Genomic DNA, 57,671 nt, shown 5'->3' with positions numbered 1-57,671 from the left:
TTGCGCCACATAATCCCTTCTATATCTTGCTGGCTGTATCCCCGCTTGCTCAACAACTCCGTCATCGTTTGCAGGTCGGCGATGGAATCCAGATCAGCCGGACATTGCTCAGTACCAAAGGCCCCATCCAGATCCGAGCCTATACCTACATGGTTGGCATTGCCGGCCAGTTGGCAGATATGATCCAGGTGATCCATGACGTGCTCGATCTTAAGACCTACTTCCTGGGGTTTGGTCTTGCCGCGTTCCCAGCCGGGTATCATCATCCAGGCGTCGAAGGCCATACCTATGACGGCTCCGCGGCTGAGGAGCTCCCTGATCATTTCGTCGGAGAACTGGCGGTTGTGCGGCGTGATCTTACGTACCAGGTTGTGGCTTGCCCACACCGGACCCGCATAAATATCCATCGCATCCCAGAAGGCCGAGTCGCAGAGGTGGGTAGCGTCCAGGATAATTCCCAGCCTCTCCATCTCCCGGATCAGGTCCTTACCCTTATTGCTGAGCGGCTGGTCAGCATCGGTACCGTATGCATACACACCCGGTCCGTAGTGAGCCGGGCCCACGGCCCGCAATCCATACTTATAGGCCATGTGCAGGTGATCAAGGGAAAGGAGGGAATCGGCCCCCTCCAGACTCAGGATATACCCGATAGGTAGTTTCTCGGTTGACTCTGCTCCCTGCCACAGCGACAGATGTTTTTGCAGGCCTTCCCAATCCCGGATCTGTACCATCTCACCCTCGTACTCCATAGCCTGGTACCAGGCCACCTGGGCCTGTGTCATCCCCCAGGCCTGTGCCTGCGAGTGCCAGCCGGGCAGGTGGTTGTCCGGAGCTACGTAGCGTCCTATTTGCGTAGCCACGCACAGACCAATATTGCCACGTCGCATCTCGGGGAAACTTACGACTCCCCGGCCCCGGTCGGGCTTATCGGTCAGGTGTTTCTCCCGCTCACGAATAGCACTCAGTTCCTGCGTCAGGTCCCGGTTCCATTCGATGGCATTCATGGAGAGGTCGAGGTGGGCGTCAAAAAGTAACATAGGTAATTGTTGAGGAAAAGGATTAATAGGTTAGGGTTCGGTTACGGGCCAGTACATTCCACTTGTCTACCAGTTCACCACCTTCGATAACAGCGGCCCGTTCATGAAGGGCTACGGTTGGGCATATATGGTAAGGAATGGCGTAGAGTACATCACCTACTTTGATCTGGTCCCAGTTGGGTACCTGTAGTACACCATGCTCTTCGCTCTGGCTAAGTACTTCGTATTCTTCCAGATTCAGGAAACGTATACGGCGATCAATGGGATTCTCAGCCGCTACGGCTTTATGTCCCAGATCCGTCGTGATAATGCCCGGCGCTGGTTTGGAGACAACACGGGTCAGCAGTACCGCAGCGTGCTGGAACGGCTGGTCCAGGAAGCGGTCGCCGTAGCCCCAGTCCCACAGCAGGCAAGTACCTGGACTACAGTAGATCCCTTCGCGGAGGGCGTGTACATTAAAAGTAGGAGAGCCACCCGCAATGATCATAGGCTCAGGCAATCCTCTTTCACGGATTTGCTCACGTAGCTCGTATACCTTCTCAAAAGCCGCGTCACTCTCAGCTTTGCGCTCGGCAAAGTCTTCGTTGCGGATATGTCCGTCGTACACGTGCAATCCAGCCAGTTGCAGATGAGGCAGCTTCGAGAGGAATTCGTAGAGTGGGAGCATCTGCTCATTGATCGGGTGACCCGAGCGGTTCATGCCGTTGTTGACATCAATGAATACATTTATACGTATCCCCCTGGTGCCACAGCGTTCATTCAGGTACTGGGCTGTATCTTCATTATCTACCAGTGAGCCAAACTGTACCTCCGGATGTTCAGTAGCCAGGCTGAGGTAGCGATCTACCTTGGGGCCCACCAGCTGATACGCCAGCAGGATCCACCTGGCACCGGCACCGGCCAGCATCTCGGCTTCGGCTACTGTCGCGCACTTAAACTTACTGATCCCGGCTTCCAGCTGCATCTGCACGACTTCTTTCATCTTGTGCGTCTTCACGTGCGGAACCAGGCGGTCGGCATCACCACCGACCAGCCTCAGCATGGTTTGTATATTATCAGCCACGCGATCTTTGTACACAAGCAGCGCGGGCGAGTCGACAGTATCAGGGTGTTGGAGTTGGTACCACATAGTTATTCAGGTAGTATTTAGTCGATCAGCTCAAACAGGGCTTCTATTTCTACGGGGATGTTGTCGGGCAGTGAGCCCATGCCCACGGCACTACGTACCCCGATTCCGTTTTCTTCACCCCAGATAGCAGCAAAGAGTTCGCTGCATCCGTTGATCACGTAAGGGTGACGCTCAAAGTCGGAGGTACAGTTGACCATACCCAGTATCTTCACGACGCGCTTGATGCGGTTGAGGCTTCCCAGGTTTGCTTTGATGGTGGATAGGATGGTAAGTCCTACCTGACGGGCGGCGAGTTTACCCTCCTCTATATCCATATCTTCCCCGATGCGTCCCATGATAAGGCTGCCGTCATCCTGTACGGTACCGTGCCCCGATACATAGAGCCAGCGGTTGTCGACGATAAGGCAGGGTTTGTAAACGCCCTTAGGAGCGGGAGCGGGTGGAAGATTGAGTCCTAGCTTGGCAAACTGTTGTTCAGCTGACATAAGTAATAATTAAAAATGTAGAGATTAGATAAAGATATCGAGAATAAGTACACCCAGAAGTCCTACGATGGATACGATGGTTTCCATCAGCGACCAGGTCAGAATGGTTTCTTTTATGCTAAGGTTAAAGTACTCTTTGAATAGCCAGAAGCCCCCGTCGTTCAGGTGGGAGAACATCAGGCTACCAGCTCCGATGGAAAGTACCATCAGCTCAGGCGGAGCGGCCTGCTGCGTGAGCATCGGGGCCAGGATACCTACGGTAGTCAGTCCGGCTACGGTAGCTGAACCCACGCACACCCGGATGATGGCCGCAATACCCCAGGCCAGTATCAGCGGGGGAATGGCTATACCTTTCAAACCTTCGGCAATGTACTGGCTCACGCCGCTCTCGGTCATGACCTGCTTGAATACCCCCGCACCGGCAATAATCAACAGAATGACCGATACCCCTTTGAATGCCTCCTCAAACGACTTGGTAAGCATAGGCATACGCATACCCCGGCGAATACCCAGGAAGTAAGCGGCAAACAGTACTGAGGCCAGCATACCAAAGTAAGGCTCAGCAAATAGGGCAATAACGTTATTCCCAGGAAACATTTCTTTCACGCCAGACATACTGGTCAGAAGGAATACGGGCAGCAGGGCAGCCAGGGCGCTGATGCCCAGGCTGGGTAGTTCATGTTTCGGACGGGGCGTGACGTTGAAAAGGTCCGGATCGGGCTGGGGGTGAAAGCGTTTGAGTGTTTTACCAAAAATAGGTCCCGCGATAGCAATGGCCGGCAGCGATACGATGATACCGAAGAGCAACGTCCTTCCCAGGTCCGCGTTGACTTGAGTGGCAATGGCCGAAGGCGATGGGTGCGGGGGCAGGTAGCCGTGCGCCACCGACAGCGCCGCCAGCATGGGCACCCCTACGTACAGTACCGGCAGGTTGGCCGACGTTGAGATCATGAAGATCAGGGGAATCACGATGACAAAGCCGGCATTATAGAAAAGCGGAATACCAATGACAAAGCCGGCCAGTGCCAGTCCCCACTGGATATTTTTACGGCCGAATATGCCAATGAGCGCATCTGTTATACGCTGGGCGGCACCGCTATCAGCTACGATCTTACCCAGCATAGCTCCGAAACCAACAATCAGGACCAGGTCGCCCAGGGTACCTCCGATGCCTTTCTGAATTGCTAGTCCCAGCGAAGGTACATCCATACCGCCCGCCAGACCAAGGCCGATGGATACGAGTAAGAAGGAAATAAATGTGTCAAGTTTTAACCATGCAATAAAAAGAACCAGGCACAGGATGGCCAGAAAGGTAAGAAGTAAAGGCATAGACTGAGGATTGGATTTAGGATTAACGTCCTAAATAAGTGAATACATCCCGAATTCTAAATAGTTGGTACTAAAGAAGCTAAAATCCGACTACTTTCAGCTGCGGATCGGACCCGTAAGAAATATTGGAAAAAATCTGTAGAACCGGTTTTCTGGCAAGAAGCTGACAAGGGGCTGAACGGTGAGAAAAACCTGTTATTTGTAAAATGTAATAAACATATAGACAGCTAGTTATAGTTTAAAAACTAGTTGCTGTTATTTATCATATTCTACCCTCGCACGGGAATATAAACTTGGATAATTATGTTCTATAAGAGCATATTCTAAAGTTTGGTTAAACCATTAAAAATCACGAAATTTGATTGTTTGTACACTAATAAATTGTACATTATAGCTAAGCCGTTGTAAAAAACTCAGCTCATCAACTTTATAATTTCGTTCCTGTTTCAATTTATTTATGGCAGAATCTTCAAGTGAAAACATCATCCCTATTAATATAGAGGATGAAATGCGGGGAGCCTACATTGACTACTCAATGTCGGTTATCATCTCCCGCGCTTTGCCTGATGTTCGCGACGGACTTAAGCCGGTACACCGGCGGGTACTGTTCGGGATGTCAGAACTAGGAGTTAACTACAATAAACCTTACAAAAAGTCAGCACGTATAGTTGGGGAAGTGCTGGGTAAGTACCACCCACACGGTGACTCGTCGGTGTATGATACCATGGTGCGTATGGCCCAGGACTGGTCGCTGCGCTACCCACTCGTTGACGGTCAGGGTAACTTTGGTTCGGTAGATGGTGACTCACCGGCGGCCATGCGTTATACTGAGGCCCGTCTTAAGCGTATTGCTGACGAACTACTCAATGATATAAATAAAGATACGGTTGACTTCCAGTCGAACTTTGATGACTCGCTGCAGGAGCCTTCCGTACTTCCTTCCAAGTTCCCTAACCTGCTGGTTAATGGTTCGTCGGGTATTGCCGTGGGTATGGCTACCAACATGGCTCCGCACAACCTGACAGAAGTAGTGGATGGCGTCATTGCTTACATCAATAACAATGATATCACCATCCAGGAGCTGATGGAGTTTATCAAAGCGCCGGATTTCCCGACGGGTGGTACTATCTACGGGTACCAGGGTGTTCGCTCGGCTTTCGAAACGGGCCGCGGACGGGTAGTAATCCGGGCCAATGCTCACTTCGATGTTTCCAAGACAGGTAAGGAGCAGATCATCGTAACGGAGATTCCGTACATGACCAACAAGGCAGCGATGATCGAGCGTATCGCAGGTCTGATCAACGAAAAGAAACTCGAGGGTATCTCGGACATCCGCGATGAGTCTGACCGTGATGGTATGCGGGTGGTATTTGATCTTAAAAAAGATGCTATACCTAATATAGTACTTAACCACCTGTATAAGTACACGCCTCTGCAGACTTCCTTTGGGGTTAACAACGTAGCGCTGGTAAAGGGTCGTCCAATGATCCTGAACCTGAAAGATCTGATCAAGCACTATGTAGAACACCGGTTGGTGGTAGTGACTCGTCGTACCGAGTATGAGCTACGCGAAGCCGAAAAGCGGGCGCACATACTACAAGGTTTGCTTATCGCGCTGGACAACCTGGATGCGGTGATCAACCTGATCCGCAGTGCCCGTGATCCGGAGACGGCCAAGAACGGTCTGATCGAAAACTTTGCTCTGAGCGAAGTACAGGCCAAGGCTATACTGGATCTGCGTCTGCAGCGTCTGACTGGTCTGGAGCGTGATAAGATCGTGAAGGAATACGACGAGATCATGGCACTGATCACCGACCTGCGTGACATCCTGGCTAATGAGACCCGTAAGTTTGATATCATCAAGGCTGAGCTTACCGAAGTACGTGAACGCTACGGTGATGATCGCCGTACCAAGATCGAGTACGCGGCCGAAGAGTTCAGCGACGAAGATATGATCGCTGACGAAGAAATGCTCATTACCATTTCACAGCAGGGCTATATCAAGCGTACGCCGCTGAGTGAGTACCGGACCCAGAGCCGGGGTGGAGTAGGAGCCCGCGGAGCCAAGACCAAGGAAGAAGACTTTACGGAGCACCTCTTCTCGGCTACTATGCTTAACTACCTGCTCATCTTTACGGAGTTTGGTAAGCTGTACTGGCTCAAGGTATACGAAATTCCCGAGGGAAGTAAGAATGCCAAAGGCCGGCCCATTCAGAACCTGATCAGTATCGAGTCGGGTGACAGCATCCGTTCGGTAATCAATGTGCGTACACTCAGTGATGAAGATTACATCAACAATAACTACATCATCATGTGTACTGAGCAGGGTACCATCAAGAAGACCTTGCTCGAGGCATTCTCCCGTCCACGTCAGAATGGTATCATCGCTATCTCCATCAATGATGGTGACCGCCTCCTCAACGTAGCTCTTACCAATGGCAACAACGACATCGTGATTGCTTCCAGTGCGGGTAGAGCTGTTCGCTTCAACGAGAAGGGCGTACGCCCGATGGGCCGTACGGCGGCCGGTGTACGGGGTATCAACCTGGAGTCGGAAGACGGTATCAGCAAGGTAGTAGGAATGGTGTGTATCAGCCGTGAGGATGCTCAGCTACTGGTAGTTTCCAAGAATGGCTTTGGCAAACGCTCACCCATTGATGATTACCGTATAACAAATAGGGGTGGTAAAGGAGTTTATACACTGAATGCCACCGAGAAGGTAGGTAACCTGGTAGCAATTAAGGAAGTGACCGAGCAGGATGACCTCATGATCATCACGCGTAACGGTATCGCCATTCGCATGGATGTGACCGATATTCGTCAGGCCGGCCGTAATACCCAGGGCGTTAAGCTGATCCGTCTCAGTGGAACCGATGAGATTTCATCAGTAACCCGCATTCTGAAAGAAGAAGTAGTGGAAGAAGGTAATGTACCAACCGAGGGCACATCTGAAGATGGGCTGATAGAGGCATCAGCTTCGGACAATGGAGTCTACGATGGTGACGATACCGCGGCAGATGAAGCAACGGATGAAGTGGCTGAATAACTTTTAGACAATAAATAATCTAAAACCACGTAATAAATACCATTAATCACAACCAATCCCAACTTTTATGAAAAAACTATTTTTTGTTTCTGCGTTTAGCCTGTTTAGCATTACTGCGTCCTTTGCGCAGGATGCACTAAACCAGGCTATGTTGGATCAGGCTCGCAAAGACAAGGAGAAAAGCGATAAAAGTATTGAAGATCCAAAAGCCAGTGCAAAAGCAGCTACGTGGATGGATCGTGCCAAGACGTACGAAAACATTGCTTTACAGTTTAGCCAGGTTGACTCTAATGCGGCATTGACTGCTTACGAAGCGTATAAGAAAGTAGTTGAGCTGGATGTTACGAAGAAAGGGGAGCCTGGCCGTAGTGCTAAGGAAGCCCAGAAGGTACTAAGCGCTGGCGAAGGTACTAACCTGTACAGTGCTTTCGTAAAGCAGGGTGCTGAGAAGTATCAGAACAGAAATATGAACGATGCGCTTAAGAACTTCCAGATGGCCCAGCAGCTGAATCCTAAGGATACACTGGCGGCGCTGTATGGTGGTATTGCTGCCCAGCAGAGCGGTAAGAACGACCTGGCTATGAACAGCTTTGAGTCTTACATCAACAATGGTGGTAAAGACCCCAGCGTTTATTACGGTCTGGCTCAGCTGTACCGTGGTGCCAAAGACAATGACAAAGCCATTGCCACGCTGCAGAAAGGTATTGAGCGCTCACCTGATAACCGCGATCTGAAAGCCGAAGTAGTAAACATACTGCTGGCTTCGGGTAAGGAAGATCAGGCGATCAGCCAGCTGCAGGAACTCATCGCTAAAGATCCTAACAACGTACAGAACCTGGTGAACCTGGCTATCCTTTACGATAACAGCAACATCAAGCTGACCAACCAGATTCGTGAGGCCGAAGAGAAACTGGGCGCATCAACCAGCAAGGGTGCCGGACTACAGAAGCAGCTCGAAGACGAAAAAGGTAAAGTAGAAGTATTCGAAGGTGAGATCAAGAGATTGAACGCTCGTATCAAGGCTCAGCCTAAAAATGCCGATCTGAAGCGTCAGCTGGATCAGGTAACTCAGTCACGTAACGAAGCAAGACAAAATGTAACGAAGCTGGAAGCTGATGCTAAAGCTGCTGCCGAAGCGTCTGCTAATACAGATAAGTCAAGCCTGCAGGCTGAGCTGGATCAGATGAAGACAAAGCAGAAGTCTGTGAAAGAACTGGCTACTTCTACGTATCAGAAAGCTCTTCAGGCTGATCCTGCCAACTACGATGCACTGTACAACCTGGGTGTTTTCTATTTCAACGAGGCCGTTGAGCTTAAGAAGGTAGTAGATAACATGAACATGCAGGAGTATCAGCAGAAGGGTAAGGAAGTAGAAGGCCGCGTATGTGGTCGCTTCCAGAAAGCTAAGCCTTATTTCGAGAAAGCTGTACAGGCAAATGCTGCTGGCGAAGCTAAGGATACCCTTGAGACACTGAACAACATTCTGGCCCAGTTCCAGGGCAAAAATGTTGCTTGTGTAACTGAGTAATCCAAGCAATAGCTTACAAAAAAAGGCGCCTACGTGGTAGGCGCCTTTTTTTGTTCCCTTATCTTTCGAAGTACATTGACAGGACAATACTTTATAGTCAAATAAAAGTAGACTCACCAGGTCAGGTCGCTGTGAGTATAAAATAGGACTAAGTACAACTATTGCCTAGGCAATAGTCAAAGGAGTAGGGCTGTTATTCTTACCTTAGTATACAAAAACGCTTATTTTGTAGCTGTAAAAGTGGTTTTAGTACCATTTGCCTCAAAAATTAATTCTGGGAGGGTCAATTTACGGGTGCATTTCTTGAGCCGCAATCGCTTAATTTTTAAATAAATAACTGGACAAATAGTATATAGTATGGCTCCTGAGATTTGCGCAGAATGTATAGGGCTGTACCGTTGGTGTATATATTAAAATCTCAGCGCCTGAGTTTTCTGTCGGCAAAGCAGAGAAGGGGACGTTCAGGAGGGTGAGGCTTCATTATGTTAAGTAGGTAGCATTTGGTACAGGTACCTGGAGCTGTGAGGGGAAAGGATGCAGTGGCAGCAGAAGGTAATACCATGTGGATAGAACTGGTAACTAGTGAGTGGTTGAGAGCGATTATGACTATAATTCAGAATTAGGTCATAAACATCGAGCAAGTCGTTAGACATGAGTTGTTAATAGATACGTATAGTTAAGAGATATAGATAGAAGCAGAGAGTACAGATAATAGAGTAGTTCTAAAATGCATACTTAACATAATATAAATTATATAACAATCAAAATTAGGTATTGCTGAGAGCTATATACATATATATGTAATTCTATATACCATATATCTATCGGGTAAGAAATACAGGCAGTTGATGGTGACATGGGTATTGGAGTAAGAGATAAGGTGTATGGATCAATGAAACTTACATATCGATGCTCGTTACGTCGTGCCCGAAGTACTTATCCAGAATGGCCAAGCTGGCTTTTTCGGGCTGCACATAGAAAAACAAATTTCTAATACTTGCCGCCAGAGGATTTTGCAGCTGCCCAAGCCAGCCGATCATTAGACTGTTATTGGTAATTGACTTTGTCCGCTGAAAATGCGCCTGTTCATACACCTTTAACGCTTGCTCTGAAATACCATACCTGTATAGGCTCTCCGCCAGCAAGTACGCACCTTCGATAGCCATGCAGGCACCTTGCCCCAGGTTTGGTGTAGTCGGATGCGCCGAGTCGCCCAGTAGAACCGCGTTACCTTTACTCCATCCGCTGGTTGGTGGTCGATCGTAGAGACTGTTTTTAATAATGGCTGGTGTGTTATCAAATAAGGCAGGTATGGGATCATGCCAGTCACCAAATATTCTTTTCAGCTTATTTAAGGTGCCTTCTGGCTCGTCACTTTGTCCCTGAGGTTCATTTGCGGTAGCCCACCAGCCAAAGAGTCCCTCCCGTATCGGAACAATACCTACTCTATTTCCCAAACCCAGTGTTTCGCTGCCGTACCCCTGATCTAACGGAAGTTTAGCAATACCCCTCCAGATGGCATACCCCCTGTACAGAGGCGCACCATCACCTAGTATTTTCTTTCTAACCATTGAATTGATACCATCGGCACCAATCACCAGATCAGCCGCAACTTCTATTCCGTTGGTAAAGCTAATATGTACAGCTCCATCCTTACGGGTATTAAAGCCTGATAGCTCGTGACCCGGATGCAGGTTTTCCTGGGGTAAATGCTTCAAAAGTGCATCCAGAAGATCAGCCCTGTGGGTACATACTGCCGGTAGATCATACACGGGTCGGGTACGGGTCAGTACCTTTCCCTTGCTGGTCTTGATGTAGGCTTCCTTTATCTCCCCGCATTTTTCCAGTACATCTTCCAGTATGCCTAACTTTCGGAAGACACGTAACGCATTGGGCCAAACGCTTATGGCTGCTCCTACTTCCTCAAAGGCAGGACTCCTTTCGTATACATCGCACTTAAACCCTTTGCTTCTCAGGGCTATGGCAGTCGTTAGTCCGCCAATACCACCACCGATTATGACTATTCTTTTCATGACCAAGAACCATTATTTATAGTTAGCTCAATTGAGCTAACGCAAATATAAATAAACTTTGAGTACATTAGCTCAAAAGAGCTATAATGAGAGAAACAATCATAGCTAGTGCTATAGGAGTATTTAATACGAAAGGAATCAAGAACAGTTCGCTTCGGGATATAGCGGACCAATTATCCATCAGCGACGGACATTTAAGGTACTACTTCCGTACAAAAGAGGATCTCCTCCTGGCGGTTTTTGCTGAAATGGATGAAGCAATCTTAGCAGTTGCTAGTGAAAAAACAGTGCATGACTCGATCGCCCAGGCAATAATTGAGCCTGTAAGTAAGAGCTTTAGGATCATGTATGCGTATGGTTTTTTCTTTACCGAGCCGCTGGCAGTATTACAGAAATACACCAGACTATACAATGCTTACATACAGCTCATAGAGAGGCGGCGGGAGCTATTTATGGAAGTATTCGAAAAATTTAAAGAAAATGGAATCTTCGCACAGCAGGTAGATAAGGAGCTGTTTCCGGTTCTTTTCGAACAGTTTTTTATCCTCTCGGATAGCTGGATAAGATATGCAAAAATGCCACACAGAAGAAACATTGAAGATTCAGAGCAGGTTAAACACTATGTTGCTGTATCCATTGGATTGTTCCTGCCCTATCTTAGTTCACAGGTACGGGATGACCTAACCGTCTGGGTGAAGAGCTCTTATTACCTGCAGTAGATAGCAAGCTATTAGCCAGTAAAAGGTCCGGATCTACAGCTAGATTCCTAAAACTCCTCTCTGTCCGTTCACTACTCCCTCCTACTTTCTTACACCACTTGCCTATGCCGGTGGCCGCAATGCCTATGTGCTGATGTAATATATGTAACCGGTACGCTGTATTGGGACAGCTTTTGTGAGTAAGATAGAGTGATTGTTGTATTTTGATATATATGAACGTGTTAAGCAACAATAGAGCGTATGAGAGGAAGACGTTTACTACCTATATATATACTGGTCCTTTTATTGTGCATAGCTCAGATAGCCTGGGCAAGACACATCGTAGGTGGCGAATTGGCGTTCAGACCCACGGCAACACCCAATCGCTACGAAATCACAATGATACAGTACTGGGATGAGAATACCCTTTCCGGTATGAATCGTGACCAGACGGCCGAAGTACTCTTGTATCGCAAGCGTGACAACCGCCTCATGGGCCGCACTACTATATCGTTTGTTTCAGCCCGTAATATTTCATACCAGAATCGCGCCTGCGCTGCCTTTCGATCCCTACGGACGCTGGAAGGTACCTACTCAGGATTTATTACCCTCAATGCTGCCAGCTATAACGATCCTGAAGGCTACTACTTGGTGTGGGAACGCTGCTGTCGTAATGATGATATTAATAATATCATCCAGCCTGGCGACAGCGGAATGACCTTTTATCTGGAAATACCACCCCTAACGGAGCAGGATGCTTCTCCCCGCTTTAATCTGCCCAATGGCGCCTATATCTGCAAGGATCAGCCATTTAAGCTGAATATGGGGGCTACGGATCAGGATGGGGATGAGTTACGGTACAGCCTGGTGGTGCCACTCCGCGGGAATACCTCCCGTACCTTTCCTATTGGTGACGATTCACCCAAGCGGGGTTATCCATCAGTCATGTGGGCGCCCGGTATTTCACTAACTAATGTTATTCCTGGCAATCCTTCCTTACAGATCAATGCCAGTACCGGAGAGTTGTCTGTAACGGCCAATTCTCTGGGTTTATACGTATTTGCTGTACAATGTGAAGAATACCGCAACGGCAGGCGGATCGGCCTCGTACGGCGCGATTTTCAGCTATTAGTGATAGAATGTAGCCAGACTACTCCCCCCGAACCTACCATTACCTATAACAACCAGAATGCCGTAGATGTATCTTTTTGTCCGGAAAAGCCCATTGAGCTGGCTACCAGTAAGTCGCCGGATTGGGCGTATCAATGGCAGCTCAACGGACAGAATATACCAGGTGCTACTACAAACAAGATTACCGTACAGGATACCGGGAAGTACACCGTTGTGAAAAGCTTTAAGACCATATGTTCACGCGATACGGCTTCTCTACCCGTACGTGTTAGTTATGGCACTCCTCCCCCAGCCACCATTCATTCCTTAGCAGATGCATTCTGTACTGGCCAAGCACTATTACTTACGGCTAATGACGGCAGCCGAACACCCGGGCATAGCTACGGGTGGTTTATGGAAAACCAAAAGATGAACATCTCGGATCCAACCTGTTCGGTTAAGGCACCAGGTATGTATGTACTACGGGTATCAGAGGACAATACGGGCTGTGCTGCCACGGATACAGTAGTAGTAAAGGAGGAAACCGTAGATGTAAAGCTTCCTGCTTCGATGGGTGTCCAACTGGGCAAGAGCGTTCAGTTGTTCCCTGTGGTAGCATCATCGAGTGCTGATCTGTATTTCAATTGGGCGCCTTCAGCAGGGGTTGACGATATCGCAGTGCAGAATCCACATGTAATCCCTACCGAAACGACCACCTATACCGTACGTGTACAAACCGCTCTGGGCTGCTTCGACGAAGCCACCATCCTAATCAACGTATTTGATAAGCTGTATATACCGGATGCCTTCAGCCCGAATGGCGACGGGATTAATGACACGTTTGAAATTGCTAATGCTGTACAGCAGGTGGAAGAAATTCAAATCTTCAATCGATGGGGTGAAACCGTATTCTACTCCCGCGGTTATGGCAGTCCCTGGGATGGTTTTTATAAAGGAAAAGTAGTCGAGCCGGGGAGCTATATCTATATAATTAAGGCTCCCTTCCAGACTTTCAAGGGGCAGATTCTGGTACTTCACTAAGCCCCTTCACTCCTCCTGTACCGGTAATTTTATTGCTCCTGTACGCGCTGGATTATTTGTATTTTCAACGGATCTGCAGTTATTAATTTATCAAATCTAATATACTGTATACACCTTTCCACAGGCTTATTAGGCTTCTGTGTTAATTGCTTAATTATTAAGCAGTTACGAATCCACGTGGAACGTTAAAATGTTAATGATCTGACCATCAGTCCATTACTAATAAATCATTAACGAAGTTTAAGTAAGGAACATTTGTATAAATTATTTTTAATTAGTCTAATTAAAATTCATTAATTAGTTCATTAGGATGTATGCACGAAAGATCGAGGCAAGCGATTCATACAATAGATGTAGCATTTTGTAGTGAAGATCACTCTTTCGGCAGGTACATCTGAGGAACAAAAAAAGGGCTATCCAACTGGATAACCCCTGCTACTTTTGGCTCTGATTTTCCTTTGAGATCTTGCCCGGTTCAGCTCCCTTTCGACTAAAACTTAACGCCCCGGTGTGTACTCCCGGAAGGTCCCATCGGTATAAAAAATCAGGATACGTTCGATAGATTTTTCTGTTTCTTCGGGCGCTTCAGGCTTCGCTACATTTGTTTGTACGTCTCTTCCTACGGGCCTTTGTTCTCTGTTCAATTCTGACGCGTTATACACAGGGGTACTTTGGCGGCTTTTAGGGCTATAAGTATCAGTCTCATAGCGGTTTACTTCCCGTCTGGCCGGAGTATTTTCTTCGTCTTCCAGGATCCAATCCAGGCCCAAATCGGGGTACCTTTTCATTATTTTCTGTACAATATCCAGACTAGGCCTGTTTCGGCCCGCTAGAATGTGCGAAATACTGGATCGCTGTACACCAATCTCATCTGCAAAGTGTGAGGGTGATATATTTTTGTCAACCAGTATTTGTTTAATCTTGTCATTTAAATCCATAGCTATAATTGTAAATGGTATAGCACAAATGTAAAATTTAAATTTATAAAACGCAATGGCTTAATTTATAAATGTAAATAACAGTAAGTTATTAATGTACACGACAGGGTGTGGAATCGTAAACTTTCCCTTTGCGGGTACATTCACAAATGTAAACATCTTGATAATGAGGTACATGTACCGAAAAGATAGACTATCCTCTATTTTGTCAGGGATTGTATGGGAGAAGGAATAAAAAAAGGTGCTATTGAAGAATAGCACCTTGGGTTGTTACAAAATGAGATTACAACGCTAAACAAGTCTGTGTACCTGAACAGACTTGTGCTAAAATTAAACTGCTACATTATTATCTCTCAGCGCATTATTTAGCGAAGTTTTCAGATCAGTGCTGGGCTTACGCTTTCCTATGATAAGAGCACAGGGAACATGGTACGTGCCGGCAGCAAACTCTTTAGGAAGTGTACCTGGAATAACTACTGAATCGGCTGGAACGAAGCCTTTGTATTCTACCGGTTCGGAGCCTGTCACATCGATGATCTTAGAGCTACCAGTGATTGTTACACCGGCTCCCAGTACAGCTCTTGCGCCAATATGAGCACCTTCTACCACAATACAACGAGAGCCGATAAAAGCACCATCTTCAATAATTACAGGAGATGCCTGTACGGGCTCCAGAACACCACCAATACCTACTCCCCCACTGAGGTGAACATTCTTTCCGATCTGTGCACAGCTTCCCACAGTAGCCCAAGTATCAACCATGGTACCTTCGTCTACATAGGCTCCGATATTCACATAGGATGGCATCAATATAACTCCTTTAGATATATAGGCACCATAGCGGGCTACGGCCGGTGGAACTACGCGTACCCCTAGGGCTTCGTATCCCGATTTAAGTTTCATTTTATCATGGTACTCAAATATGCCTACTTCGCTCACTTCCATCTTCTGAATGGGGAAATAAAGAATGATTGCCTTTTTTACCCATTCTTTCACTTCCCACGTACCATCCGGTTGTGGCTCAGCTACCCGTAGTCTTCCTTTATCGACTTCTTCAATGATGCTTTTAATAGCTTCAACAGTAGATGCTTCTTTCAGTAATTCCCGGTTTGACCAGCATTCTTCAATGATAGACTGTAACTCCATGTTTAAAGTAATAGATTAATGTAATATATTTAAAACGTTGATATATAAGTACTTATGAAAATAATAAGTGAATTAGATTGGACATACTAGTAGCGTGAAAATTTCGAAGGCTTAATATGATGCTTTTGTATTGCAGATAGTAAATGTACATATACAAGTGCTTCGATAATCAGGTATATGTACTAGCATCAATGAAAAGAACTTTTGCATAGAGAGTACAGGTAGAGCCTTGGTAGCTCTTTCTGTTTTCTCCCTAGGGCCAGCTGGTAGTACTGCTTTAGCTGATCCTACCAGTTGCTTATTCCCCCCTATCAATGGCTACATAAAAATACTCCATATAATGGAATATAGAAAAGCCTTCGACTATTAATTGACCAATTGTAGGGCTATATCCCCTTGCCTGGATCATTTAGTCCGATAAGGTTATATACTATCAAAGAAAATTATTATGCCAGAGCCTCTATAAAATTCTATATGGTACTGCAGATTCACTTACTACAAGCTAGTGGTCATATATTACTAACCCGCGTTGTCTCCAAACCGGCGCCGGATAGTGTCGCGACGAATCTGAGACATAAAGCCGTAGCGGCCGAGAATCCCATTGATCGTCGCATACGTTTCCTGAATCTGGAAGAATACGAAGTACTTAACTAGACTGTACTATGAGCTTGTATTAAGACTTTGGTAGTATCTATAGTAAGAGACATTATAAAGACAAACTTTATACTATTATTTTTAGTTTTAAAAAGCAAGCTAATACTAAATATAGTAGCTTTATTATTACTAAATTACTAACTAAGCGCTAATATCACTATCAGTGTCGTTAGTTTTATACTAATCTCTGTTACTATAGATATTATCCAACGATACTACTATATACCTCATCTTAATAATACCTACACTTCTTCCTTTCTAGCGTGCTTTTTGCTATTATTGCCCCGTAAATCAAAATCATTACAGAATCATGACAAAAGTAAAAGTCGCTATTAACGGTTTCGGACGTATTGGTCGTCTTGTGTACCGTCAAATCTTTGACATGGAAGGAATTGATGTAGTAGCTATCAACGACCTTACAAGTCCTTCGGTACTAGCACATTTGTTGAAATATGATACTGCCCAGGGCAGATTTAATGCTGAGGTTACAGCCTCTGAGAATTCAATAAGCGTAAACGGAGAAGAAATAAATATCTACGCGCAAAGGGATCCGGCACAGATACCCTGGGGACAGCATGATGTAGATGTAGTACTTGAGTGTACTGGTTTCTTTGCTGATAAAGATAAAGCTTCTGCACACCTTACTGCTGGTGCTAAGAAAGTGGTTATCTCCGCTCCTGCTACCGGTGATCTTAAGACGATCGTGTTCAACGTAAACCACGACATTCTGGATGGTTCAGAGTCTATCATCAGCTGTGCATCGTGTACTACCAACTGTCTTGCTCCAATGGCGCAGGTACTCGATCAGCAGTACGGCATCATCAATGGTTTGATGACTACTGTACACGCTTATACCAACGATCAGAACACACAAGATGCTCCTCACGCTAAGGGTGACCTGAGAAGAGCACGTGCGGCTGCTCAGAACATAGTACCTAACAGTACCGGTGCTGCTAAAGCTATTGGATTGGTGCTCCCTAATCTGAAAGGCAAACTGGATGGATCAGCTCAGCGTGTTCCTACACTGACGGGTTCCCTGACCGAGCTAACCTGTATCGTAGGTAAAGCTGTTACAGCTGACGAAGTGAACGCTGCTATGAAGGCTGCGGCGAACGAAAGCTTTGGCTACACTGAAGATGAAATCGTGAGCAGCGATATCATCGGTATCAGCTTCGGTTCACTGTTCGATGGTACTCAGACAAAGGTATCAAAGGTTGGAGATACTCAACTGGTACGCGTAGTGAGCTGGTATGACAACGAAATGTCGTATGTATCTCAACTGGTACGTACCGTTAACTACTTTGCACAACTTATTAACAAGTAAGGAGTTAAAGTAGGATACTTTACATCGTTAGGAAAACAGACACCCGTTAAGGTGTCTGTTTTTTTATTTGAGCCTTGATGTAGTTGATGGTATACCCCTTCTGCACGAATATTTTTTCGTAGTGGGTCGTAATACCAAAATGGTCGGCGTAGAGTTCTGACTTGTACAGATCGTTGGTGTACTGCTGGATCTGGTAGTGTTCAGCTTCCTGTATGGAGGAAAGAGTGTAATCGTACAGAAAGGGACTGTCGGTCTTGAGATGGAAGATACCGTTATCCTTGAGGTAGGTAGCGTAGTACGACAAAAAGTTCTGATTGGTCAGCCGCTGGTTTTCCTCCCGCTGCCTTACTTTGGGATCGGGATGCACCAGCCAAATCTCATCCACTTCGTTTTCTGCAAAAAATTCGTCGAGGAAACGAATACCGGCCCGCAGAAATGCCACATTGGTAAGGTTGGCGTTTATGGCTTCCATACTTCCCCTGGCGATCCGGTCACCTTTGATATCGACACCAATGAAATTTTTATTAGGGAATAAGCGGGCCAGACCTACCGTATACTCCCCCTTTCCGCACGCAAGCTCCAGGACGATGGGGTTGTTGTTTTTGAAGTACATCTCATTCCACCTTCCCTTGATGGTTGTGTAAAGAGGTTTACCGTCTTCGATTACATTATCTGCCTGATTGGAAAACTGATAGTAAATGGATTTCTTTCTTGCCACTCTTATATTGTATTTAAATCTGCTACTACAAAGGTACTGCCACCCACATAGATGACATCGTCGGGATCTGCCTCCTTAACAGCCTCCGAAAGGGCTATATTTACATCCTGGAAAGCTTTCCCCTCTAATCCTTCACTCCCGGCCAAGGCGAGTAGTTTGGATGCGTCCAGGGCCCGCATATTGGAAGGAGCACAAAAATAGTAGAAAGCATCTTTGGGAAACAGTTTCAGTACGGAAGAAACATCTTTATCCGACACAAAGCCCAGTACAAACCGACGGCTCCGGGCGGGCAGGCTGCTCAACTGTTCCAGTACTGAGGAAATACCGGCCGCGTTATGGGCCGTATCACAAAGGATAAGGGGCGCGTCAGAAAGTTTTTGCCAGCGACCTTTCAGCCCTGTCAGCGAAGCCGTAGTTGCCAGGCCTCCCCGAAGAGCTTCATCAGGGATAGCCCAGCCTTTCTCCCGAAGGATTTCCAGAGCGGCTACTACCCCTTTGATATTTTTAAGCTGATAGATCCCCGCCAGTTCCAGGGCCAGATCTTTATATTTTGAAGTACCTGTCTGTTTGTCCTGTATCTGAACCAACAACTTCCCGTCGAAATACTGAGAATCCAGCACATCCAGAAGGTCCGAAGCAAAGGTGATGGGCGCCTCCTGCTGACCGGCCACTTCCTGAAATACCTGTGCCACCACTTCGTCCTGCCTTTCACTGATCACTACCGGTACTCCATACTTGATGATCCCGGCTTTTTCGCGGGCTATTTCCGGTAGTGTATTGCCCAGGTACTGCATGTGATCATAGCTGATGTTGGTTATTACGGATAACTCGGGTATGATTACATTGGTAGAGTCAAGACGTCCCCCCATACCCACTTCTACCACCGCTACATCTACCTCCATCTTAGCAAAATAATCAAAGGCCATGGCTACGGTCACCTCAAAGAAGGAAGGCTTTACCGTCTCGATAAATTCCTGATGATCTGTCACAAACTGAACAATGTACCCTTCATCAACCGGAGTGCCGTCAATGCGTATACGCTCGGTAAATGATTTGAGATGAGGCGATGTATAGAGCCCGGTATGGTAACCAGCTGTCTGCAGCACTGAAGCCAGCATATGGGAGGTACTTCCCTTGCCATTGGTACCGGCTACATGGACGGATCGAAACTTCTGCTGGGGGTTACCGAGGCGTTCGCAGAACTGGTAGGTAGTATGAAGGCCCGGCTTGTAAGCACGGGCCCCTTGATTCTGAAATATAGGAAGTCTACTATAAAGGTACTCTATGGCTTCATTATAGGTCATATACTCTGACTTAGTTGGAGCGGATTTTAAAGGTGATCGTACCTACTGATTCATCGGGTACGTTGGCAGCTTTGGCAACAAAGGTAAGCGCTCTTACCGCATTTTTATACTGATTGACTACGGCGTAGTCAGTGACGGTTGAGCTCAGGGTAATTACGTTCTTTACGCGCCCGTTGCTACCCACTACAATCTTAAAAGTAATATCACCGGTGGCATCCGAGTTGTCATTTACCTGAGGAGGACGTGACCATCCCCAACCAGCCAGGTCAAGACCTACGCCGGTACCACCACCGCCGCCACCTTTGTAGGATTTGGAGTAGAGGCTTCCCTCACGGGCTCCCTTATCACCCACACCACTGGCATCGTCACCGTTGTTGTTTCCCCCGACACCACTCTTGGTACCCGTAGTACCATTGCTCCCGGATGAGCTTCCTGATGATTTCGTGAATAAAGCATCACGGTTGATAGGCTTCTCCGGAGCCGGCTTGGCTACTGGTGTATTGGATGAGCTGGCGCTGGTTGCTACTTTTTTGGATTCGGTACGCTCCGGCTCTTCTACGGGGCTTTCGGTTTTGCTGGTGATCACCTTCTCGGTAGCACGCGTGGTAGTAGGCTTGACCGTCTCAGTGCGCGGAGCCGGAGGTGTAGGACGCGGAGGCGTAGCTACTGACTTGCGCTCTACAGTTTCGGCTTCACGGCGCATGTTCTCATTGACCTTGGAATCATTCGCCTTATTGAATGTCTGCAGATCACCGCTTCCGACATTATCCGTACCGTAGTTCACTTCCACCATCAGCTCCATAGGACCTGTCTTGGGTGTATTACGATTAAGCCGGATAAAGAAGAAGATAGTAAGGACTGCCACTGTACAGGCAAAAGACAAGGCCCACGAAATGGCTATGCGTTCACGATCTTCGGCGGTTGATAGAGTCATAGTTCCAGTCTGAAATTTTCGGTATAACGTAAAATTATGGCTATTTCGTGTATAAACAAAAAAAGGAGCCGTTTGGCTCCTTTCTCCGATTTATAAGTTATTCTAAAGTCGATTCTTATATACCCAGACCCCCTCGCCTGCTACTTTCTCTACGGCTTCCAGGTTGTTATAGGCTTCATTCATGCTGTCATATCCCTGGGCTGATACCTTGATGAGGCCGTTTCCTTTCTGTTCCATAATGAAAGCATTGGCGAAACCTCCCTGCTGCAGTTGCGTCAGCAGTATCTGGGCGTTTTTCATGCTTTCGAAGCTTCCGGCAATGACGTAAAATTTCTTAACAACGTTGTCAACGGGAGTTACTACCGGGCTTGCCGCCTTCGGTGCCAGATCGGCTACCTTTTGGGGCTCAGCAATGGCAACCTTAGCCGATACCGGCTGAGCAGGTACAGTTGCCTGCTGCTCATCAGCTACCAGAGTTTCTTCCGGAGCAATCACCAGATCGTCTTCTATCTCAATGGTCAGATCATCTTTGGACTCAGCGATCTGTTTCTCGGCCATGGTAGTCTGTACGTACTCCGATACACCATAGAATGGGTTCAGCGTACTCAGCATACTGTTGGTACCACTGGGCGCATAAAATACGCTCAGATAGAAAGCCATACCTGCCGCAGCGGCAGCCGCAGCCCAGCCGCTCCATCCCCAACGGGTCTTACGGGTTGTGACTTCTTCTTCGGTCATTTCTTCTTCTTCGGTTTCTACTTCGGTAGCAGCGATAGCTTCGAAAACAGGAGCAGGATGTAGTACGGGCTCTTCCACATATGAGGAAGCATTCGCCTTTAACTCAACCGCCTTAATTGACTGAAATCCAAACCAGTCTACGTTAAAGTTCTGAGTACTATCCGGCTCAAACACCAGCTTTCCCTCCGAATTATTCCGAAAATCCCCCACACCCGGTATAGCAGCCTTTCCTTCTTCACGCAGTGAAGCACGCAGTGTTTCCGTGTACTTCTTCACACATGACATAGCTTCTTCCCGGCTGATTTTTTCATTCACCGAGATATAGAAAGTAAGCAGTCCATCATCCAGCTTCAGTACCTCGTTAAAAGCCACTCGCTTTTGAGAAGGTGAAAACATACCGGATGCACTATTGTACTGAGCATTGATATGGTGCGTCAACAAACCACCCAGTTCCGGGATGATCACACAATCCTGCTCGTAAAGAAGTTTTCGGATGTACTTTTCAACTGCTACCATAGGTCGTTAGGGATTAACTAAAACGAAGTTAAAAAGAAAAAGATAATCCTCCAACAAAGTTGAGTCCCTGATTGGGGTAGTACAAGTACCTTTGGTACTGCTTGCCAAGTATGTTATTAATGGACACAAAAGCAGAGAAGTTCCTGGTTAACAGGTAGTCTATCTTCAGATTGAGGTCAGCAATGGGAGGCAATTTGACTGCTTCGCCGGTCTGAAAATTTTTTGCTTTAATACCGGTTAATAAATAAAAATCTGTAGTCAGGAATAACTTCTTACTTATGGTCACGGCGTTAAACCAGTTTAACGTAAAGTTGGGGCGATGCCAGGCCGCTTCCAGTCGATCCATACCGTAGTCAAAATAGTTGGCTTTCAGCGAGGTTTTGTAGAGTTCGTTAAAGTTGTAGCCAGCCTGTGCGGAGATGGTCAGTACCCGGGTATTGACGCCATCGTATAGCACCGCGAACTTTGACGTATCGGCGTATGAATTGTTAAAAACATAGAAGTTGCGGTAGTTGGTATAGGCCACTCTACCTTCGTAATTGAGGCCATCGTGCTCCCCTTTTACCCCCCCGTAGATCTCGGAAGCTTTCTCGGTATTAGCGACCAGTACATTGGGAGCCAGCCACAGGTTTTCTGATAGCAGACTACGCAGCGTATTACGGACAATGTCGCCGTTCCAGCCGGCAAACACGTGCATTCCGCTTACGGGTATTACGTCCAGATTGATAACCGGATAAGCGCGGGTCCGGTTAATGTTGAGGCCGTTGTCAGTTTCGTTGACCGCGTTCACCCCGGCCGTTACCGAAAACATCTCATCCACGTACTTGAACATGGGCTTTACCCGGAACAGATTCCGGTTGAAAGTCTCCGCATCCACCCGCTGCGATACGTAGGCATCGGCATCAAAAAGGGCTATGAACTTCTCCGAAATGGGCAGCGAGGTATTGAGGTTGGTACCCCAATCCATCTCGGAGGCATTGTAGCGGTCTCTCAGTGAGTACACACTGGTACGTACCGCGTAGTCTACCGTAGTGCTTGGGTCGGTATTTTCGAAAGCCAGCTGGAGTCCGAAGCGGTTCAGCGTCTGGCGGATGCTATCGCGGTTGATCACGATCTCGTCGGGCTGTGGTCTGAATCCGTAGAAGTAGTAGTTGTCGCGGTTGTAGTCGACGTTACCCTCTACCTTGAAGGCATTACGGATGTACTTGGCGCCTACATCTACCATGGTATTGGCATTGGCCGAAAGCTTACCCTGTACCGGACCAGTGGCGGCGGAGAGATGTCTGGCTTTGGCTGTAAAGACCAGGTCCTGGGTAGCACGGGTACTCACAAAGGCATCCCCCAGGAAGCGGCCGTAGTTTCCTCCTCCCAGTTTGATATAGTTGTTGAGTGGCTCAGGCTGCTCCTGACGGGTCTTTTCGTCCGATGAAGCCACTACGGTGGGAGTCAGCTTGGGAATAGAGACATCAATCCTGGGGTCCAGGAACTCGTAATTTACCTTTTTGTCGGTGCTCTTAGGCTGTATAGGCTGCACTTTATCAAACAGGCGGTTGGCCTGCGGAAATTCAATGCTTTTTTCCTTTACGATTTCGTACGTCTGGCTTTCTATTTCGCCTCGCTGCTGGGCATTGGCATTAGAGGCTACAAATCCTGCTACGATGAGTAAGGCTAGAGTTCGGAGTGTATTTGGGGTATTCATCATGAATAATGTCTTTTTTAAGCAATGGGATGAGTGATGGTTAGCGTCGGTTGATTTCGTCCAGTTTGGTCCTTGCCAGGGCCACCGCCTCCTGATCATCCGAGTTCTCAATGATCGAATTCAGAGTTGCTTTGGCCTGAGCCACTTCGTTCATACCCATATACACATCCGACAACAAAATGAACGAGCGTACACGCCAGTTATCATACCCTTCAAACTGTTTACTCATTTCGAATATAGAAGCCTCTGCTTCCTTGAACTTCTTCGTCCGGAACAAAATATCACTCAACCAGTACTTCGCCTCAGCGCCGTACTCATCCTTTGAGGTAGTAGCTACCTTTCTGAACTCCTCCGCCGCTTTCTGGTAGTCGCCGCGGGCGTAAGGTACTTTACCATAGTAGAGCTGAGCCTTGGCTACCCCACCCGGTACTACGTTACCTACATTGACTACCTCGCGGGCATAGTGCATGGTAGAGTCATAGTTCTTGAGGGAGTAGTAGGTATCCATCAGGCCAATCCAGGCGATGGCCTGCTCTTTCTTGTTCTCCGCGTTACGTAGCAATACTCTGAAGTTGCCTACCGCATTGCTATAGTTACCGCGGGCTATCTCGAGCTCTGCCGAGCGCTGGGCCGCTGTGGCTACGTAGGTAGAGCGGTTGTCCTGCACAACCATACGGTAGTACTGCAGGGCTTCCTGTACATCATTGCCTTTGTCGTAGGCAGCTCCTATATAGTACTTGGCATCGTAGATAAACTTACTGCTGGGATAGCTATCCATAAATTCATTGAGTGCCTTGACGGCTGCCGGGTACTTCTCAGCCAGGAACAGGTTGCGGGCATTGTCAAACTCTACCTCTTCCAGCTTAGTATTACCAGGGTTATTTTTTCTAACCATGCTTAGTACCTGGGCAAACTCCTCCGGACGACCAACCGCGTTAAAGCTTTCCTGGATACCTTCCAGCGCACTACTGGCCGATGGGGAAGCCGGATATTCGCTCAGTACGCGACGAAAATCGTTGATTGCCTGCTCGTATACCTGTATGTTATAGTAAGCCTGTCCACGACGCAGCAGAGCCGCCGGAATGGTGTAGCTCTTGGGCTTTTCGTTGATCAGACGGGTAAAGGAGCGTACAGCCTGCTGGTAGGATTTGTTCTGGAACTCGAGGTCAGCGATCTGGAACAGGGCGTCATCCACGTAGCGTGAGCCGGGGTACTGGCTGATCAGCTGATCAAACTGCTTCCGGGCGTCCTGCTCCCGGTTCATGTAGATAAAGGCACGTCCTTTCTGGTACAGGGCATAGTCCTTATCCACGCGTCCGTTGGCTGTCACCTTCTCGTAGGTACGTATCGCCTCGTTGTAGTTCTTAGCCGCCAGGTACGTATCCGCCAGTCTTACGTGCGCATCTTCCACTACGGCATGATCTATACCCTGGATATTCGCTACGAAATCTTTGAAGTAGCCATTGGCGCGGCTGTAATTCTTCTGGTTGTAGAAGATGTAGCCCAGCGCGTACAGACTCTTCCGTCCGTAGATACCCGCTTTGGAATTTTTGGACAGCTGATTGTATATATCAACTGCCTCGTTGAATTTCTTCTGAGCTGCGAGGGCCTCAGCTTTCTGGTAGGTGGCCGCTATGGAGATCTCTTCGTCTACGGGATTCTTAAGGGACTTATTGAAATTAACAATAGCCTGATCGTACCGCTCCATGTTGAAGTCCGTTACCCCCTGGTTATAGGTCAGGCGCTGGTAGGTAGCGTTGATCTTGGCGTTGCGGTTGCGGAGTCCTTCGATGTAGGTAATGGCCGCAGCGTTATTACTGGCTCCCGAATAAGCTTCGGCCACCAGCTGGTTCACCTCCTCCTCGTGTTTGCTGCCCGGATAGCGAGTCAGGTAGTCATTGAACTCCTTGATTGCCTCGTTGTTATTTCCCAACTCCAAAAGAACTTTGGCGCGGTTAAAAGCGGCTTCTTCGCGTACGGTTGGATTAAAAGTAAGCCGTGATGCGTTGTCAAAAGCCGTCAGAGCAAAGTTTGGATTGTTCTGTTTCAGGTAGCTGATCCCTACCAGGTACGAAGCATACTGAGCTACGGAGTCCTTACCGGGCGCTACCCCTTTTAACGCATCAATGGCTCCGGGATGATTATCCATCCGGAACAGTGAATGACCATAGTGCAGGGCTACGGCCGGTGGCAGAGTACCCTGCTTCATACGCTTGTATCGCTCATAGGCAGTGGCCGCGGCTTTATAGTCTCCCTTCTCGTAGTATACCTCTGCCACGTACAGCGCCACATCATCCAGCTTGTTGTTGCCGCGCTGCTGCTGGTTCAGTACCCGCTCGCCGTAGGTCAGCAGCTGATCGTAGCGCTGGAGCTGGTAGAGTGATGATACGATCCAGTTGGGAGCCTCCGACTTGTAGTAAGGATGATTTTCCACCCGCTGAAAATCCTGGTAGGCTTCTTCGTAGTTGTTTTTGCGGTAGTTGATCACCCCGGCGTAGAAAGACGCATCGGCGGCATTTTCAAAGTTAGCATCCCGCTTGACCAGGTTGAAAAGGGGTAGCGCCTGGTCTAGCTGGTTAGTCTTAAAGTAAGACATGGCCAACCGATAGCTGGCTTCCATCTTCTTGCCGGTATTGCTGGCACTGTTGACAGCTTTCTCCAGATAGGTGATGGCCTTCTGGTATTCGCCCGCCTCGTAGTAGTACCGTCCCAGGTCGCTGAAGATGAGCTGAGCCTTGGGGTGCTCGGCGTGGTTGCGCACAAAGCGGTCTATCTGTACCTCGGCTTCGGGGTAGTCAAGGTACAGGCCGGTCACGGCTATGTAGTACTCGGCCGTTACGGTATTGTAATCACTTGTACTTAGTAGTTTATCCTGTTTTTTAAGAAACTGGTTGAATTCCTCCCGGGCCGCTACGAAATTGGACTTCTCAAAAAATTCCAGACCATTTCGGTAGTGCGCTTCGGGGGCTGTGTAACCTAAGGTAGTCTGGGCCTGACTGGTAAGAACGCCCAACCACAGGCACAATCCGAGCGTGTAAAAGCTACGTTTTAATAACATGGGGCTTAGTTTGATAGAATAAGTAGTAGATAATGTCAAAAATAGGCCAACTCAGAATGGTATCAAACCATCCGTTCCTTCTCCCCCTCTTCCGTACTATCACGTAGTTAACGAAAGACACCTGAAAACCGTATGGGAAGAAATGATTTTCACGGTTTCCACTTACTGAGTGAAGTGTAGATTGAAAGATACCCGTCAGAATACAATTCCGTTTCTGATCAGCGAGTCACCAAAGTCAGCGTGCATGGCCGTAAATCGCTCCGTTACCCGGGCCATAAACGTATCGTCCAGGATCTGATGTACCTCTTCTGGGGAGCTGACCTCCGTTTCGTCCAGCTTATAGGTTTGCTCATACATGCCCCCTGCCTCAAACTTTATGATATACTTTCCGTTCCATTGATAAAGACTAATTTTGTACTGGGGATGGGGTATGTCATGAATGTATCTCATAGAGTATAACTAGTAGTATGTTTAATTAGGCAAAAGTAGTTAATAAGTGCCGATGCAAAGAGACCGTTTTATTTCAGGAGTAGCCTTCCTGTTACTTTCTATAATATTTTTAATGGGTTGTGGTAACAAAGAAGAAGCTTCCAACTTCTTCCTGAAAGGCAATGTACAGCTCAGTAAGAGAAACTATGACGCAGCTATTCATTACTATAATGAAGCCATAGAAAAATATCCGGAGTTTTCGGATGCTTACCTCAACAAAGGGATTGCCCTGCTACAGTTAGGAAAACCCGCAGACGCATTCAAGGTTTTGACGGAAGCCATCAATATCGATAATAAGTTTCCGGAGCTGTACCTGACCCGGGCCGAAGCCGCCATACTGGCCGGCGACTTGCAAACGGCCGAAAATGATCTGAACTATATAGCCAAATCCTATCAGGACTCGGCCCAGTTTCATATTGTACGGGGGAATCTGATGGTTAACCGTAAAAACACGGCCAATGCACTGGCTGATTTTGACCGGGCGCTGACCCTGAAGCCGGATCACGTGGAAGCCCTGGTTAACCGGGGGGCTCTATACTTTGAGCAGAAAGAATACGAGCAGGCTCGCAGCGATTTTGAAAAAGCGCTCTCGCTGAACCCTAAGCAGCAGCAAGCCCTGAATAACCTGGGCCTGCTGGAGTCACGCAAGAAGAACTGGAAAAAGGCCATGGACTATTTTGACCGGGCCCTATCTCTTAACCCGGTAGATCCTTACGCTCTCAATAATAAGGGGTACGTGCTACTGGAAACCAATAAACTGGAAGAAGCCCACAAACATATCGCCAGCTCGTTACAAAAGCTGCCTGAGAATGGCTACGCGCTACGGAACCTGGGCATCTACTACACCCGGTCCGGGCAGCAGGAACAGGCCATCGAACAGTTTGACAAAGCCCTTGATCTGGCGCAGCCCGTTGAGTACTTATACGCTTACGCGGGCAAAGCCTACTACGACCAGAACCAGACCGACAAAGCCTGTGCCATCTGGCGCCGGGGCAGCCTGGTTAAAGACAGTACCGCCATTGAGTACCGGGAGAAATACTGCCAGTAATTACCAGTTGCTCCGTATATACTCTTTCAGCCCTTTGAATATACGTGTATTGGTTTCGGGGTCGGTAAAGACTTCCAGCATAGCGCATTGCTCACTGTCCACCAGTTGCTGAAGGGCTTCGGCCAGCTCTTCCAGTGCCCACACGCCTCTGTATAGTATATTGCTATCTGCGGCTGTTCGCTCGGCCGTCATGGCGTGGCGGGTTTCGAAGTACTGCTCCAGCTCGGGTTGCCGTGCCGGGCCGTCAATCATCCTGAATATGTTGCCTCCGCTGTTGTTCATGACTATGATCCTGAGATTAGCGGGTAGTTCTTCCAGGAGCAGTCCGTTCCGGTCGTACAGGAAGGCCACATCACCCACGATCAGGTAAGTAGGTACCCGATTGGTCAGGGCGGCGCCCACGGCGGTACTTACACAGCCATCTATCCCACTCGTACCCCGGTTAGCAAACACTTCGATAGACTTACCTTCCAGTCCCAGCATATTGACGTAGCGGATCGGCATACTGTTAGCTACGTGCAACTGACACCCCTCCGGAAGGGTACTTAGAGTCTTCTCGAACACTGTAAGCTCATTTAACTCCGTTTGCAGGCGTAGATATTCCATGAGCAGGCGGGTCGATTTGCGGTTCATCCACAGCCACTTCTCCGCGTAAGCATCATCCGTTTCGCCATCCTGGTTCTGCACAAACCGCTGATAATCTATATCTTCGAAAAGCTTCGGGAAGAAGTACCCCGGCGCTACGGGCACGTGTGTCGTAAGCGTCTGGAAAGTATCGATAAGGTTTTGTTCTTCGCTGATGTGCCAGTGCCGGAGGGGCGGGTTGGCTCTCAGGAATAGCTTGAGATTCTTGGAGATAAAAGATTTCCCGAAGGTAATCAGCAGATCAGGACGCAGATCTTCATCCAAGCTCTGCCCCAGGAACAGGTCCTGCTTGGTGATCAGCCAGTCATTGCCCTGTAGGTTCGTAATCACATCGCCCAGTACCGGTACGTGAAGCTCTTCGGCAATATGACTCAGTACCCGGTTCAGATCCTCGTCGGCTGCATGCTGCCCTCCTGCAATCAAAATCCGCTCCGACTCGTCCCACTCATTCAGCAACTCGTGCCAGGTTTCTACGGATAGTGTAGCCTCGGCATGCAGTCGTGTAACGATTCTCAAATCAGCAGATGGAATAAATCGTTCGTCGGCTTCGGGGTAAAAAGGCTCGCGTATGGGTACATTAATATGTGTAGGCCCCGGTGGGAAAGCCATAGAAGCCAGTATGGCCTCATTGACGGTGCGATTGATGTACCACCTGGCATCAGCGTGGCTGTAGTCAGCAGGCAACTCATACGACCTTTTTACGTGCTTGCCGTAGATCTCGTTCTGGTAGATGGTCTGGCCATCCTGTTGGTGTATCCACTCCTTAGGGCGATCCGCCGTGAGTACCAGCAGGGGTACCTGCTGAAAGTAGGCTTCCACCACGGCCGGAGCAAAGTTATAGGCGGCGCTACCCGATGTACATACAATCGCTACCGGTGCCTTGACCTGCTGCGCTATCCCCAAGGCTATGAAGCCCGCCGCCCGTTCGTCCATGACGACATGGGTCTGTATATGTGGATTACGGGCAAATGCCAGGGTGAGGGCCGCGCTGCGGGAACCGGGTGATATAACCGCGTGCCGGATGCCCTGCGCGGCACATAGAGCGACAAGATCAATAAGGGGTTGTAAGACTGCCATGAGTAGTAGACCAAAGAAAAAAGCCTCTTACAAGAAGAGGCTTTCAAAAATACGTTGCAACATTGAATCGGAAAACCTTTTGGGATTATCCAAGGTATGTTTTTAGGGCTTTGCTGCGTGAAGCATGACGCAGACGACGGATCGCTTTCTCTTTGATCTGGCGTACGCGCTCACGGGTAAGGTTAAACTTCTCGCCAATCTCCTCAAGCGTCATCGCGTGCTCACCGTTTAGTCCAAAGTACAGAGCGATCACATCCGCTTCCCGCTGAGTCAGCGTTGACAGAGCGCGTTGTACTTCTTTACGCAGTGATTCATTTACCAGTCCGGAGTCAGGCTTATCTTCCAGATCGTTTTCGAGTACGTCCAGTAGGCTATTCTCCTCACCTTGTACGAAAGGAGCATCCATGGATACGTGACGACCCGAGATCTTCATAGTATCAACTACTTCCGAAGAAGAAATCTCGAGTACTTCGGCCAGTTCCTCAGGGGATGGCTCACGCTCAAAGCGCTGCTCCAGTTCAGAAAAAGTCTTTGATATCTTATTGAGTGAGCCCACCCGGTTCAGAGGCAGACGCACGATCCGTGACTGTTCGGCTAAAGCCTGAAGAATAGACTGACGAATCCACCAAACGGCATAGGAGATAAACTTAAAACCGCGTGTTTCATCAAAACGTTGAGCAGCTTTTATAAGACCCAGGTTTCCCTCGTTGATCAAGTCACCTAGCGAAAGGCCCTGGTTTTGATACTGCTTAGCTACCGAAACCACGAAGCGAAGATTTGCCTTGGTGAGCCTTTCGAGCGAAAGCTGATCTCCCTCGCGAATTTTCTGAGCCAACGTCACTTCCTCATCCGGTGTCAACAAATCCACCTTACCGATCTCCTGCAGGTATTTATCGAGCGATTGGCTTTCGCGATTGGTAATCTGCTTGCTGATCTTTAGCTGTCTCATCTATTAGTATTGTTAATTTTAGTGTATAACGTAATACCCCTTAAAATCATTCGTATTAGAAAAACAATATTTTCGGGTTATTTGTTCTCCGGCTTTGGAAGAAGAACCTTGCGTGACAAACGATATTTTCCAGTCTTCTTATCAACATCAACAAGCTTCACTCGCACCTCTTCGCCAACTTCGAGTACACCATCCATATTCTCAAGACGCTCCCACTTTATCTCAGAAATATGCAATAAGCCATCTTTGCCGGGCAGGAATTCAACGAATGCACCAAACGGCATGATCGTTTTAACGGTACCGTTATACTCTTCCCCGATTTCGGGCACAGTTACTATACCTCTTACGCGGGCTACTGCCTTATCCATTGATTCTTTGTTAGCTGAGAAAATGCTAACGAATCCGGCATTATCTTTTTCTTCGATGGATACAGTAGCGCCTGATTCTTTCTGGATATCCTGTACTACCTTACCACCTGGACCAATAACCGCGCCAATCATTTCACGATCGATCTTAATTACTACCGCACGTGGTGTATGAGGCTTCAGATCCGGACGTGGCTCGGTGATCGCCTTGTTCATTTCGTTCAGGATGTGCAGACGACCTGCTTTGGCCTGTAGAAGCGCTTCGGTAAGTACTTCAAACGAAAGACCATCTACTTTGATGTCCATCTGACAGGCCGTGATACCATTGGCAGTACCTGTAACTTTGAAGTCCATATCACCCAGGTGATCTTCATCTCCGAGGATATCTGATAGTACAGCGTACTTTCCGGTCTCAGCATCAGAGATCAATCCCATGGCAATACCGGATACCGGAGCTTTTATTTTCAGACCGGCATCCATCAGAGCCAGCGAACCGGCACATACCGTTGCCATTGAAGATGAACCATTGGACTCAAGGATATCCGATACAATACGAATAGTGTATGGGTTTTCACCCTCCGGAGGCAATACTTTCTTAAGCGCACGCAGAGCCAGGTTACCATGACCTACTTCTCTGCGTCCGGGTCCACGGTTTGGTTTTACTTCACCGGTTGAGAAACCAGGGAAGTTGTAATGGAGCAGAAACTTGTTGTAACCGTAGTTCATTGCAGTATCTACAATCTGCTCGTCCATTTTAGTTCCCAGAGTCACCGTAGTCAGCGACTGAGTTTCACCGCGGGTAAAGAGTGCCGAACCATGCGCATTAGGCAGGAAGTCTACTTCACTGGCAATAGGACGAACCTGGTCCAGCTGACGGCCATCCAGACGGATGCGCTCATCCAGTACCAGACGACGGGCTGCATCATACTCAAGGTCATGGAAGTAGCGCTTGATCAGAGACTCATTGACCTCTTCGCCTTCCTGGATAGTCGCCATGAACTCCTGCAGCACGGCTTTGAAGCCTTCCTTGCGCTGCTGCTTGCTTCCACCCTGCTTGGCTACTGCATATACTTTGTCGTAGCAGAAAGAGCGTACACGGGCTTCCAGCTCCGCATCCTGCAAATCTCCTGGATACTCACGCTTTGTGGTTTTTCCTACCTCAGCTTCAAACTCTTTCAGTGCGGCACACTGAACCTTGATAGCCTCATGCGCCACTTTCAGCGCTTCAATGATTTCTTCTTCCGAAGCCTCTTCCAGTTCGCCTTCCACCATGGTGATATCCCGGCTGGTAGCACCCACCATCAGATCGATCGTAGCTCTGCTAAGATCAGAAGCCTTGGGATTTACAATGTACTGACCATCGATCTTGGCTACACGTACTTCTGATACGGGACCATTGAAAGGTATATCCGAAGCCATCAGAGCCGCTGAAGCAGCCAGGGCAGCCAGGGCATCGGGCAAAGCCTCCGCATCGGCTGAGATCAGGAATATGTTAATTTGGATATCGGCGTGGTAGTCGTCCGGAAAAAGAGGACGCATAGCGCGGTCCACTAGACGGCTAACCAGTACTTCGTGGTCAGAAAGCTTACCCTCACGGCGCATGAAGCTACCGGGAATACGACCTGCCGAAGCGAATTTTTCTTGATAATCTACTGATAGAGGCAGGAAATCAACCCCTTCTTTAATGTCTTTATTGGCAACTACAGTAGCCAGTAGCATGGTATTACCCAAACGTACTACTACCGAGCCGTCTGCCTGCTTCGCTAGTTTCCCTGTTTCAATAGTGATTTGTCTGCCATCGGGCAGTGGTATTGTCTTTGTGATGACGTTAAATTGCATAAATGTAGAATAGATGAATGAGTAACCGCTTTATAACCGCTTTGTATTAAACTTCAATAAATTACTATTAGTTTAAAGTAGAAAGTATATAATATACCTTACATACCCTATTATATCTGCCTAATGAAGAAAAAGTTAGGACTTCCAAAAAAAATATTATTTGTAAAGGAGCAGCAGAGGACTTTTTTAACGCAAATCAGGGAATTTACCTTAAAAGCAAATTCCCTGATTATGCTAGAATTACTTACGAATGTTCAGCTCAGCAATGATGGCACGGTAGCGATTAATGTCTTTCTTTGACAGATAATCCAATAGTCTTCTACGCTTACCTACCATTTTGAGTAGCCCCAGACGCGTGTCGTTGTCTTTCTTGTGCGTTTTGAGGTGTTCGGTCAGATAGTTGATCCGGTACGTGAACAATGCAATTTGGGACTCAGGGGAACCGGTATCACCAGCTTCTTTCTTGAACCCTTTGCTTTCGAAGATTTCCTTCTTCTTGTCCGTGGTTAAATACATGATTGTAACAACAGATTAAATTGTGAATAAAAATTAAAACAGCCGCAAAGGTACGGAATACTTCTGAAAGTACAAAATTACGCCTCCAGTTCGGCTTCTTGTGAAGTAAGCGTCGTCGCCTGATATTTCCCTTTTTGGAGCCTTCGCTTCATTTTATTGATAAACATCAGGTACACGTCTTTTTCAAACAGGCGGGAGTCGTTGCGGGCCCGGTCAATAAAGTACAATCCGGCCAGCAGCAGTACTGTGTTAGGAAGCCAGGCTCCGAAGTACACGTTTACGAGGCCTTCTTTCACCCACTTGTCTCCCTGTATGGTCAATACATACATCAGGATAAAGAATACGATGGAGATCAGTACCGGCATCCCAAAGCCGCCCTTCTTAATGATAGCTCCGAGCGGCGCACCGATCAGGAACATCACCAGGCACGACAGCGCCTGGGTATATTTATGGTGTTTTTCGAGTTCGTAGCGATTACCTTCTTTACGCTTACTCTGCAGGTACTCCTGATTGGACTTGGCAAAGCTGGCCATGCTCTGGGCCGAGTTGCGGGCCGTCGTCAGGATCTCCTTCCTGATGCTATCCCCTACCGGCTTGGCAATAAGAGAATCAATCCACTTGCCGGCCTCCGTCTTGACGCCATAGGTATACGAGGTGCGGGCGTGGTAGGTAAAGTACTGCTGGCTATTGGCCACCAGTCGTTCGCGGGTTTGCTTGTAGTCGTTACGGATGGAGTCTGCCGTCTGGTTCAGCGACTGGATGTTCTTCATGAACTCGTGGTACTTAAACTGCTCCTCATCGGTACGCCGCATCCCAAATGATTCCAGACTTACTACCAGCTTGTACTGATCGAAACGGTTGCGCACAAAGTTAGCCCCCGAAGCAGCTCCGGCTCCCATAGCCGGACCGTACACTACCGATCGGTTAGCTCCGGTCGCATCGATTACCTCCTGGTAGTCGCTGCCGCTGAATAGCTCAATAACCAGGTAGCCATTGTTATTGATGGTGTACATCCTACCTGAGTCCGCCAGAATGACTTGCGTATTGCCTCTTTCGTAGGAGCGGGTATCGTGCTTATATATGACCATACCCCGCATGGTTTTTCCATCGGGTAGCTTTTCGTCCACCTTAATACTATAGCCGGGCAGATCGTTGTAGAAGATTCCCTCCTTGATCTTAAGGGTAGCTTTGGTTGTCTTGATATCGTACAGCAGGCTGTACCCTTTCAAGTTAGCCCAGGGAACGGTACGGTCATTAAAGAAAAAAGAGAAGATACTGATACAAAAGGCCACGATAAACAAGGGCATCATGACCCTTACTATAGATACGCCTGCACTTTTGATAGCAGTCAGTTCAAAAAACTCGCCCAGATTACCAAAGGCCATCAGGGACGAGAGCAGCACCGCCAGGGGCAAGGCTATGGGTATGGTACTTAGGGTAAAGTAGAAAAACAAGCGGGCGTATTCGGACAGACCTACGTCTTTTGACACAAATTCGTCGATGTAGAATATCATAATCCGCATCAGGAAGATGAATATCACCACCGACAATGTTACCACAAAGGGCCCCCAGAATGTTTTTAATACCAGCTTATCCAGCTTTTTCATTAACTACCTACTATTTCCTTTAAGCTCTCTATTAACCCATTCCACATGGATAATAGTTCTTGATTGTCGGCATTTTGTGAATAATCAACGACACGAAGGTAAGTAGATTGTGTAAGTTCGCTCACTTCGAGCTTCATTTCGATATAGTTGAGATCGAACTCGGTCTCTCCAGTATTCTCAAATTCGTAACGAACGGCTTTGTTAAGGCGGTGGGAGGTTTGCCGGGCTACGTGGCTTTCACCGTCCCAGTGGAAGTCAAAGCGGTGATCGGGCAGCACTTTTACCTTCTCGGCAAACCACTGCTCCAGCCCGGATGCAGTACTAATGTAGGGGAACAGTACCTTGGGAGATGAACGTAATTCGTATTCGACCACAAATTTGTGTTTTTCCATATTCGACTCGTTGGTTAGGAATTCAATAATGCCTTTTATATCTAGCTAAGCTACATTTTTCTTAGAATCAACCGCTTACCATTCGCCTCCCTCATCTACTAAAAATCCATTTTCTACATTCATGGACTGTTCTAGAATTTGTAAGTTAGGTCTCTCAGACGAAATATGCAAAAATTGTTTGCAACGTAATTTTTTTCGCCTTAGTTTTGTCAAAAATTAGAACGGCGGGGTAGCTCAGATGGTTAGAGCGCAGGATTCATAACCCTGAGGTCGGCAGTTCGATCCTGCTCCCCGCTACACTTCTTCCAGACCCTAACTCATACGAGTTAGGGTTTTTTGTTTTTGGCTACCTGTCAACCTCCTTATGGCCTCCCCGGCTTACTCAGGAAAATCCAAAAATCTTAGAATGGGCTACCCGGCGCTGCCGATCGACAGCGGGCGTAGATTTTGTAAGTAGCACCTGATAAAGTTTTTATACAGGATTATGCCCTTTACATTATCACACCCGGCTATAGTACTCCCCCTGCAAAAATGGAAGCCAGCCTGGTTTTCGGTGACGGGTCTGGTATTTGGCAGTATGGCGCCCGACTTTGAGTATTTTATGTCTTTCAGTGGCAACTACGACTTTGGACATTCTTTTCTTGGTATCTTTCTTTTTGATCTGCCGATGACTTTTGGCCTGGCGGCCTTATACCACCTGCTGATCCGGAATCCTCTGCTGTCACATCTGCCTTCACCGTTCGACAAACGGTTCAGCGGATTTATGGGGTTCAATTTCTACATGTACTTACGCAAGCACTGGCTGGCTTTCATTGCCTCATCCTTGATTGGTATAGCGTCACATTTTATCTGGGACAAACTGGGATATCCGGATGGGTACCTGGGCATATACCACCTGGCGCCCCAGTTTTTTGAGCAAACCTATACTGCACTGGGCGGAGAGCAGCCCATGTACGCACTCCTGGAGCACATTGGCTCTGCCATTGCACTGGTCGCTTTGATTTGGGTATTACTCAAGATCAATGAACCGGCCGATACATACATCCCTCCGACTACGATCAGCAAAGTAGCCTACTGGTTTATATTATCGGTAGGTACCACGCTTATATTTATGAGGGAGCAGAATACCAATCCCCACGAATGGTTTGACAGTATCCCGCACCGGCTGGTAGTGGGCCTTAGTGCGGGTACCGTTACCATTATAGGCGTTTCGTTGCTGTTTCAGCTGCTGGCGTACCGGCGCAGGACTTCGTAATGCTGATTAGTGTACAATTTTAAATACAAGCTCTTTCAGCAGCTCGCCCTCGCTCACCGTACCACCTTCCACTCCTTTGAGCTGGCTGTCGCAGGTACGCAGGTAGTGGATAATGTGGGCCACCTTCGGGAACGGGTAGTTGCGGGCAGCCAGCAGATAATCTTTGACAAAGTACGGATTCACCCCCAGCACCGCGCCCAGCCCCTTCTCGGAGCGGTCGTTGGTGGCGTGGGTAATAAGTACTTTACTGAAGAAGCCGTACAGGATGATCAGCATCGGGGCCAGGGGATTGTCCTTAGGATTGGCGGCAAAATGGGCGACAATCTGATTGGCTTTGATCACATCCCGCTGCAGCAGGGCCTTCTGAAACTCAAATACATTATACTCCTTACTGATCCCGATGTACTTCTCGACCAGCTCGGCGTCAATGCCCTCACCTATTTTCAGGTTGACAAGTACCTTCTGGATCTCGTTGACCAGCCGTTGCAGGTCATTCCCGATGTTATCTACCAGCATCTGCACCGCCTTGGGGCTGATCTTGACCCCCTGCGCATGGCAGTAACTGGCTACCCATTCGGGCAGCTTATTGTCGTACATCTTCTTGGACTGTACCACGGCTCCCTTACCGGCAATGGCCTTCAGGAATGATTTCCGTTCGTCAGCATTGGCCTGGTAACAAAATACCAGTGTAGTACTGGTCAGCGGATTCAGCGCGTAGTCTTCCAGGCGACTTAGCTGTTCTTTCTGCTCAATGCCTCCTAGCTTATGGGCTTCCTTGACCAGTACCAGCTGCCGCTCGGCCATAAACGGAAAGCGCCGAGCATAGCCCAGTACACCCGCCAGATCGGTATCCTTGCCGTACAGCACAAACTGATTAAAGCCTTTTTCGGCCTCGGGGACTACCCTCTTTTCCAGTTCCTCGGCAATGGCTTCTATGTAGTAAGGCTCATCTCCGTACAGGAAATAAACCGGTCTGAACTGCTTATTCTTGATCTCTTTCAGGATAACATCCGGCGCGATAGCCATAATTTGTAATAGATATACTTATTGGTTCTGCTGAATAAAATGTTGCGTTACCTCTTCCAGTTCCGCAAAGAACGGTTGAAAAAGGGATTCGTAATATAGATAATTCTTCACTAAATCCTGCTCGGCTCCCCGGATACCGGCCATAAAGGCAAACCGGCTGGCCAGCCCCTGGAAAGACCGGCCAATGCCGGCGATCTCGCGGTAGCCGAGCAGCCAGTTGTACCGGATCATGGACTCCGCCATGGGTACCATAGCCTGCGGGATCAGCTGCTGATTCTTTTGGACCACGGAGTACATTCTGGCACAGAAGTTTGACAACGTTTCCTGACGGTACTGATCAAACTGGCGGGCCAGAAAGTGATCAAAGTAAATATCAACGGCCACGCCGGCCACTTTGCCGTGGGTAAGAGCCACTTGATGGCGTATCTGACGTACGGCCGCGTGAGAGTCGGTATAGGAGTCGATGAAGCGGTGTAACCGTACGCCAAGTAGATAGTCAGCGGACCAATCTTTTACTCGTTCAGGAGTAAGTTTTCCCTTGATGAAATCGGCGACGTAGTTGCCCATGATCACCTCCTCCCGGTCCCCCGACAGCATCAAATGCGCTAGAAAGTTCATTAAATAAGGTATTTAGAAATAAATAGCCGTACGTTTGTAGCATACAACTGGTATAAAAAAACTCATAACTACAATCATTCAACAACTTTTTAAACCTAAGATGCCAATGAAAATTGAGAAAAATAAAGTCGTAGCGGTAACATATAGTCTGAGTATTCCGGAAGAGGGGGATGACATGGACGTAGTGGAAGTCGTGGATGAATCAGATCCTATGTACTTTATATTCGGAATGAGTGGCCTGCCCGAGGGCTTTGAGGACAATCTTCAGGGCTTAGCTGACGGCGACACATTCAACTTTACCATTGATCCCGAAGAAGGCTATGGGGAATTTGATCCCAATGCCGTAGTAGAGATCCCGAAGGAAATCTTCAAGATGGATGACATCAACGAGGAAGAGCTTCTGGCTATTGGTAACATAGTACCTATGACCAACGAAGAAGGAGATCGCCTACAGGGCCAGGTAGTACGGGTTACGGATGAGAATGTCATCATGGATTTCAACCATCCGCTGGCCGGTAAGACCATGCATTTTGAGGGGAAAGTAGTAGCCGTACGGGATGCTACGCCTGATGAACTGAACCATGGCCACGTGCACGGTCAGGGAGGAGTTCACCACTAGTCCTGGCCTCGTCGGATGCTGTATACGAAAGCGTTTGGAAAGGTCCAAACGCTTTTCTTTTTGGGCTTATAGTACCAGCCCCGTGGCACCTACGCCATACTGCTCCACCTCTACGCCAAACCGCCTCAAAAACTCCACACCTTCCTCAACGCCAATGCCTTTGTACGCCGCGTACGAGTCCAGATAGAGAACTTTCTGGATCTTCATCGTGTATATAACTCGGGCGCACGAAATGCAGGGCGCCAGTGTTACATATAAGGTAGCCCCTTCGATATTCGATCCATTTTTTACGGCATACAGGATAGCATTCTGCTCGGCGTGCAGAGCGAGCGAACAGCTCCCCTTGGAATCACGGGGACAGCCGGTTTCGGGAAACTCCTCATCACAGTTATGCGTACCGGCGGGAGGACCGTTGTAGCCGATGGAAATAATACGGGTATCCTTGGCCAGCACCGCTCCTACCTGCGCTTTGATACAATGCGAACGATTAGCCAGATTTTTGGCTAACTCCATAAAAATGTCATCAAAATGAGGACGAGGGTTCGATATAGTTTTACTCATTCTACCGTTTAATTATACCGCAAATTAGGGAAAGCATGACATTGATTCAATGGCTTCTTAAAAATAAGGGGTTCCAGCTACTGGTGCTGGTGGTCGTACTGACTGCCTCTCCCGTAGCCTGGGCTCAGCAGGATGCTGCACCCATTCGCTTTCAGAAAGAAAAGATAGCACTGACCAGCGATGGCTCATTTTATGTATTGGATGTAGTCGATGGCAGAAGTACACCGGGTGCTTCCATCGGCACTATTGTAGAATTTACCAAAGCCCGGCCGCTGGTTGTGGACTCACGGCTGGAACGTAGCCTGTACAACTTCTGGTCGTACTCTACACCGGGCCGCTCCGACGATATGATCCCCGTGACCATTACCGTCAAGGATCTAGCCATTACTGAGAAGCGAGTCGCTCCCAATAAGATAGAGGGCGAGTACTCAATACACCTCAGCTTTGGCTGGACCCGCCAGACCGTACCGGTTGATCTGACCCACTACCAGGCCAAGATCAACTATACCCGTCCCGAAGCCGCCTATGACCACGAAGCACTGGCCCGCCGGCTGATGGTGGGTGGACTCAAACACCTGGACAAGTGGATCAAGGAAAACGAGGGGAAAAATCCGGCGCTGGCGCGTGGAGTAAAGCTGGTGATGGTGGATAAGCCCTACCGGGATACCCAGGATACAGTCTTTTACCGTCCGGAGCGCAAGCTTACCTGGGCTGATTTTCAGGGAATGAGCAGCCGGCCCGGCAGTAGTTATGCGGCCGCCGTTTTTACCAGCCTGTCGTACGATGGCTTAGCCCGGATGAAAGGTAAGTACATAGAAATAGAGATCGGGGTGAAGGTATTTATGGTCAAGAGTATGTCGTGGAGTAAAGCCAGTGCCCACAATGACTACACCCTCCGGCACGAGCAACTGCACTTTGACGTAACCCGAATCGTGGCCGAACGCTTCAAAGAGCGCCTAAAGAAAATGGATCTGACTGTCGAAGATCACGACAGCCAGATCCAGTACGAATTCCTGGAAGCCTACCGGGATATGGACCGGGAGCAGAAAAGCTACGACGGGCAGACCCAGCATGGACTTAATACGGGCGCGCAGGCCATGTGGGAACGTAAGGTATCCGAAGAAATAGCCCGGCTGTACCAAATCCCCTAAGCCACCGGCTGCTTTTTGCTCCGCAGCCACTCGGGCTTGGTAGTGACTACTTTGGCCTTTAATTCATTCAGCATGGAGTAGAGGCCAAAGTACGTCCGGTTGATGTACAGACCGTGCTGAGAGCCCCTGGCTACCTTAGAGTTCTTCAGCTCCTCCACGTGCTGCAGCTCATCGGCAAAGGCGTACACCGAATCAAAGTAACTTTCATCTCCGAAGTCAAATACATCCTCCGCGAAAGGCTTGCCCAGCAGTCGGGTCATTTCCTTGAATAGATTAGTAAAGAGTAGTTTATCCTGATCCGTATCCTCGGGCATAATAAACTCCAGATCGTAGAAGATCTTCCGGGTCTGCTCCTCATCATCCAGCGTATCGGGATTGATGAGCGCGAAGTAGGTAGTATAAAAGAACTCAGGGATAACTTTGATACAGCCGAAGTCAATCACGCCCATGGTACCATCCGAACGCATCAAGAAGTTGCCCGGATGCGGGTCGGCATGAACCTGACGTAACTGATGTACCTGAAAATCATAAAAATCCCACAGGGCCTGTCCGATCTGATTACGTACTTCCTGCGAAGGATTTGTCTTCAGAAAATCCTTCATGTGCAGTCCATCCAGCCAGTCCATGGTCAGGATGCGGCTGGCGGATAGTTCGAGGTAATAGCGGGGAAATACCAGGCCGCTGATGTGCGCGCAGGCTTCGGATATCTCCACCGATCGACGCAGTTCCAGCTCATAATCGGTTTCTTCCAGCAGGCGTGCCTCAACCTCCCCCATGTACCGATCAATATCCCGCTCATTCAGCCCGAACAGTCGGACTGCCATGGGCTTCACCATTTTCAGGTCTGAGCTGATGCTATCGGCTACGCCGGGGTACTGTATTTTGACCGCCAGTTTTTTGCCGTCCTTGCGGGCCTGGTGTACCTGACCGATGGATGCGGCATTCGCGGCTTTCATGTCAAACTCATCGTATAGGTCACCAGGCGCTTTGCCCAGGTACTTTTTGAATGTCTTGATCACCAGTGGCCCCGACAGCGGGGGCGCTGAGTACTGCGACATCTGGAAGCGATCTACATAGGCCCGGGGCAGTACGTTGCGGTCCATGCTGAGCATCTGAGCCACCTTTAGCGCGGAGCCTTTGAGCTGGCTCAATGATTCGTATATATCCGTAGCATTATCCTGGTGAAGTTCCTCCCGCGTCGTAGAGGGGTCCACCATTTTCCTGACGTTATACTTGATATAGTTGCCCCCTATCTTCACTCCGGTCTTCACAAACTGCGTAGCTCGGGCTACCTTAGAGGTAGGTATTGATCCTTGTTCTTTCATTACTTTCTATTCTGATATACAAATTTGGCCAGGTCCAGCACCGTGTCCACCACCGACTGTCCCATCAGATCAAAGGAGGTATTCACCATTTTTTCAATGGCCGTGTCGGTCTTCTCGAAACCACGGCTGGTATCCTTCACCCAGAAGTCCAGGATGTACAGACACTGCATCCACAGGCCATCCACGTACTTATCCGATATAACGGGCCGTAGTACTATTTCCTTGCTCTCGCGGCCTTCCATAACCAGTTCCATCGCAAAAGCGTAGAAAGCGTCCTTCAGAAGAGCTAGGTGACCCGTGTAGCGCGACACGGGCTGCCGGAGACGATTGTAGCTGTATACAAAGTAGCTGCGGTCCCTTTTGAGTACCTCCACCCAGGTGTAGTAAAAAGCCAGTAGCTTCTCCCGTACCGAGTACTGGTAGTATACTTCCTCTGATTCAGCCGCCTGCCGAGCCTCCTTAAATGAAGTCAGCCAGTCGTCCTGCTCAATGGATTCGAAGTTGTTATAGTAGTCGTAGAACTCAGCCTCGGTCAGGTTAAGTCTTTTCATGAATATATACACCGAGGCGGGTGCTGTGCCATTTTCCAGAACGTAATCTCTATACGTTTTTTGGATTATTTCTATCTTTTCCATATATAAATTTAACGTATGTCTAATCGAAAAGTTTTGGTTAGAGGGCATTTATAAACGGTTAATTTCCGACTGTTATAGCTCCTTCTTCCAACAGATCATAGAAGGCATTGCCGGAGGCTGTAAGTAGCTCTTTCCAGCGGGCCCGGGTACGGCTTCCCAGCTGTCCTCCCAGCAGGTACACGACATGCGTCCGGCTCAGGGTATCAAACGTCGGGTACTTCCTGGATGTGATCAGCAAGTAATCCGGCACGTGTCGGCCCGGTGGGCTCTCCGTAGTAGTAGTACCACTCCACCTGAGCAGCACTCCCTGCCCGGTAGGCAGCACATCCAACCCTGGGTACCGGCCGCTACCGGTGAGCGTGTGACGCACGGTATCGCTGATCAGGTTTTTGATCAGGTAGTTGTTCAGCCTGTACTCAAAGGCCGCCGTATCGGTCCAAAATTCCGGATTAGCGAACAAATACAGACTGTTATCTTTTTTAACAGTGATAACCGAATGCCTTGGAACGGCATGTACGACCATTTTCTCCTCCTGAAAAGTATGTAAGGTAGTTGTGACAGAATAGATCGCCAGCAGTACCACCAGTAGGACAATCTGCCTCAGAACCGCCATATCCCGCGTACGCAACAGGTGCCACACCAAAAGCAATAAACCGAACAGAGCCACTACCTCCACGGCATCCAGTACCAATCCTTCGAGCAGATAATTGGGTAGTAGCCGGGGCACTCCCACCGCCTGGTTGGTAAGGTAGGCAATCAGGTTGGTCACCCAACCCGCACACTGCGCCAGCGCCGAAACAGGAACCAGACTTATAAATACCAGCAACAGGGAGGCTGGCAACAGCAGGGAGGTAAGGCCAATAACAAAGGGATTGACCAGCCAGAAGTAAAGCGGGAACTGATGGAAATAGTAGATACTTAGTGGAAAAGTCAGGAGCTGAGCCGAAACCGAGACAGCGGTAATCTGCCACAGCCACCGAATCGCCCGATTGGGGGTTTCGACCAGGTTGTCGAGTGGCCTGTAAAATAGGACTATTCCGAGTACCGCCAGGTACGAGAGCTGAAAGCCTACGGTAAATAGAGCATCCGGATCAATCAGTAATATGACAAAGGCCGATATAGCCAACGTATTTACCGGCTCGTGCCTCCGCTGTATGGTCTGGGCTGCTACCCATACCACGCACATCAGAGTAGCCCGCTGTACGGAAGGAGGCAGCCCCGTAACCAGCGCGTAGAAAAAGAGCAGCAGCGACAGGACCCCGAAATGTAGGTAATTACCGTACCTGATGCGACGCAACCAGCCCATCGACCAGCTAATGATCGCAAAGAATATACCCACGTGCAGCCCCGACACCGAAAGTACATGCACCGCACCTGATAGCGTAAAGGAATCTACCAGGTTGCTACGCAGGTCCTCCCTGCGCCCCAGCAGCATAGCTTTAACCAGAGCGTACGAATCATCATCGGGCAGGTAGGCCCGTAAGGTACGGTCAGCCCAGGCTGATACACCCAGGCTCCAGCTGCGTACACTCCAGGCATCCTCCACATGGGCTACTACCTGATACGTACTGTCAGCCAGGTAGTCGGTCCAGGCAATCCTTCGGTAGCGTAAGTACCGGCGATAGTCAAACTCTTCGGGATTTCGTGGTGGCACTGGCCTTTGCAGCTCCCCTTTTACGAGTACTACATCCCCCGGATCCAGCACCTGAGCGGCTCCGGCGGGAGTCGTAATCATGGCTTCTACCCGTACCGGTTCCCAATCCTTTTCAGTTTTAAGTTGATTAACCTCTACCCGGTACCGAATAGTGGAAGGTCGTTTTTCGGGCAAAGACTTCACCCTGAGCAGGTAGGCTTCGTAAGGTACTTCCAGGTGCTCTATAGCCTGCTGATAGCGCTGAGCCTGCTGCTGAGCCGCTATAATTCCAAATAGCAACAGGATACCCGACAATATCAGTCCGGAAGCCAGAACCTGTTTGCGCAAAAAGAAAAAAGCAGCCAAGGCTACTCCGAGTAAGCTAAGACATACAGTCTGGAAAGTATTCTGAAAAGAAAGAGGAAGTGGCAGGAGTACGTACTCATGCAGCAGGATTCCACTCACAAGGCATAGGATGTACCTGATAAATGGAGCCCTTTCGAACATACGCTATTGCATTACGACAAAGCGGCTGACTGCCGTTTCGTTATTGACAGTAACTTTCAGAAAGTACACCCCCGGTCTGTAATTCCGGACGTCGACGTAGATCCTTCGACTCCAGACATCCTCATAGGTGATCTGCTCCACTACAATGCCCCGGTTGTCATAGATAGTAGCAGCAATATCCTGATAGTCGGTGAAACGGACATTGGCTTGTAATTGCGTAGAGACCGGATTGGGAAACACTTCCATAACCAGCCTTTCCGAAGGTTCCAGACGCCCCTGCTTGGCAAACTCCACCATACGGGCTCTTCGCGGGCTTACCGTCAATACGGCTCTCATTCGCTCAGCCTGGCATTTGGTAAAGATATTCATGCAGGAGTCCGGGGAGTAGTCCATGTAGTTCTCGATCATATTGCGGGTAGTTACCCCGGCACAGTTCGAGTACTTATCATTGCAGTTGGTAGTCTGGTTGGGTTCTTTGGTGGGAGGTGTATCATCGCAGTAGTCATTACCGCAGTCTACATCTCCCCAGGTATGGATCAGACCCAGCCAGTGCCCTACTTCGTGGGTAGTGGTTCTGCCAGTATTATAGATACGACTGGTAATAGCTCCGGTTCTACGCCCAAAGTACCGGAAATCAATGATCACACCATCCGTCTCTGCGAATTCTTCGTTGGTGTTATCCAGCCCGGGAATAGTATCTACTGATGGAAACTGGGCGATCCCGAGGTAGTTGTTGCTCAGGCGGCACACCCAGATATTGAGGTACTTGTCGGAAGGCCAGTAGGCCAGATCAGCCAGTAGCTGATCATCCGTAAAAGGGTTAAAGCTTGTCTTGTCGGTATAGCGTGTACGGGTAATACCGTCCGTAGCGCGACCATCCGGATCGTAGTCGGCCAAGTAAAACTCTATACCCGTGTCGGTACCTAGCGGGTTATCGTTGAAGCCTGGTGTCCCAGGCTTCCTACGATAATCCTCATTAAGTACTTCTATCTGACTTCTGATTTGTTCGGCTGAGATGTTCGGATTATTCATTCCACCTACACTCGTCTCGGCCTGGTCATGAATAACGTGTACCACAACCGGGATCCGGAGGATTTCATCGGCTCCCCGGCGGTTGCGACCGCCGCCGTTACGCATGTACTCCGCAATAGCCGCTTCGGTTCGGATCCGGTTGCGCAGCCAGGCCGGATTGGCTTCACTGCGGCGGATCAGTCGCTCGTTGGTTGCACAACGGTCGGGCAATATGTCAGATACCTGAGCAAATGACTCGGAAAGTATAAGGGTAAAAATAAGTACTATAAGCGGGCAGAACTTTTGACTAAGCCTGCTTTTCCGATTTTTCATATGCTGCCAGAATATCCTTAACCAAACGGTGCCGCACTACATCAGCACCTTCCAGTTCGACAAAACTAATGCCTTTTATTCCTTTTAGTATGTTCACCGACTCGATAAGACCAGATTTTTGGTTCTTGGGTAAATCTACCTGTGACTTATCACCGGTAATGATCGCTTTTGAGTTAGGTCCCATCCGGGTCAGGAACATCTTCATCTGCATGGGTGTGGTATTCTGGGCCTCATCCAGCAATATAAAGGCATTGTTCAGGGTCCGTCCGCGCATGTAAGCCAGGGGAGCAATCTCCACTATACGGTTGTCCACGTAGTACTTCAGCTTCTCGGCCGGAATCATATCATCCAGGGCGTCATAAATGGGCCTCAGGTACGGATCTATCTTTTCTTTCAGGTCACCCGGCAGAAATCCCAGGTTCTCACCGGCTTCTACGGCCGGACGAGTTATGATTATCTTCTTTACTTCTTTGTTCTTAAGGGCTTTCACCGCTAATGCTACGGCGGTATAGGTTTTACCGGTACCGGCCGGGCCAATGGCAAAAACCAGATCGTGCTTGGCGGCCTCCTCTACCAGTATCTTCTGGTTGGGGGTCTTGGCCTTCACCACAATTCCCTTGTTGCCGTAAATAATGACGTCATCGTCCTCGTCAAAGGTTTCGGCGTTGGGCTTACTGATACCCGTCAGGTACCTCTTTACGTTCTCGTTGGTTACTTTCCCGTACTTCTGGTAGTGTGAGAGCAGCGAATCCAGCACATCCGTGATCTTGACGATCTCAGGGGCTGTACCCTGGATTCTGATTTCGTTGCCCCGCGAAATGATTTTGCTTTCCGGAAAAGCAGCGGCAACTTCTCTGATGTTGGTGTTATGCACACCCAGGAAATCCACCAGAGAAACGTCTTCGAGCATTATGATTTTTTCTACCAAATTATTGAACTGTTAGTTTTAGATTGAATACGTATAAAAATTAGCAAATAAATGTATGCCACCTACTGCTATAACAAGTTTTTTTCATCAAATATTCAATATCTAACACCGAAAAAAAAATACATATTGTTCAATCGCTTCACTATCAAGCCAAGTAGCCAACATTATTAGTTATACTCAAAAAAATGTTTTCCGGCGCCCTTTACTGTGTGGTGCCCAATGTTTAATATTGTACTACTATGGAAAACGAGAGGACATTCAATTTTCTTAAAAAATCAGGTTCTACGCAGCCTTCTCAGGCACGTGCAACGGGTGCAAACCGTTGGCTTGGTGGCGATTCGGGGCTGGGTAAGCTCCCCCCGCAGGCGGTGGATATGGAAGAGGCCGTACTGGGAGCCCTGATGATCGAGAAGGATGCTCTTTCGGCCGTGGCAGATATTCTGAAGCCGGAGAGTTTCTACAAGGAAGCTCACCAGCGTATTTACAGTGCTATCATTACCCTGTTTGCTAATTCAGATCCCATTGACCTGCTCACGGTGACCGCCAAGCTACGCAGTACGGGCGAACTGGAGCTGGTGGGTGGAGCGTCCTATATTACCGAACTGACCTCCCGGGTCAACTCGGCCGCTAACATCGAGTACCACGCCCGGATTATTTCTCAGGCAGCCATCAAGCGCGAGCTGATTTCTATCTCATCCGAGATCCAGAAGGAGGCCTTTGAAGATACAACGGATGTATTCCGGCTGCTTGACAAGACCGAGCAGTCGCTGTTCCGCATCTCGGAGAACAACATCCGCAAAAACTACTCCGACATGGGAGCCCTGATGCGTCAGGCGCTGGACGAACTGGATAAGAAGAAGAACAATACGGATGGACTAACGGGTATCCCATCGGGCTTTACGGCCCTGGATCGCCTGACATCCGGCTGGCAGAAAACAGAATTGATCATCCTGGCGGCACGCCCTGGTATGGGTAAGACAGCCTTCGTGGTATCGTCGCTGCGCAATGCCGCCGTAGAATTCAATAAGCCGGTAGCGATCTTCTCTCTGGAGATGTCATCGGTACAGCTGGTCAATCGTCTGATCTCGGCCGAAGCAGAGATAGATAGTGAGAAGATTCGTAAAGGGAGCCTGGCGCCGCACGAGTGGGCGCAGATGCACCACCGGATCAACCGGCTCACCAATGCCCCTATTTTTATAGATGATACGCCGGCCCTCTCTATCCTGGAGCTAAGGGCCAAGTGCCGACGCCTCAAAGCGCAGCACGATATTCAACTGGTGGTAATTGACTACTTACAGCTGATGACTGGTGATACGGGCGGAAAAGGCGGTGGAAACCGTGAACAGGAGATTGCTTCGATTTCGCGGTCGCTGAAAAACCTGGCAAAGGAACTGGATGTACCTGTGATAGCCCTGTCGCAGCTGAGCCGGGCCGTAGAAACCCGGGGTGGAGAGAAGAAGCCCCAGCTGTCTGACCTTCGTGAATCGGGATCAATCGAGCAGGATGCCGACATGGTTATATTCCTGTACCGTCCGGAATACTACGGTATCACGCAGGACGAAGCCGGTAATTCCGTAGCTGGTGTAGGCGAAGTAATCCTGGCCAAGAACCGGGCCGGTTCGCTGGATACGGTACAGCTGCGCTTTATCGGAAAGTACACCAAGTTCGACAACCTGGATTCGTACTTTGCGCCGACTCCTATGGCCGCAGATCGTCCGATACCGGTAGCGAGCAATCCTATTGCTTCCTTTGAGAGTCAGGCCACGCCCCCGCAGGGCAATACCTTCCGGAGCAAGGCCAATGATCTCAGCAACTTTGATTATAAGGGGCCCAATGACGAGCCCCCTTTCTAATCAACTCTTTCCATATTATTTCTTTACGAGTAGAGCCACGTTTTCGACATGGTGGGTATTGGGAAACATATCCACCGGCTGTACTTTCGTGACCTCGTAGGCCTCTGACATAAGTGCTATATCGCGAGCTTGTGTAGATGAATTACAGCTTACGTATACGATACGATCCGGCGCCGCTTTCAGGATGGTCTCCACTACGGGCAGATCCATACCGGCACGCGGTGGATCCGTAATGATCACATCAGGCCTGCCGTGCTGAGCCAGGAACGCCTCGTTCATTAAATCCTTCATGTCGCCGGCAAAGAAGCTGGTATTGGTGATGCCATTCAGTGCCGAGTTTTTACGGGCATCTACCACGGCCGCTTCCACGTACTCTACCCCTACCACTTTACGGGCCTGACGCGCCACGAAATTAGCGATCGTACCGGTACCGGTGTACAGGTCATACACGTACTCATTGCCCGTAAGGCCGGCGTAATCACGTGCTACACTGAATAACCGATACGCCTGATCCGAATTGGTCTGGTAGAATGACTTGGGCCCCACCAGGAACGTCAGGTCTTCCATCGTCTCCCGGATCACCGGCTCGCCTGCGTAGTGGATCACCTCCTGGTCCTGATACGAATCATTGCCTTTGGTATTGATGATATAGTGCAGGGAGGATATGATCGGGAAGGAGCTCTTCAGGTACTCCATTACATCCTTAACCACATCTTCCTCGTTCTCCCCAAACTGAGCTATCACCATCACGTCCCCGGTATTGGCCGTTCTGATGATCAGATTTCGTAGTGTACCGACGTTCTTGCGTACATCGTAGTTACGGTACCCCTTGCTGTTGATGTACGCGTACAGCCCATTTCTGATCTCATTGGAAGGATCGGGCTGCAGGTAGCATTTCTCTACCGTAAATATCTTATCAAATCGCTTGGGCACGTGAAAGCCCAGGGCATTACGGTTGAAGTCCAGCCCGGAGCTGATCTCCTCGCGGGTCAGCCAGCGATTATTGGAAAAGGTAAACTCGAGCTTGTTGCGGTAAAACTGCTTTTCATCGGCCGGCAGGATGTCATTGACATGTACCCCCTGCAGCTTCCCGATCCGTTCAAAATGATCTACTACCTGCTGCCTTTTGAAGCGCAGCTGGTGACCATAGTCTATATGCTGCCAGCGGCATCCCCCGCAGGTATCATGGTGAGAGCAGTAAGGCTGGGTACGCAGGGCGGACTGAGAATGTATCTTCCGGACAACGGCTTCCTTAAACTTCTTCTTTTTGCCGATTACTTCCAGATCCACGATATCACCGGGAGCTACGTTGCCTTCCACGAAAATGACCCCGTCCGGCGATTTATAAATACACTTGCCTTCGGCGGCAAAATCAGTTATTTCTACTTTTTCGTACTTTTCAAAAACTCGCATGCTTCTATTTTCTATGAACAAAGACGCTGCTCAGGAAAGGAGGACTCCCGGGCAAAACCAAAACGCAAATCCATCCTTTTTCGTTGACCTGAGGCCGATAAATCTGCTTTTGGAGGTGCAAAAATAGAAGAATAAATGCGTCAGCATCCACAGGGAGACTAAAAAGGTTGCAGAAAGCCTCAGAAACGGCTCGTAGCAGGGTTATAAACAACAAAAGGGCAGATCCTCCGACCTGCCCTCTGTTCTAAGCCCTACAAGGGATTTATTACATATCTCCTTCTCTGTTCAGCAAGATCTGTCCGCGGATCTCACCGAATGGATTCTGCTCCGTACGAATGTTGATGTACATGTTCCCCCACACCAGTAGATTTTCCTGCTCCGGATTCAGTGTTACCGAACCAGTGATGGGTGAAGTACCTACGTTAGTCAACACAAACTGAGCGGGGCCGTTTTCCCAGGCTGGCATTGCTGAGTGGATTACCACCGCCGTTGGCGTCAGCCCCTGGTAGGTAATGTTATACGTAAGGGTACGGTTTTCTTTATTATATTCCAACACCGCCGATCCCTGTGCCGAGGATGTAGCACGGGGCTGGGTATTCTGGCTGTTAAGAGTAGAAGTAAATCGGATAATAGGATCATTGTGGGGTCCTTCGTCTTTGCAGGACGCCATAACACCCATCATAAGCACCGCTACAAAAAGGAGCGTAAAGTGTTTCATAGACTTTTTCATAGTTTATCAATTATGGATTTGCTGGCGAAATATACGTAAAAACACATCTATAACCCGAAAATAGGGGTAAGTTGTTTTATTGAAATTATCATACCAGATCCGGACCAGGTACTCATGTAGTCTATAACTATTTAATAATCTGCTAAGCTTCAAGATTATATAACCATCAAATCATTTTTGCGAACATACACTAACTCGCCCCCCCAGAATACCACGTTCCAGTTATCACGTGCCCCTATGATGGTTAGTTTATGTCCTTTGCTTACCCTTTCGACCACGGGCGCCGCCGACGAAGGGTACGACCGCAGGTAGGTGGTTCCGTTGCTGATGATGCCCGTGCTGTAATTGGCCGGAGCGTTCAGCAGCCCCAGCAGCGCCACCAGGTAGATGACCATAGCCCACTTGTGTCTTTTGTAGATATACTCCCCGTTCCGGATCTTGATCAGCATCACCACAAACACATAGACGCCCAGGGTAAGCAGCAGGATCGGGAGAAACTCTCCGTACCGCCGGTAGAATATAACAAAATAACTATAGTCATTGAACTCGTACCCCCGTAAGCCATGGGTCTCGGCCAGTGAATTCATCTTTTTTAGCAGCGGCACCGTGGGCTCAAGCTGCGCCAGATTACTCAGGTAATAGAGGCTTTGGGTGTAGTCGTTGGCCCGCTCCGACAGGAAAGCCAGCTTCAGGAGCAGGTTCGGATTGTATTTTTTGTGGTTCTGGAAATAATTTTCGTAAATATTTTTGGCATCAGAATACCTCCCTATAGTAAACAGAGAATCAGCTACCTTAAGATTATTTTCCTGGGCTAAAATGGGGGTAAAATGGAGTAAAAGGGCCCCTATCAAAGCCATAATTATCATTTTTTTGTTGCGGGATGCTTGCATAATACTTTAATGTCGACTACTTTTGCATCGCAATTAAGGAAAACGCCACGGCTAATCCAACAAATTGTACGATTCCGTAGCTCAGCTGGTAGAGCAATACACTTTTAATGTATGGGTCCTGGGTTCGAATCCCAGCGGGATCACCAAACAAGTCAAGAGTACCTTTTTTACATAGTAGTACGATTCCGTAGCTCAGCTGGTAGAGCAATACACTTTTAATGTATGGGTCCTGGGTTCGAATCCCAGCGGGATCACCAAACAAGTCAAGAGTACCTTTTTTACATAGTAGTACGATTCCGTAGCTCAATTAGTAGATTACCTATTTTTAATGCATGGGTCCTGGGCGGCCGCCGCGCGGTTCGAATCCCAGCGGGATCACCAAATAAGTCCAGGTGGTGGAATTGGTAGACACGCTACTTTGAGGGGGTAGTGCCCTTACGGGTGTAGGAGTTCGACTCTCCTTCTGGACACTTGTCAGTACCGCATTTTCGCAAGATAATGCGGTTTTTTTATGTCTAATAAGTTCATTGCACCTTCCGAAGTAAATCTGTTCGCCATCCGTACCGCAGGAGCGATCCGCTGTGCAGAATATAATAGCGAACGATCGCGGGTTCCATTCCGCCACCGATTAATCCATATTAGAAAGGGTTTCTGATACTCGTAAAAGGCTTTTCATATAAGGAGGTTACCACCCATCCCCCGTAGGGCATAAAAAAGTCCAGAGCGAGTACTCTAACTTCTTTTGTGGTAGGTAACACCTACTTTTTCTTAGGTATTTCTTGTTTTGTCGAGTCTGCCTTCTGTTCCATCTTCTGTTCTGCCTTCTGTGTAGGTAAAGATTGAGTAACCAGTGTACCAACCACACCAAAAAATGCTCCTATAAGCCCTGAAAATAAACCAACCCAAAGATCGTCTTTCTTTCTTTGGAAGAAGGTGGTTGTCTTAGTTGACTCAATCAGAATTATTTGATTCTTTGGCATTCGAAATGCTAAGCTACCCAAATAGTAACTCAGAGCATAGATCATATATTTAGTAATATCGATGTCATCGAAAAGCAATTCATTAACGTAAGTAATGAATAGAACAAATAGTAAAATCAAAATTATCTTCAGAATCCGCCATCCTACTATCCTTTTAACTCTTGGAGCTATAATACTATTAATCTTGTGTAAACTACCATTAGCTATTAGGTCATTATTCCCAACAGTAACGACTACCAACCTTTCCGTAAAGCTAACGATGATATGTTGACTTGATAATATATCCTTACTTTGAATTGTAAGAATATTAATATTCGGTTCATTTTCTTTCAATTCATTCAAATCTTCATATACGTATTTTTCAGTTCTAATACTACATTCTTCATTCCGCTCTTTGAATACATCTATAATTGCCTTTAGATCATCTAAATATATTCGGACGCCTGTATAGCTCCTACTTAAATCTTTACGAATCTCTTTCATTAAAGAATGATGGATGACTTAGAAGTTAAGCTACCAAGTTAAAACTTTTGAATGTCAGATTAAACTAGCAGGTAAACTAAACACCTGTGTTGCAATACATTTTAAATATTAGCTTAGCTAGTTGAACTATCAAAAACAACAAACCGCTGCCATACAACCATTTATCTAAGAAATATCAAAATACAACGGTGCCCACACAGGGTTTACTCCGCTCACGCACTGTCCGCCGATGCAAAGGTCCCCTCAGGTTGGGTGGTATATGATTGGTTTTCTCTCCCACTCTTCACTGCCTAGCTGAGTAAAAAAAGATTTGTCCTGGCCCTATTGGGTGTGTTAGCATTAGGCAACACAATAAAGGCTATACCTAGTGGGTATAGCCTTCGACTGAGGTAGTAGCAGGGATTTAGAAGCTAATTAGCAATTATTGACGGTTGTGGCGTCTGCGCTTGATCAAAAGCTGTAGGTGCCTCACCTACCCCTCATGATTGCCACCCTGATCAGTTAGGATACTTCGGTAGGTACACCCAACACTCAGAAAGCAGGAGCCTAGAGTACATTACTATGTTCTGCAAGCAATTTCCCCAATTAGTTTCCTATAATACGGCTAAGCCTTTGGATGTAGCGGGTGAAAGATATACAGCCTTCCAACGCCTTTATTATTATACTTCTTGGAGGAGTCAACCAATTCATGAGGAAGTGTTGTAGGTGATGATATATCTAGAAATGCAGCACCTTTACTTGATTTATTTTTCCTCTTTAAGCCGCTTACAATCAAGAGGAATCCCTATTACATCTGGCATTTGCGTAATATTATTAATCAATTTGTCCGGATTAAATGTTATAGTTGCGTAAAATTCGTAACATATGGATAAAAATGGCACCCATATCTCACAGTCAACCGCTACCAGGGAAACGATACGTCTACCTCTGTATCTGACTCCGGTGCAGGCAGGGTTCCCCAGTCCGGCAGACGATTATATAGAACTGTCACTAGACCTGAATGAACACCTAATAGATAAGCCCCACAGCACCTTTTGTGTACGTGTACAAGGCAATAGCATGCTGGGAGCCAATATCCATCCGGGGGATATTCTGGTAGTAGATCGCTCCAGACCAGCCTGCCACGGGAAGGTAGTGGTAGCCGTGGTGAACGGGGAGTTTACGGTGAAGCGGCTCTCCGTTACAAACGAAGGTACTTATCTGATGCCGGAGCATCCGGCCTACCAGCCAATCCCCATCGAGCAGGACATGGATGTCCAGATCTGGGGCGTAGTAACCTATACCATTCATAAACACTAGCCTATGTTCGCCTTAGTCGACTGCAACAATTTTTACGTTAGCTGCGAGCGGGTGTTTGACCCGAAGCTCGAGAACCGGCCAGTGGTTATATTAAGCAATAATGACGGGTGCGTGATTGCCCGCAGCAACGAGGCGAAGGCGTTGGGGATCCAGATGGGCGCTCCTGCTTTTCTGATGCAGAAAGAGCTGGAAAAGAATGAGGTAGTGGTTATGTCCAGCAACTACGCCCTGTACGGCGACATGAGTAACCGCGTCATGCAGACGCTGCACGAACTGGTACCGGCCCTGGAGGTGTACAGCATAGATGAAGCCTTTCTGGACCTACGGAATATGCCCTATTCAGATCCAGAAAGGTTAGCCAGGCGCTTACGGAAAATAGTAGGCCACTATACAGGGATACCCGTTACCATTGGTATCGCTTCGACCAAAACACTGGCTAAGGTAGCGAACCGCTACGCCAAGAAACGGACAGCAGCGGGGGCCTATTATTGCATTGATACGGACGCGAAGCAGGAGCATGCGCTGGCCGTAACGGCCGTAGAAGACGTGTGGGGCATAGGCAGGCAATATACTAAGCTACTGGAAAGCCAGGGTATTCACACGGCTCTGGACCTTGCCCTGACAGATGTAGCCTGGGTAAAGAAGCACATGTCCGTTGTCGGGGAGCGGATGGTTCGCGAGTTATGCGGGCAGTGTTGCTACGACCTGGAAGACCAGCCCCAGCCCAAGAAAGGGATCTGCACCAGTAGGTCGTTTGGCCACCCTGTGACGGAATACTCAATACTGCAGGAGGCGGTAGCAACCTTCACGGCACGCTGCGCCGAAAAGCTACGGAAGCAAAACGCTGCCGCTAACCTATTACACGTCTTTACCTTCACCAATCGCCACCGGCCCGACCAGCCCCAGTACTACGGCTCCAAAGTGATACAACTACCCGTTGCCTCCAACTCCACCATGGAGCTGATCCAGGTGGCGATGAGGGGGCTGGAACTAGTCTTTAAGAAGGGGTATTACTATAAGAAAGCGGGCATCATGGTATCAGGCATTGTTCCTGAAAATCAGGTACAAGCTGATCTTTTCTCCTTTGACCAAAGAAAAAGGGAGCTGGATCGTAAAGCACTGGCTGCTCTGGACCGGATCAACCAGCGCATGGGACGGGATACGGTGAAGGTAGCCATGCAGGGCTACAACCGAAGCTGGCACCTCCGGCAGGAAAGGAGATCACGCTGCTACACGACACGGTGGACCGATCTGCTGGAAGTAGGCGATTTACGCTTTTAGTACGCAGAGCCTTTCCCTGCGTAGTATAACAAATCCTGTTTTTGCCCGTTCCTTAAAGAGAACTAATCAATAAAACGATGAAATGTCCAGCCTGCAATGAAACTCTTCTGATGAGTGAAAAGAAGGGAATTGAGATCGACTATTGCCCAAATTGCCGGGGAATATGGCTTGACCGGGGAGAGCTTGAAAAAATAATTGAGCGGTCAGCGGACCACTACTCCAAAAAAGAGAACTATGACTCTGACTACAAGCGGTATGGCTACCAGGAATATGGCGACGATTACTACAAAAGAAATCCGCACAAAAAGAAGAAATCCTTTCTGAGCGAGTTCTTTGACTGATACACGCGGGACTTACATGAGGTGAGGCTTTGGCCCCGTCTGCCTTTTACTTCATAATCAAACAAACTAGGGGCTTGTCAGCCCCTAGTTTGTTACTCCTCTTTAGCTATATAACTACTTCTTCTCTTACTACTCCCTACTGTACCAACTATCCGCAACTCCTTGTCAGAGTTCTGGATTTGCAATGCCTTCAGCAGACAGACTTGATCAACTCCTAAATCATTCAGATCGCAAGGATTCCCGCTTCTTCCAACTCGTGGAGTGGTACATTAAAAAGCCAGGTACTGCGTCCACCGAAGCAGGCACCACCTAATAGTTTCTAACATTCCCACCATTTTACAACCTTTATACCTATTTAATAGTACACTTCTAAATCTACATATAACGCGATAAGAACGTTATAATAATCATAATGGTAATATAGAATTACTACATCGTCTAAAAGCTCACCTACCAATATGGCACATAGATTTATAAGTGCTATATAAAATACTGTAAATACAGTATTGTGCTGTATAATATAATAGGACTACCTTTGAGCCTATATCCACATCAGAAATTACCTCGAATTTCGTGATTACCATTAAATCAAGAGGAGGTTATAATGGTAACATAAAGGAACCCGGTCACTTGCCAGGTTCCTTTTTTAATTACTAATCTATCCCCGGCACCAGTACTGACCCTACCCCTCCTTCCTGGCGGTGCTGCGCCACTACTTCTAGGGTTTTTATAAAGCAGAGATATGAAAGGCTTGAGTTACATCTTTATGTAAAGTATAAAACACGTGGAGCAATCAGCACCTACTAGATTGAAAAATGTAGCTTCTCAGGTATCATTGCCCTAGAGCTTCTAGCGGACATTCATCCCACCGATAATACTAGGCCAAAAATAGGGCCCTAAGAATTGAACAGAGCCGAATAAGGTACGGCTCGTATAGTTCTATAAAATTCTCAGAGGCATTATTATTCGCCATTCCTATCATAGCTCATTGCTTATGAATCAATTACCACAGATTTTTCAGACCTAAAAAAATGAGCTTCTAAAACGATTTTTACGACATATAGAAGAATGTCATGGTTATAATAGGTCTTTTGGACGGAAAATTTACCAGTAAAGGGATCCCCCTTAAAAAATGAGCGGTACGGCAGTTGCCGTACCGCTCTTGCTTAGCAGGTCAAGAAGAAATGTGTACTCTTTGTGATATAGCTCAGGTACCCCTCCTATTGAAAGGCATCCTGTTATTAATGAAATGTAGTAGTAGGTATGTATAAACAGCAAAGGAGCCGCAGCGTGTGCTGCGGCTCCTTATAGCTTGATAGGGTGTGGCGGCTACCTACTTTACCGGGCGAAGACCCAGTATCATCGGCGGTGCGGGGCTTAACTTCTCTGTTCGGGATGGGAAGAGGT

Annotated in this window: 46 protein-coding genes, 4 tRNA genes, 1 rRNA gene and 1 pseudogene (1 of these 52 running past the window's edge); 18 read left to right on the top strand and 34 right to left on the bottom strand. The window is 48.2% G+C overall.

Annotated elements, in window-relative coordinates:
* The 4 genes in view from JTN23_RS17870 to JTN23_RS17855 are tightly spaced (at most 24 nt apart) and all read right to left on the bottom strand, a layout consistent with a single transcriptional unit that may run on beyond the window.
* A protein-coding gene (locus JTN23_RS17870; RefSeq protein ID WP_247236392.1) for a dipeptidase crosses the window boundary here: on the bottom strand, positions 1 to 1,037 show its 5' portion. 34 nt of this gene lie to the left of the window's left edge; 1,037 of the gene's 1,071 nt are visible here — the first part of the coding sequence; the start codon lies at positions 1,035 to 1,037; its stop codon lies off the left edge, out of view.
* Positions 1,038 to 1,059: 22 nt separating this feature from the next.
* Positions 1,060 to 2,166: a D-TA family PLP-dependent enzyme gene (locus tag JTN23_RS17865; protein WP_247236391.1), complete on the bottom strand. Its 1,107-nt coding sequence runs from the start codon at positions 2,164 to 2,166 to the stop codon at positions 1,060 to 1,062.
* A 17-nt stretch (positions 2,167 to 2,183) separates the two neighbouring features.
* On the bottom strand, positions 2,184 to 2,651 hold the full coding sequence (locus JTN23_RS17860) for a RidA family protein (RefSeq protein ID WP_247236390.1): 468 nt from the start codon (positions 2,649 to 2,651) through the stop codon (positions 2,184 to 2,186).
* 24 nt (positions 2,652 to 2,675) lie between these two features.
* Positions 2,676 to 3,980 carry a gluconate:H+ symporter gene (locus tag JTN23_RS17855; RefSeq protein WP_247236389.1) on the bottom strand — a complete coding sequence of 435 codons (1,305 nt, stop codon included), beginning with the start codon at positions 3,978 to 3,980 and terminating at the stop codon, positions 2,676 to 2,678.
* A gap of 457 nt (positions 3,981 to 4,437) precedes the next feature.
* On the opposite strand from JTN23_RS17855, the gene gyrA reads away from it, so the two are divergent.
* Both gyrA and JTN23_RS17845 read left to right on the top strand, forming a co-directional pair.
* Positions 4,438 to 7,026 carry a DNA gyrase subunit A gene (gene gyrA / locus JTN23_RS17850; protein ID WP_247236388.1) on the top strand — a complete coding sequence of 863 codons (2,589 nt, stop codon included), beginning with the start codon at positions 4,438 to 4,440 and terminating at the stop codon, positions 7,024 to 7,026.
* Positions 7,027 to 7,093: 67 nt separating this feature from the next.
* Complete coding sequence (locus JTN23_RS17845) at positions 7,094 to 8,554, top strand: tetratricopeptide repeat protein (protein WP_247236387.1); 1,461 nt, start codon at positions 7,094 to 7,096, stop codon at positions 8,552 to 8,554.
* 899 nt (positions 8,555 to 9,453) lie between these two features.
* On the opposite strand, the gene JTN23_RS17840 is transcribed toward JTN23_RS17845, so the two are convergent.
* Entirely contained in the window at positions 9,454 to 10,587 is a 1,134-nt protein-coding gene (locus JTN23_RS17840; protein ID WP_247236386.1) for an FAD-dependent monooxygenase, read from the bottom strand.
* 86 nt (positions 10,588 to 10,673) lie between these two features.
* Between JTN23_RS17840 and JTN23_RS17835 the strand changes: the two genes are divergently transcribed.
* Entirely contained in the window at positions 10,674 to 11,306 is a 633-nt protein-coding gene (locus tag JTN23_RS17835) for a TetR/AcrR family transcriptional regulator (RefSeq protein WP_247236385.1), read from the top strand.
* 240 nt (positions 11,307 to 11,546) lie between these two features.
* Positions 11,547 to 13,436 (top strand): T9SS type B sorting domain-containing protein, encoded by a 1,890-nt coding sequence (locus JTN23_RS17830; protein WP_247236384.1) that lies wholly within the window; start codon positions 11,547 to 11,549, stop codon positions 13,434 to 13,436.
* Positions 13,437 to 13,933: 497 nt separating this feature from the next.
* Here the strand turns inward: JTN23_RS17830 and JTN23_RS17825 are convergent, their stop codons facing one another.
* From JTN23_RS17825 to JTN23_RS17820, 3 genes and pseudogenes are all read right to left on the bottom strand, one after another.
* Positions 13,934 to 14,224, bottom strand: coding sequence for a hypothetical protein (locus tag JTN23_RS17825; protein ID WP_409049460.1), 291 nt, complete (start codon positions 14,222 to 14,224; stop codon positions 13,934 to 13,936).
* A gap of 27 nt (positions 14,225 to 14,251) precedes the next feature.
* Positions 14,252 to 14,374, bottom strand: a pseudogene (locus JTN23_RS26050) (XRE family transcriptional regulator); the annotation flags it as partial.
* A 330-nt stretch (positions 14,375 to 14,704) separates the two neighbouring features.
* Complete coding sequence (locus tag JTN23_RS17820; RefSeq protein ID WP_247236382.1) at positions 14,705 to 15,520, bottom strand: 2,3,4,5-tetrahydropyridine-2,6-dicarboxylate N-succinyltransferase; 816 nt, start codon at positions 15,518 to 15,520, stop codon at positions 14,705 to 14,707.
* 474 nt (positions 15,521 to 15,994) lie between these two features.
* Between JTN23_RS17820 and JTN23_RS17815 the strand changes: the two genes are divergently transcribed.
* Together JTN23_RS17815 and gap are read left to right on the top strand one after the other, a co-directional pair.
* Positions 15,995 to 16,174 carry a hypothetical protein gene (locus JTN23_RS17815; protein WP_247236381.1) on the top strand — a complete coding sequence of 60 codons (180 nt, stop codon included), beginning with the start codon at positions 15,995 to 15,997 and terminating at the stop codon, positions 16,172 to 16,174.
* A 310-nt stretch (positions 16,175 to 16,484) separates the two neighbouring features.
* Complete coding sequence (gene gap / locus JTN23_RS17810) at positions 16,485 to 17,498, top strand: type I glyceraldehyde-3-phosphate dehydrogenase (protein ID WP_247236380.1); 1,014 nt, start codon at positions 16,485 to 16,487, stop codon at positions 17,496 to 17,498.
* Positions 17,499 to 17,544: 46 nt separating this feature from the next.
* Here the strand turns inward: gap and trmB are convergent, their stop codons facing one another.
* The 7 genes from trmB to JTN23_RS17775 all read right to left on the bottom strand — a co-directional run bounded on the left by trmB (position 17,545) and on the right by JTN23_RS17775 (position 26,915).
* Positions 17,545 to 18,216, bottom strand: a complete 672-nt coding sequence (gene trmB, locus JTN23_RS17805) for a tRNA (guanosine(46)-N7)-methyltransferase TrmB (protein WP_247236379.1) — start codon at positions 18,214 to 18,216, stop codon at positions 17,545 to 17,547.
* Between the two features lie 2 nt (positions 18,217 to 18,218).
* Entirely contained in the window at positions 18,219 to 19,520 is a 1,302-nt protein-coding gene (locus JTN23_RS17800) for a bifunctional folylpolyglutamate synthase/dihydrofolate synthase (protein ID WP_247236378.1), read from the bottom strand.
* Between the two features lie 10 nt (positions 19,521 to 19,530).
* Positions 19,531 to 20,454: a hypothetical protein gene (locus tag JTN23_RS17795; RefSeq protein ID WP_247236377.1), complete on the bottom strand. Its 924-nt coding sequence runs from the start codon at positions 20,452 to 20,454 to the stop codon at positions 19,531 to 19,533.
* Between the two features lie 102 nt (positions 20,455 to 20,556).
* A complete protein-coding gene (locus JTN23_RS17790) occupies positions 20,557 to 21,708 on the bottom strand; it encodes an HU domain-containing protein (protein WP_247236376.1) in 1,152 nt (383 codons plus the stop codon).
* 28 nt (positions 21,709 to 21,736) lie between these two features.
* Positions 21,737 to 23,410, bottom strand: coding sequence for a porin family protein (locus JTN23_RS17785; RefSeq protein WP_247236375.1), 1,674 nt, complete (start codon positions 23,408 to 23,410; stop codon positions 21,737 to 21,739).
* A gap of 37 nt (positions 23,411 to 23,447) precedes the next feature.
* On the bottom strand, positions 23,448 to 26,465 hold the full coding sequence (locus JTN23_RS17780; protein WP_247236374.1) for a tetratricopeptide repeat protein: 3,018 nt from the start codon (positions 26,463 to 26,465) through the stop codon (positions 23,448 to 23,450).
* Between the two features lie 195 nt (positions 26,466 to 26,660).
* Positions 26,661 to 26,915, bottom strand: a complete 255-nt coding sequence (locus tag JTN23_RS17775; protein WP_247236373.1) for a hypothetical protein — start codon at positions 26,913 to 26,915, stop codon at positions 26,661 to 26,663.
* Positions 26,916 to 26,967: 52 nt separating this feature from the next.
* On the opposite strand from JTN23_RS17775, the gene JTN23_RS17770 reads away from it, so the two are divergent.
* Positions 26,968 to 28,002 (top strand): tetratricopeptide repeat protein, encoded by a 1,035-nt coding sequence (locus JTN23_RS17770; protein ID WP_247236372.1) that lies wholly within the window; start codon positions 26,968 to 26,970, stop codon positions 28,000 to 28,002.
* On the opposite strand, the gene menD is transcribed toward JTN23_RS17770, so the two are convergent.
* The 6 genes from menD to JTN23_RS17740 form a co-directional block, all read right to left on the bottom strand.
* Positions 28,003 to 29,724 (bottom strand): 2-succinyl-5-enolpyruvyl-6-hydroxy-3-cyclohexene-1-carboxylic-acid synthase, encoded by a 1,722-nt coding sequence (gene menD, locus JTN23_RS17765; RefSeq protein WP_247236371.1) that lies wholly within the window; start codon positions 29,722 to 29,724, stop codon positions 28,003 to 28,005. It lies immediately after the preceding gene.
* An 85-nt stretch (positions 29,725 to 29,809) separates the two neighbouring features.
* Positions 29,810 to 30,673 (bottom strand): sigma-70 family RNA polymerase sigma factor, encoded by an 864-nt coding sequence (locus JTN23_RS17760; protein WP_207509980.1) that lies wholly within the window; start codon positions 30,671 to 30,673, stop codon positions 29,810 to 29,812.
* Positions 30,674 to 30,750: 77 nt separating this feature from the next.
* Entirely contained in the window at positions 30,751 to 32,877 is a 2,127-nt protein-coding gene (gene pnp / locus JTN23_RS17755) for a polyribonucleotide nucleotidyltransferase (protein WP_247236370.1), read from the bottom strand.
* Positions 32,878 to 33,117: 240 nt separating this feature from the next.
* Positions 33,118 to 33,393, bottom strand: coding sequence for a 30S ribosomal protein S15 (gene rpsO / locus JTN23_RS17750; protein WP_207509978.1), 276 nt, complete (start codon positions 33,391 to 33,393; stop codon positions 33,118 to 33,120).
* A 77-nt stretch (positions 33,394 to 33,470) separates the two neighbouring features.
* On the bottom strand, positions 33,471 to 35,000 hold the full coding sequence (locus JTN23_RS17745) for an LptF/LptG family permease (RefSeq protein ID WP_247236369.1): 1,530 nt from the start codon (positions 34,998 to 35,000) through the stop codon (positions 33,471 to 33,473).
* The gene (locus JTN23_RS17740; protein WP_247236368.1) at positions 35,000 to 35,392 is read right to left on the bottom strand and encodes an START-like domain-containing protein; all 393 of its coding nucleotides are present in this window, start codon (positions 35,390 to 35,392) and stop codon (positions 35,000 to 35,002) included. Before JTN23_RS17740 ends, JTN23_RS17745 begins: the two co-directional genes overlap by 1 nt.
* Positions 35,393 to 35,615: 223 nt before the next feature.
* Here JTN23_RS17740 and JTN23_RS17735 point away from each other — a divergent pair.
* Together JTN23_RS17735 and JTN23_RS17730 are read left to right on the top strand one after the other, a co-directional pair.
* Positions 35,616 to 35,689, top strand: a tRNA-Met gene (locus tag JTN23_RS17735).
* A 187-nt stretch (positions 35,690 to 35,876) separates the two neighbouring features.
* On the top strand, positions 35,877 to 36,647 hold the full coding sequence (locus JTN23_RS17730) for a DUF4184 family protein (protein WP_247236367.1): 771 nt from the start codon (positions 35,877 to 35,879) through the stop codon (positions 36,645 to 36,647).
* Positions 36,648 to 36,653: 6 nt separating this feature from the next.
* Here the strand turns inward: JTN23_RS17730 and holA are convergent, their stop codons facing one another.
* Entirely contained in the window at positions 36,654 to 37,673 is a 1,020-nt protein-coding gene (gene holA, locus JTN23_RS17725; RefSeq protein ID WP_247236366.1) for a DNA polymerase III subunit delta, read from the bottom strand.
* A gap of 18 nt (positions 37,674 to 37,691) precedes the next feature.
* Entirely contained in the window at positions 37,692 to 38,291 is a 600-nt protein-coding gene (locus JTN23_RS17720) for an acyl carrier protein phosphodiesterase (protein ID WP_247236365.1), read from the bottom strand.
* Positions 38,292 to 38,397: 106 nt separating this feature from the next.
* Here JTN23_RS17720 and JTN23_RS17715 point away from each other — a divergent pair, with 106 nt between their 5' ends.
* Entirely contained in the window at positions 38,398 to 38,910 is a 513-nt protein-coding gene (locus JTN23_RS17715; protein WP_247236364.1) for an FKBP-type peptidyl-prolyl cis-trans isomerase, read from the top strand.
* 66 nt (positions 38,911 to 38,976) lie between these two features.
* Here JTN23_RS17715 and JTN23_RS17710 read toward each other — a convergent pair whose 3' ends face one another.
* The gene (locus tag JTN23_RS17710) at positions 38,977 to 39,471 is read right to left on the bottom strand and encodes a deoxycytidylate deaminase (RefSeq protein ID WP_247236363.1); all 495 of its coding nucleotides are present in this window, start codon (positions 39,469 to 39,471) and stop codon (positions 38,977 to 38,979) included.
* Positions 39,472 to 39,506: 35 nt separating this feature from the next.
* Here JTN23_RS17710 and JTN23_RS17705 point away from each other — a divergent pair, with 35 nt between their 5' ends.
* Entirely contained in the window at positions 39,507 to 40,622 is a 1,116-nt protein-coding gene (locus JTN23_RS17705; protein ID WP_247236362.1) for a hypothetical protein, read from the top strand.
* Here the strand turns inward: JTN23_RS17705 and JTN23_RS17700 are convergent.
* The 5 genes from JTN23_RS17700 to JTN23_RS17680 form a co-directional block, all read right to left on the bottom strand.
* Positions 40,619 to 41,947, bottom strand: a complete 1,329-nt coding sequence (locus JTN23_RS17700; protein ID WP_247236361.1) for an ABC1 kinase family protein — start codon at positions 41,945 to 41,947, stop codon at positions 40,619 to 40,621. The genes JTN23_RS17705 and JTN23_RS17700 overlap by 4 nt on opposite strands.
* Entirely contained in the window at positions 41,947 to 42,498 is a 552-nt protein-coding gene (locus JTN23_RS17695) for a TetR family transcriptional regulator C-terminal domain-containing protein (RefSeq protein ID WP_310586726.1), read from the bottom strand. Before JTN23_RS17695 ends, JTN23_RS17700 begins: the two co-directional genes overlap by 1 nt.
* Positions 42,499 to 42,640: 142 nt before the next feature.
* Positions 42,641 to 44,722: a ComEC/Rec2 family competence protein gene (locus tag JTN23_RS17690; protein WP_247236359.1), complete on the bottom strand. Its 2,082-nt coding sequence runs from the start codon at positions 44,720 to 44,722 to the stop codon at positions 42,641 to 42,643.
* Positions 44,723 to 44,725: 3 nt separating this feature from the next.
* Complete coding sequence (locus tag JTN23_RS17685; RefSeq protein WP_247236358.1) at positions 44,726 to 46,066, bottom strand: M43 family zinc metalloprotease; 1,341 nt, start codon at positions 46,064 to 46,066, stop codon at positions 44,726 to 44,728.
* On the bottom strand, positions 46,041 to 46,994 hold the full coding sequence (locus tag JTN23_RS17680; RefSeq protein ID WP_247236357.1) for a PhoH family protein: 954 nt from the start codon (positions 46,992 to 46,994) through the stop codon (positions 46,041 to 46,043). Before JTN23_RS17680 ends, JTN23_RS17685 begins: the two co-directional genes overlap by 26 nt.
* Positions 46,995 to 47,233: 239 nt before the next feature.
* Here JTN23_RS17680 and dnaB point away from each other — a divergent pair, with 239 nt between their 5' ends.
* A complete protein-coding gene (dnaB, locus tag JTN23_RS17675; RefSeq protein ID WP_247236356.1) occupies positions 47,234 to 48,847 on the top strand; it encodes a replicative DNA helicase in 1,614 nt (537 codons plus the stop codon).
* Between the two features lie 15 nt (positions 48,848 to 48,862).
* On the opposite strand, the gene rlmD is transcribed toward dnaB, so the two are convergent.
* The 3 genes from rlmD to JTN23_RS17660 form a co-directional block, all read right to left on the bottom strand.
* The gene (rlmD, locus tag JTN23_RS17670; protein ID WP_247236355.1) at positions 48,863 to 50,260 is read right to left on the bottom strand and encodes a 23S rRNA (uracil(1939)-C(5))-methyltransferase RlmD; all 1,398 of its coding nucleotides are present in this window, start codon (positions 50,258 to 50,260) and stop codon (positions 48,863 to 48,865) included.
* 265 nt (positions 50,261 to 50,525) lie between these two features.
* Complete coding sequence (locus JTN23_RS17665) at positions 50,526 to 50,990, bottom strand: CHRD domain-containing protein (protein WP_247236354.1); 465 nt, start codon at positions 50,988 to 50,990, stop codon at positions 50,526 to 50,528.
* Between the two features lie 155 nt (positions 50,991 to 51,145).
* A complete protein-coding gene (locus JTN23_RS17660) occupies positions 51,146 to 51,847 on the bottom strand; it encodes an SH3 domain-containing protein (RefSeq protein ID WP_247236353.1) in 702 nt (233 codons plus the stop codon).
* Between the two features lie 103 nt (positions 51,848 to 51,950).
* Between JTN23_RS17660 and JTN23_RS17655 the strand changes: the two genes are divergently transcribed.
* The 3 genes from JTN23_RS17655 to JTN23_RS17645 all read left to right on the top strand — a co-directional run bounded on the left by JTN23_RS17655 (position 51,951) and on the right by JTN23_RS17645 (position 52,350).
* Positions 51,951 to 52,026: transfer RNA gene (locus JTN23_RS17655), tRNA-Lys, on the top strand.
* A 35-nt stretch (positions 52,027 to 52,061) separates the two neighbouring features.
* A tRNA-Lys gene (locus tag JTN23_RS17650) sits at positions 52,062 to 52,137 on the top strand.
* Positions 52,138 to 52,266: 129 nt separating this feature from the next.
* Positions 52,267 to 52,350 (top strand) — tRNA-Leu (locus JTN23_RS17645).
* Positions 52,351 to 52,638: 288 nt separating this feature from the next.
* Here the strand turns inward: JTN23_RS17645 and JTN23_RS17640 are convergent.
* Positions 52,639 to 53,343 carry a hypothetical protein gene (locus JTN23_RS17640; RefSeq protein WP_247236352.1) on the bottom strand — a complete coding sequence of 235 codons (705 nt, stop codon included), beginning with the start codon at positions 53,341 to 53,343 and terminating at the stop codon, positions 52,639 to 52,641.
* An 864-nt stretch (positions 53,344 to 54,207) separates the two neighbouring features.
* Between JTN23_RS17640 and JTN23_RS17635 the strand changes: the two genes are divergently transcribed.
* The 3 genes from JTN23_RS17635 to JTN23_RS17625 all read left to right on the top strand — a co-directional run bounded on the left by JTN23_RS17635 (position 54,208) and on the right by JTN23_RS17625 (position 56,264).
* Positions 54,208 to 54,642 (top strand): LexA family protein, encoded by a 435-nt coding sequence (locus JTN23_RS17635; RefSeq protein ID WP_247236351.1) that lies wholly within the window; start codon positions 54,208 to 54,210, stop codon positions 54,640 to 54,642.
* A gap of 3 nt (positions 54,643 to 54,645) precedes the next feature.
* A complete protein-coding gene (locus JTN23_RS17630; protein ID WP_247236350.1) occupies positions 54,646 to 55,923 on the top strand; it encodes a Y-family DNA polymerase in 1,278 nt (425 codons plus the stop codon).
* A 77-nt stretch (positions 55,924 to 56,000) separates the two neighbouring features.
* Complete coding sequence (locus JTN23_RS17625) at positions 56,001 to 56,264, top strand: TFIIB-type zinc ribbon-containing protein (protein WP_262918564.1); 264 nt, start codon at positions 56,001 to 56,003, stop codon at positions 56,262 to 56,264.
* Between the two features lie 1,320 nt (positions 56,265 to 57,584).
* On the opposite strand, the gene rrf is transcribed toward JTN23_RS17625, so the two are convergent.
* A 5S ribosomal RNA gene (gene rrf / locus JTN23_RS17620) occupies positions 57,585 to 57,671 on the bottom strand; the annotation flags it as partial.

The organism is Telluribacter roseus, from assembly GCF_017355915.2.
GTDB lineage: Bacteria > Bacteroidota > Bacteroidia > Cytophagales > Spirosomataceae > Telluribacter.
The sequence above is the reverse complement of the archived record's forward strand: the minus strand, read 5'-3'. Positions and strand labels throughout refer to the sequence as shown.

Coding starts and splice junctions, on each gene's coding strand:
- JTN23_RS17865 (WP_247236391.1), bottom strand. CDS start 2,166: ATGTGGTACCAACTCCAACACCCTGATACTGTCGACTCGCCCGCGCTG.
- JTN23_RS17860 (WP_247236390.1), bottom strand. CDS start 2,651: ATGTCAGCTGAACAACAGTTTGCCAAGCTAGGACTCAATCTTCCACCC.
- JTN23_RS17855 (WP_247236389.1), bottom strand. CDS start 3,980: ATGCCTTTACTTCTTACCTTTCTGGCCATCCTGTGCCTGGTTCTTTTT.
- gyrA (WP_247236388.1), top strand. CDS start 4,438: ATGGCAGAATCTTCAAGTGAAAACATCATCCCTATTAATATAGAGGAT.
- JTN23_RS17845 (WP_247236387.1), top strand. CDS start 7,094: ATGAAAAAACTATTTTTTGTTTCTGCGTTTAGCCTGTTTAGCATTACT.
- JTN23_RS17840 (WP_247236386.1), bottom strand. CDS start 10,587: ATGAAAAGAATAGTCATAATCGGTGGTGGTATTGGCGGACTAACGACT.
- JTN23_RS17835 (WP_247236385.1), top strand. CDS start 10,674: ATGAGAGAAACAATCATAGCTAGTGCTATAGGAGTATTTAATACGAAA.
- JTN23_RS17830 (WP_247236384.1), top strand. CDS start 11,547: ATGAGAGGAAGACGTTTACTACCTATATATATACTGGTCCTTTTATTG.
- JTN23_RS17825 (WP_409049460.1), bottom strand. CDS start 14,224: ATGAAAAGGTACCCCGATTTGGGCCTGGATTGGATCCTGGAAGACGAA.
- JTN23_RS17820 (WP_247236382.1), bottom strand. CDS start 15,520: ATGGAGTTACAGTCTATCATTGAAGAATGCTGGTCAAACCGGGAATTA.
- JTN23_RS17815 (WP_247236381.1), top strand. CDS start 15,995: ATGGTACTGCAGATTCACTTACTACAAGCTAGTGGTCATATATTACTA.
- gap (WP_247236380.1), top strand. CDS start 16,485: ATGACAAAAGTAAAAGTCGCTATTAACGGTTTCGGACGTATTGGTCGT.
- JTN23_RS17800 (WP_247236378.1), bottom strand. CDS start 19,520: ATGACCTATAATGAAGCCATAGAGTACCTTTATAGTAGACTTCCTATA.
- JTN23_RS17795 (WP_247236377.1), bottom strand. CDS start 20,454: ATGACTCTATCAACCGCCGAAGATCGTGAACGCATAGCCATTTCGTGG.
- JTN23_RS17790 (WP_247236376.1), bottom strand. CDS start 21,708: ATGGTAGCAGTTGAAAAGTACATCCGAAAACTTCTTTACGAGCAGGAT.
- JTN23_RS17785 (WP_247236375.1), bottom strand. CDS start 23,410: ATGATGAATACCCCAAATACACTCCGAACTCTAGCCTTACTCATCGTA.
- JTN23_RS17780 (WP_247236374.1), bottom strand. CDS start 26,465: ATGTTATTAAAACGTAGCTTTTACACGCTCGGATTGTGCCTGTGGTTG.
- JTN23_RS17775 (WP_247236373.1), bottom strand. CDS start 26,915: ATGAGATACATTCATGACATACCCCATCCCCAGTACAAAATTAGTCTT.
- JTN23_RS17770 (WP_247236372.1), top strand. CDS start 26,968: ATGCAAAGAGACCGTTTTATTTCAGGAGTAGCCTTCCTGTTACTTTCT.
- menD (WP_247236371.1), bottom strand. CDS start 29,724: ATGGCAGTCTTACAACCCCTTATTGATCTTGTCGCTCTATGTGCCGCG.
- JTN23_RS17760 (WP_207509980.1), bottom strand. CDS start 30,673: ATGAGACAGCTAAAGATCAGCAAGCAGATTACCAATCGCGAAAGCCAA.
- pnp (WP_247236370.1), bottom strand. CDS start 32,877: ATGCAATTTAACGTCATCACAAAGACAATACCACTGCCCGATGGCAGA.
- rpsO (WP_207509978.1), bottom strand. CDS start 33,393: ATGTATTTAACCACGGACAAGAAGAAGGAAATCTTCGAAAGCAAAGGG.
- JTN23_RS17745 (WP_247236369.1), bottom strand. CDS start 35,000: ATGAAAAAGCTGGATAAGCTGGTATTAAAAACATTCTGGGGGCCCTTT.
- JTN23_RS17740 (WP_247236368.1), bottom strand. CDS start 35,392: ATGGAAAAACACAAATTTGTGGTCGAATACGAATTACGTTCATCTCCC.
- JTN23_RS17730 (WP_247236367.1), top strand. CDS start 35,877: ATGCCCTTTACATTATCACACCCGGCTATAGTACTCCCCCTGCAAAAA.
- holA (WP_247236366.1), bottom strand. CDS start 37,673: ATGGCTATCGCGCCGGATGTTATCCTGAAAGAGATCAAGAATAAGCAG.
- JTN23_RS17720 (WP_247236365.1), bottom strand. CDS start 38,291: ATGAACTTTCTAGCGCATTTGATGCTGTCGGGGGACCGGGAGGAGGTG.
- JTN23_RS17715 (WP_247236364.1), top strand. CDS start 38,398: ATGAAAATTGAGAAAAATAAAGTCGTAGCGGTAACATATAGTCTGAGT.
- JTN23_RS17710 (WP_247236363.1), bottom strand. CDS start 39,471: ATGAGTAAAACTATATCGAACCCTCGTCCTCATTTTGATGACATTTTT.
- JTN23_RS17705 (WP_247236362.1), top strand. CDS start 39,507: ATGACATTGATTCAATGGCTTCTTAAAAATAAGGGGTTCCAGCTACTG.
- JTN23_RS17700 (WP_247236361.1), bottom strand. CDS start 41,947: ATGAAAGAACAAGGATCAATACCTACCTCTAAGGTAGCCCGAGCTACG.
- JTN23_RS17695 (WP_310586726.1), bottom strand. CDS start 42,498: ATGAAAAGACTTAACCTGACCGAGGCTGAGTTCTACGACTACTATAAC.
- JTN23_RS17690 (WP_247236359.1), bottom strand. CDS start 44,722: ATGTTCGAAAGGGCTCCATTTATCAGGTACATCCTATGCCTTGTGAGT.
- JTN23_RS17685 (WP_247236358.1), bottom strand. CDS start 46,066: ATGAAAAATCGGAAAAGCAGGCTTAGTCAAAAGTTCTGCCCGCTTATA.
- dnaB (WP_247236356.1), top strand. CDS start 47,234: ATGGAAAACGAGAGGACATTCAATTTTCTTAAAAAATCAGGTTCTACG.
- rlmD (WP_247236355.1), bottom strand. CDS start 50,260: ATGCGAGTTTTTGAAAAGTACGAAAAAGTAGAAATAACTGATTTTGCC.
- JTN23_RS17665 (WP_247236354.1), bottom strand. CDS start 50,990: ATGAAAAAGTCTATGAAACACTTTACGCTCCTTTTTGTAGCGGTGCTT.
- JTN23_RS17660 (WP_247236353.1), bottom strand. CDS start 51,847: ATGGCTTTGATAGGGGCCCTTTTACTCCATTTTACCCCCATTTTAGCC.
- JTN23_RS17640 (WP_247236352.1), bottom strand. CDS start 53,343: ATGAAAGAGATTCGTAAAGATTTAAGTAGGAGCTATACAGGCGTCCGA.
- JTN23_RS17635 (WP_247236351.1), top strand. CDS start 54,208: ATGGATAAAAATGGCACCCATATCTCACAGTCAACCGCTACCAGGGAA.
- JTN23_RS17630 (WP_247236350.1), top strand. CDS start 54,646: ATGTTCGCCTTAGTCGACTGCAACAATTTTTACGTTAGCTGCGAGCGG.
- JTN23_RS17625 (WP_262918564.1), top strand. CDS start 56,001: ATGAAATGTCCAGCCTGCAATGAAACTCTTCTGATGAGTGAAAAGAAG.